At 34.8% G+C, this 55,983-nt stretch carries 70 protein-coding genes (2 of these 70 running past the window's edge); 50 read left to right on the forward strand and 20 right to left on the reverse strand.

The window, feature by feature from the left end; translation table 11 throughout:
* A protein-coding gene (locus NX902_RS05935) for a FecCD family ABC transporter permease (RefSeq protein ID WP_163188177.1) crosses the window boundary here: on the forward strand, positions 1-87 show its 3' end. Its footprint begins 906 nt before the window's first position; the window shows 87 of its 993 coding nt (coding positions 907-993); its start codon lies off the left edge, out of view; it ends in the stop codon at positions 85-87.
* Positions 88-169: 82 nt separating this feature from the next.
* Entirely contained in the window at positions 170-859 is a 690-nt protein-coding gene (locus NX902_RS05940; RefSeq protein ID WP_204259934.1) for an alpha/beta hydrolase-fold protein, read from the forward strand.
* A gap of 51 nt (positions 860-910) precedes the next feature.
* On the opposite strand, the gene NX902_RS05945 is transcribed toward NX902_RS05940, so the two are convergent.
* Positions 911-1,114 carry an alpha/beta-type small acid-soluble spore protein gene (locus tag NX902_RS05945; protein WP_031535675.1) on the reverse strand — a complete coding sequence of 68 codons (204 nt, stop codon included), beginning with the start codon at positions 1,112-1,114 and terminating at the stop codon, positions 911-913.
* A gap of 322 nt (positions 1,115-1,436) precedes the next feature.
* Here NX902_RS05945 and NX902_RS05950 point away from each other — a divergent pair, with 322 nt between their 5' ends.
* Positions 1,437-1,679, forward strand: a complete 243-nt coding sequence (locus tag NX902_RS05950) for a hypothetical protein (RefSeq protein ID WP_095330127.1) — start codon at positions 1,437-1,439, stop codon at positions 1,677-1,679.
* Between the two features lie 64 nt (positions 1,680-1,743).
* Here NX902_RS05950 and NX902_RS05955 read toward each other — a convergent pair whose 3' ends face one another.
* From NX902_RS05955 to NX902_RS05990, 8 genes are all read right to left on the reverse strand, one after another.
* Entirely contained in the window at positions 1,744-2,841 is a 1,098-nt protein-coding gene (locus NX902_RS05955; RefSeq protein ID WP_095330126.1) for an ABC transporter ATP-binding protein, read from the reverse strand.
* 174 nt (positions 2,842-3,015) lie between these two features.
* Positions 3,016-3,918, reverse strand: coding sequence for a PucR family transcriptional regulator (locus tag NX902_RS05960; protein WP_095330125.1), 903 nt, complete (start codon positions 3,916-3,918; stop codon positions 3,016-3,018).
* Between the two features lie 47 nt (positions 3,919-3,965).
* A complete protein-coding gene (locus NX902_RS05965) occupies positions 3,966-4,583 on the reverse strand; it encodes a hypothetical protein (protein ID WP_341160607.1) in 618 nt (205 codons plus the stop codon).
* Between the two features lie 74 nt (positions 4,584-4,657).
* Positions 4,658-4,834: a hypothetical protein gene (locus NX902_RS05970; protein WP_164463914.1), complete on the reverse strand. Its 177-nt coding sequence runs from the start codon at positions 4,832-4,834 to the stop codon at positions 4,658-4,660.
* An 11-nt stretch (positions 4,835-4,845) separates the two neighbouring features.
* Positions 4,846-5,982, reverse strand: a complete 1,137-nt coding sequence (locus tag NX902_RS05975; protein ID WP_163187608.1) for a YheC/YheD family endospore coat-associated protein — start codon at positions 5,980-5,982, stop codon at positions 4,846-4,848.
* A gap of 74 nt (positions 5,983-6,056) precedes the next feature.
* A complete protein-coding gene (locus NX902_RS05980) occupies positions 6,057-7,421 on the reverse strand; it encodes a YheC/YheD family endospore coat-associated protein (RefSeq protein WP_095330121.1) in 1,365 nt (454 codons plus the stop codon).
* Entirely contained in the window at positions 7,387-8,487 is a 1,101-nt protein-coding gene (locus NX902_RS05985) for a YheC/YheD family endospore coat-associated protein (RefSeq protein ID WP_163187610.1), read from the reverse strand. The genes NX902_RS05980 and NX902_RS05985 overlap by 35 nt, the downstream gene beginning before the upstream one ends.
* The gene (locus NX902_RS05990; RefSeq protein WP_341160608.1) at positions 8,480-9,853 is read right to left on the reverse strand and encodes a YheC/YheD family endospore coat-associated protein; all 1,374 of its coding nucleotides are present in this window, start codon (positions 9,851-9,853) and stop codon (positions 8,480-8,482) included. The genes NX902_RS05985 and NX902_RS05990 overlap by 8 nt, the downstream gene beginning before the upstream one ends.
* Positions 9,854-10,122: 269 nt before the next feature.
* Between NX902_RS05990 and NX902_RS05995 the strand changes: the two genes are divergently transcribed.
* Positions 10,123-10,479, forward strand: coding sequence for a YlbF family regulator (locus tag NX902_RS05995; RefSeq protein ID WP_047943039.1), 357 nt, complete (start codon positions 10,123-10,125; stop codon positions 10,477-10,479).
* Between the two features lie 131 nt (positions 10,480-10,610).
* Here the strand turns inward: NX902_RS05995 and NX902_RS06000 are convergent, their stop codons facing one another.
* Positions 10,611-10,811 (reverse strand): alpha/beta-type small acid-soluble spore protein, encoded by a 201-nt coding sequence (locus tag NX902_RS06000; protein WP_047943041.1) that lies wholly within the window; start codon positions 10,809-10,811, stop codon positions 10,611-10,613.
* A 332-nt stretch (positions 10,812-11,143) separates the two neighbouring features.
* On the opposite strand from NX902_RS06000, the gene NX902_RS06005 reads away from it, so the two are divergent.
* The 11 genes from NX902_RS06005 to NX902_RS06055 all read left to right on the forward strand — a co-directional run bounded on the left by NX902_RS06005 (position 11,144) and on the right by NX902_RS06055 (position 24,215).
* Positions 11,144-12,010 (forward strand): Cof-type HAD-IIB family hydrolase, encoded by an 867-nt coding sequence (locus NX902_RS06005; RefSeq protein ID WP_163187614.1) that lies wholly within the window; start codon positions 11,144-11,146, stop codon positions 12,008-12,010.
* 177 nt (positions 12,011-12,187) lie between these two features.
* Positions 12,188-13,699 (forward strand): coproporphyrinogen III oxidase, encoded by a 1,512-nt coding sequence (locus tag NX902_RS06010; protein ID WP_163187616.1) that lies wholly within the window; start codon positions 12,188-12,190, stop codon positions 13,697-13,699.
* A gap of 217 nt (positions 13,700-13,916) precedes the next feature.
* Entirely contained in the window at positions 13,917-15,215 is a 1,299-nt protein-coding gene (locus NX902_RS06015) for an NCS2 family permease (protein WP_171509417.1), read from the forward strand.
* A gap of 180 nt (positions 15,216-15,395) precedes the next feature.
* Positions 15,396-16,295: an ABC transporter ATP-binding protein gene (locus NX902_RS06020; RefSeq protein WP_163187620.1), complete on the forward strand. Its 900-nt coding sequence runs from the start codon at positions 15,396-15,398 to the stop codon at positions 16,293-16,295.
* Entirely contained in the window at positions 16,288-17,535 is a 1,248-nt protein-coding gene (locus tag NX902_RS06025) for an ABC transporter permease (protein WP_095330114.1), read from the forward strand. The genes NX902_RS06020 and NX902_RS06025 overlap by 8 nt, the downstream gene beginning before the upstream one ends.
* A 127-nt stretch (positions 17,536-17,662) precedes the next feature.
* Positions 17,663-18,874, forward strand: coding sequence for a metallophosphoesterase family protein (locus tag NX902_RS06030; RefSeq protein ID WP_095330113.1), 1,212 nt, complete (start codon positions 17,663-17,665; stop codon positions 18,872-18,874).
* Position 18,875: 1 nt separating this feature from the next.
* A complete protein-coding gene (locus tag NX902_RS06035; protein WP_163187622.1) occupies positions 18,876-21,872 on the forward strand; it encodes an ATP-binding protein in 2,997 nt (998 codons plus the stop codon).
* A gap of 56 nt (positions 21,873-21,928) precedes the next feature.
* Complete coding sequence (gene yhaM, locus NX902_RS06040; protein ID WP_123257215.1) at positions 21,929-22,876, forward strand: 3'-5' exoribonuclease YhaM; 948 nt, start codon at positions 21,929-21,931, stop codon at positions 22,874-22,876.
* Between the two features lie 159 nt (positions 22,877-23,035).
* Positions 23,036-23,230: a sporulation YhaL family protein gene (locus tag NX902_RS06045; RefSeq protein ID WP_095330110.1), complete on the forward strand. Its 195-nt coding sequence runs from the start codon at positions 23,036-23,038 to the stop codon at positions 23,228-23,230.
* 721 nt (positions 23,231-23,951) lie between these two features.
* On the forward strand, positions 23,952-24,035 hold the full coding sequence (locus tag NX902_RS06050; RefSeq protein WP_035416275.1) for a YjcZ family sporulation protein: 84 nt from the start codon (positions 23,952-23,954) through the stop codon (positions 24,033-24,035).
* Between the two features lie 90 nt (positions 24,036-24,125).
* On the forward strand, positions 24,126-24,215 hold the full coding sequence (locus NX902_RS06055; protein WP_035416274.1) for a YjcZ family sporulation protein: 90 nt from the start codon (positions 24,126-24,128) through the stop codon (positions 24,213-24,215).
* A gap of 84 nt (positions 24,216-24,299) precedes the next feature.
* Here the strand turns inward: NX902_RS06055 and NX902_RS06060 are convergent, their stop codons facing one another.
* From NX902_RS06060 to NX902_RS06085, 6 genes are all read right to left on the reverse strand, one after another.
* Positions 24,300-24,479, reverse strand: coding sequence for a hypothetical protein (locus NX902_RS06060; protein WP_035416273.1), 180 nt, complete (start codon positions 24,477-24,479; stop codon positions 24,300-24,302).
* A 219-nt stretch (positions 24,480-24,698) separates the two neighbouring features.
* Positions 24,699-25,253, reverse strand: coding sequence for a DUF3267 domain-containing protein (locus tag NX902_RS06065; protein WP_341160609.1), 555 nt, complete (start codon positions 25,251-25,253; stop codon positions 24,699-24,701).
* A gap of 350 nt (positions 25,254-25,603) precedes the next feature.
* Positions 25,604-26,173, reverse strand: a complete 570-nt coding sequence (locus tag NX902_RS06070) for an HTH-type transcriptional regulator Hpr (RefSeq protein WP_047943056.1) — start codon at positions 26,171-26,173, stop codon at positions 25,604-25,606.
* A gap of 470 nt (positions 26,174-26,643) precedes the next feature.
* The gene (locus tag NX902_RS06075; protein ID WP_095330108.1) at positions 26,644-26,994 is read right to left on the reverse strand and encodes a YtxH domain-containing protein; all 351 of its coding nucleotides are present in this window, start codon (positions 26,992-26,994) and stop codon (positions 26,644-26,646) included.
* An 87-nt stretch (positions 26,995-27,081) separates the two neighbouring features.
* Positions 27,082-28,167: a 3-phosphoserine/phosphohydroxythreonine transaminase gene (serC, locus tag NX902_RS06080; protein ID WP_341160610.1), complete on the reverse strand. Its 1,086-nt coding sequence runs from the start codon at positions 28,165-28,167 to the stop codon at positions 27,082-27,084.
* A 310-nt stretch (positions 28,168-28,477) separates the two neighbouring features.
* Positions 28,478-28,900: an HIT family protein gene (locus NX902_RS06085; protein WP_095330106.1), complete on the reverse strand. Its 423-nt coding sequence runs from the start codon at positions 28,898-28,900 to the stop codon at positions 28,478-28,480.
* A gap of 698 nt (positions 28,901-29,598) precedes the next feature.
* Here NX902_RS06085 and NX902_RS06090 point away from each other — a divergent pair.
* The 3 genes from NX902_RS06090 to NX902_RS06100 all read left to right on the forward strand — a co-directional run bounded on the left by NX902_RS06090 (position 29,599) and on the right by NX902_RS06100 (position 32,394).
* Entirely contained in the window at positions 29,599-30,339 is a 741-nt protein-coding gene (locus tag NX902_RS06090; RefSeq protein WP_095330105.1) for an ABC transporter ATP-binding protein, read from the forward strand.
* A complete protein-coding gene (locus tag NX902_RS06095) occupies positions 30,332-31,552 on the forward strand; it encodes an ABC transporter permease (RefSeq protein ID WP_095330104.1) in 1,221 nt (406 codons plus the stop codon). The genes NX902_RS06090 and NX902_RS06095 overlap by 8 nt, the downstream gene beginning before the upstream one ends.
* Before the next feature lie 122 nt (positions 31,553-31,674).
* Positions 31,675-32,394, forward strand: a complete 720-nt coding sequence (locus NX902_RS06100) for an EcsC family protein (protein ID WP_095330103.1) — start codon at positions 31,675-31,677, stop codon at positions 32,392-32,394.
* Positions 32,395-32,441: 47 nt separating this feature from the next.
* On the opposite strand, the gene NX902_RS06105 is transcribed toward NX902_RS06100, so the two are convergent.
* Positions 32,442-33,650 (reverse strand): M20 family metallopeptidase, encoded by a 1,209-nt coding sequence (locus NX902_RS06105; RefSeq protein WP_095330102.1) that lies wholly within the window; start codon positions 33,648-33,650, stop codon positions 32,442-32,444.
* 167 nt (positions 33,651-33,817) lie between these two features.
* On the opposite strand from NX902_RS06105, the gene NX902_RS06110 reads away from it, so the two are divergent.
* Positions 33,818-34,486 (forward strand): phosphatase PAP2 family protein, encoded by a 669-nt coding sequence (locus NX902_RS06110; RefSeq protein WP_123257217.1) that lies wholly within the window; start codon positions 33,818-33,820, stop codon positions 34,484-34,486.
* Between the two features lie 144 nt (positions 34,487-34,630).
* On the opposite strand, the gene NX902_RS06115 is transcribed toward NX902_RS06110, so the two are convergent.
* Genes NX902_RS06115 through NX902_RS06125 form a run of 3 tightly spaced genes read right to left on the reverse strand, consistent with a single transcriptional unit; the run spans position 34,631 to position 36,883 of the window.
* The gene (locus NX902_RS06115) at positions 34,631-34,777 is read right to left on the reverse strand and encodes a hypothetical protein (RefSeq protein ID WP_341161086.1); all 147 of its coding nucleotides are present in this window, start codon (positions 34,775-34,777) and stop codon (positions 34,631-34,633) included.
* Between the two features lie 13 nt (positions 34,778-34,790).
* Positions 34,791-36,218, reverse strand: a complete 1,428-nt coding sequence (locus NX902_RS06120; protein WP_341160611.1) for a recombinase family protein — start codon at positions 36,216-36,218, stop codon at positions 34,791-34,793.
* 11 nt (positions 36,219-36,229) lie between these two features.
* Positions 36,230-36,883, reverse strand: a complete 654-nt coding sequence (locus tag NX902_RS06125; RefSeq protein WP_341160612.1) for a LexA family protein — start codon at positions 36,881-36,883, stop codon at positions 36,230-36,232.
* Between the two features lie 194 nt (positions 36,884-37,077).
* On the opposite strand from NX902_RS06125, the gene NX902_RS06130 reads away from it, so the two are divergent.
* From NX902_RS06130 to NX902_RS06280, 31 genes are all read left to right on the forward strand, one after another.
* Positions 37,078-37,314: a helix-turn-helix transcriptional regulator gene (locus NX902_RS06130; RefSeq protein ID WP_341161072.1), complete on the forward strand. Its 237-nt coding sequence runs from the start codon at positions 37,078-37,080 to the stop codon at positions 37,312-37,314.
* Positions 37,315-37,366: 52 nt separating this feature from the next.
* A complete protein-coding gene (locus NX902_RS06135) occupies positions 37,367-37,519 on the forward strand; it encodes a hypothetical protein (RefSeq protein ID WP_341160613.1) in 153 nt (50 codons plus the stop codon).
* 106 nt (positions 37,520-37,625) lie between these two features.
* On the forward strand, positions 37,626-37,826 hold the full coding sequence (locus NX902_RS06140) for a hypothetical protein (RefSeq protein ID WP_341160614.1): 201 nt from the start codon (positions 37,626-37,628) through the stop codon (positions 37,824-37,826).
* Between the two features lie 113 nt (positions 37,827-37,939).
* Complete coding sequence (locus tag NX902_RS06145; protein ID WP_341160615.1) at positions 37,940-38,077, forward strand: hypothetical protein; 138 nt, start codon at positions 37,940-37,942, stop codon at positions 38,075-38,077.
* A 263-nt stretch (positions 38,078-38,340) separates the two neighbouring features.
* Positions 38,341-39,855 (forward strand): AAA family ATPase, encoded by a 1,515-nt coding sequence (locus tag NX902_RS06150; RefSeq protein WP_341160616.1) that lies wholly within the window; start codon positions 38,341-38,343, stop codon positions 39,853-39,855.
* Complete coding sequence (locus NX902_RS06155; RefSeq protein ID WP_061800884.1) at positions 39,855-40,286, forward strand: hypothetical protein; 432 nt, start codon at positions 39,855-39,857, stop codon at positions 40,284-40,286. The genes NX902_RS06150 and NX902_RS06155 overlap by 1 nt, the downstream gene beginning before the upstream one ends.
* 10 nt (positions 40,287-40,296) lie before the next feature.
* Positions 40,297-40,533: a hypothetical protein gene (locus NX902_RS06160; protein ID WP_341160617.1), complete on the forward strand. Its 237-nt coding sequence runs from the start codon at positions 40,297-40,299 to the stop codon at positions 40,531-40,533.
* Positions 40,533-41,447, forward strand: coding sequence for a recombinase RecT (locus NX902_RS06165; RefSeq protein ID WP_341160618.1), 915 nt, complete (start codon positions 40,533-40,535; stop codon positions 41,445-41,447). Before NX902_RS06160 ends, NX902_RS06165 begins: the two co-directional genes overlap by 1 nt.
* A gap of 5 nt (positions 41,448-41,452) precedes the next feature.
* Positions 41,453-42,199, forward strand: a complete 747-nt coding sequence (locus tag NX902_RS06170) for an MBL fold metallo-hydrolase (RefSeq protein WP_341160619.1) — start codon at positions 41,453-41,455, stop codon at positions 42,197-42,199.
* Complete coding sequence (locus NX902_RS06175) at positions 42,200-42,565, forward strand: hypothetical protein (RefSeq protein ID WP_341160620.1); 366 nt, start codon at positions 42,200-42,202, stop codon at positions 42,563-42,565.
* 16 nt (positions 42,566-42,581) lie between these two features.
* On the forward strand, positions 42,582-43,412 hold the full coding sequence (locus tag NX902_RS06180; protein WP_341160621.1) for a hypothetical protein: 831 nt from the start codon (positions 42,582-42,584) through the stop codon (positions 43,410-43,412).
* Positions 43,390-44,694: a replicative DNA helicase gene (locus NX902_RS06185; RefSeq protein ID WP_341160622.1), complete on the forward strand. Its 1,305-nt coding sequence runs from the start codon at positions 43,390-43,392 to the stop codon at positions 44,692-44,694. Before NX902_RS06180 ends, NX902_RS06185 begins: the two co-directional genes overlap by 23 nt.
* Before the next feature lie 12 nt (positions 44,695-44,706).
* Positions 44,707-45,012, forward strand: a complete 306-nt coding sequence (locus NX902_RS06190; protein WP_341160623.1) for a hypothetical protein — start codon at positions 44,707-44,709, stop codon at positions 45,010-45,012.
* Positions 45,013-45,024: 12 nt separating this feature from the next.
* Positions 45,025-45,576, forward strand: a complete 552-nt coding sequence (locus NX902_RS06195) for a hypothetical protein (protein ID WP_341160624.1) — start codon at positions 45,025-45,027, stop codon at positions 45,574-45,576.
* Position 45,577: 1 nt separating this feature from the next.
* The gene (locus NX902_RS06200) at positions 45,578-45,778 is read left to right on the forward strand and encodes a hypothetical protein (protein WP_047943134.1); all 201 of its coding nucleotides are present in this window, start codon (positions 45,578-45,580) and stop codon (positions 45,776-45,778) included.
* Entirely contained in the window at positions 45,762-46,241 is a 480-nt protein-coding gene (locus tag NX902_RS06205) for a hypothetical protein (protein ID WP_341160625.1), read from the forward strand. Before NX902_RS06200 ends, NX902_RS06205 begins: the two co-directional genes overlap by 17 nt.
* A gap of 65 nt (positions 46,242-46,306) precedes the next feature.
* On the forward strand, positions 46,307-46,657 hold the full coding sequence (locus NX902_RS06210; RefSeq protein ID WP_341160626.1) for a hypothetical protein: 351 nt from the start codon (positions 46,307-46,309) through the stop codon (positions 46,655-46,657).
* 120 nt (positions 46,658-46,777) lie between these two features.
* Complete coding sequence (locus tag NX902_RS06215) at positions 46,778-47,044, forward strand: hypothetical protein (RefSeq protein ID WP_341160627.1); 267 nt, start codon at positions 46,778-46,780, stop codon at positions 47,042-47,044.
* Positions 47,045-47,084: 40 nt separating this feature from the next.
* The gene (locus tag NX902_RS06220) at positions 47,085-47,294 is read left to right on the forward strand and encodes a hypothetical protein (RefSeq protein ID WP_341160628.1); all 210 of its coding nucleotides are present in this window, start codon (positions 47,085-47,087) and stop codon (positions 47,292-47,294) included.
* 5 nt (positions 47,295-47,299) lie between these two features.
* Positions 47,300-47,476 carry a hypothetical protein gene (locus tag NX902_RS06225; RefSeq protein WP_341160629.1) on the forward strand — a complete coding sequence of 59 codons (177 nt, stop codon included), beginning with the start codon at positions 47,300-47,302 and terminating at the stop codon, positions 47,474-47,476.
* Positions 47,477-47,482: 6 nt separating this feature from the next.
* Positions 47,483-47,641 carry a hypothetical protein gene (locus NX902_RS06230; RefSeq protein WP_341160630.1) on the forward strand — a complete coding sequence of 53 codons (159 nt, stop codon included), beginning with the start codon at positions 47,483-47,485 and terminating at the stop codon, positions 47,639-47,641.
* Positions 47,642-47,713: 72 nt separating this feature from the next.
* Complete coding sequence (locus NX902_RS06235) at positions 47,714-48,082, forward strand: ArpU family phage packaging/lysis transcriptional regulator (RefSeq protein WP_224428442.1); 369 nt, start codon at positions 47,714-47,716, stop codon at positions 48,080-48,082.
* Between the two features lie 854 nt (positions 48,083-48,936).
* On the forward strand, positions 48,937-49,278 hold the full coding sequence (locus NX902_RS06240; RefSeq protein ID WP_341160631.1) for a hypothetical protein: 342 nt from the start codon (positions 48,937-48,939) through the stop codon (positions 49,276-49,278).
* Positions 49,275-49,643 (forward strand): HNH endonuclease, encoded by a 369-nt coding sequence (locus NX902_RS06245; RefSeq protein WP_341160632.1) that lies wholly within the window; start codon positions 49,275-49,277, stop codon positions 49,641-49,643. Before NX902_RS06240 ends, NX902_RS06245 begins: the two co-directional genes overlap by 4 nt.
* Positions 49,644-49,763: 120 nt before the next feature.
* Entirely contained in the window at positions 49,764-50,300 is a 537-nt protein-coding gene (locus NX902_RS25810) for a phage terminase small subunit-related protein (protein ID WP_445668887.1), read from the forward strand.
* Positions 50,297-52,021 carry a terminase large subunit gene (locus NX902_RS06255; protein WP_341160633.1) on the forward strand — a complete coding sequence of 575 codons (1,725 nt, stop codon included), beginning with the start codon at positions 50,297-50,299 and terminating at the stop codon, positions 52,019-52,021. The genes NX902_RS25810 and NX902_RS06255 overlap by 4 nt, the downstream gene beginning before the upstream one ends.
* Positions 52,022-52,076: 55 nt before the next feature.
* Complete coding sequence (locus NX902_RS06260; protein ID WP_341160634.1) at positions 52,077-52,817, forward strand: hypothetical protein; 741 nt, start codon at positions 52,077-52,079, stop codon at positions 52,815-52,817.
* A 44-nt stretch (positions 52,818-52,861) separates the two neighbouring features.
* Positions 52,862-54,067 carry a phage portal protein gene (locus NX902_RS06265; protein ID WP_341161073.1) on the forward strand — a complete coding sequence of 402 codons (1,206 nt, stop codon included), beginning with the start codon at positions 52,862-52,864 and terminating at the stop codon, positions 54,065-54,067.
* A complete protein-coding gene (locus tag NX902_RS06270) occupies positions 54,036-54,614 on the forward strand; it encodes an HK97 family phage prohead protease (protein WP_341160635.1) in 579 nt (192 codons plus the stop codon). Before NX902_RS06265 ends, NX902_RS06270 begins: the two co-directional genes overlap by 32 nt.
* Positions 54,607-55,953, forward strand: a complete 1,347-nt coding sequence (locus NX902_RS06275) for a phage major capsid protein (RefSeq protein WP_341160636.1) — start codon at positions 54,607-54,609, stop codon at positions 55,951-55,953. The genes NX902_RS06270 and NX902_RS06275 overlap by 8 nt, the downstream gene beginning before the upstream one ends.
* Positions 55,954-55,959: 6 nt before the next feature.
* Positions 55,960-55,983, forward strand: the beginning of a protein-coding gene (locus tag NX902_RS06280) for a head-tail connector protein (protein WP_341160637.1). It continues 249 nt past the right edge of the window; only the first 24 of its 273 coding nucleotides appear in the window; it begins with the start codon at positions 55,960-55,962; its stop codon lies off the right edge, out of view.

Here is a 55,983-nt window from a genome sequence, read left to right on the forward strand (position 1 = left end):
GCACCTGCAGAAATTTCAGCGGGAATTATTTTAAGTATTATTGGTGCACCCTATTTTGTTTATTTATTAGTAAAAGCTAAAGTGTAGAGGTTGAGAAATGGATAGTTACAGAAGTAGGAAAAGAAATATAAGGGGAACGGTAAGGGAGGTCCAGATACAAACTCGAACTTTGAGTATCTATCTGCCACCTTCTTATAATAAATTATCAAGTAGTTTTCCAGTAATCTACGTTCATGATGGAGGAAATCTTTTTCATCCTATCTTACATGAATTAGAAGAATTATTCTCTTTAGATAGAGCAGAGGAAGTAATTCTTGTGGGAATTGAACCCAAAGAACGACTTCATGAGTATACGCCTTGGTATTCACCTAGTCTTAGTCCCACTTTTCCACCATTTAAGGGGGAAGGAAAGGTCTATTTATCCTTTGTGACGCAAACGATTAAGCCATATATAGATACCACCTTTCATACTAAAGCAGATCGACAAAACACAGGTATGATAGGAGCCTCACTAGGAGGGCTCATTTCTTTATATGCTATGTATGAATTTACTGATTATTTTTCTAGATTTGGGCTCCTTTCCCCATCACTATGGTATCCGAACAGCCTTTCCTATGTGCAAAAAAATGAGATGCAGATGGAAAATAGTGTTTTTTTGTATGTTGGTGAGGAAGAGGGGAAAAGCAAGGTTAATATTCAAAGGTATATGGTTGAAAATGTTTCGCTGGTAAATGAAGTGTTTTTTAAAAAACTTCCAAAGGAACAGTATCAATTTATTCTTGGAGAAAATGCGGATCATAATAGAGAGCACTTTATTAAACAATTTCTCCATGCGATAAAGTGGTTATACCCTAAATAAAGCAAGCCCCCCTAAATTAGGAGGGCTCTAGCCATTATATTAAATTTTCAATTAGCCTTGAAATCCACCTAGTTGCTTTTCAGCCATTTGTACTAAGCGTTTTGTGATTTCTCCACCAACAGATCCGTTAGCGCGAGAAGTTGTTTCTGCACCAAGGTTTACACCAAATTCAGATGCAATTTCGTATTTCATTTGGTCTAGAGCTTGAGATACTCCTGGTACTAAAAGTTGATTTGAAGAATTGTTGTTTGCCATTGTGTTCCAGCTCCTTCTAGTTGTTTTTTTGGTTGGGTTAACTGGAATTGCACCAGTCTGTAAGAAATATCTTACTACCACTAGGTATAACCCAATAATATGGAAAGTAGTAGTTGTTTATGTTTGCTCTCGCCTTGGTTGCTGCTTGTACTATTATTATGGTTGGATTTCATTATCTTATTCTAGAAAAAATCAAGGAAATTAATTCCTTTTATTCCTGCTGGATAGTTTCTAAATACAATAGAGAAACTAAACGCAAGAATAAATTCAACGCAAAAAAGGCTGATTTTTTTAGGGTAGAATATAGAGAGGTGAATTTGAAATGGGCTCCATTTGTCCTATCTGTAATGGCTTAGGAAATTTAGAAAGCGTTTGTTCTAATTGTGGAGATCGTGTAGAGGACAAAGGCAGAGTGATGGATTATTATGATGACTATAGTGCCTATATGCCGATTGATCAAATGAAGCTAGAAAACGGCTATCAGGATTTATCTGCACATTTATGTCCCCATCTTGTGCTTTGTCCACAATGTGGACAAGAAGAGGTATTGTTTATCCAGGAATAGAGGCTAACCATTAATAAAAGCTTACCATGCATCAGCAAGGTAAGCTTTGAATTTAACTTTTTTATTAGCGAATACGAAGTTCTGTTTCTTTATCAAAGAAATGACCTTTATTCATATCAAGTGCTAATTTCACAGATTGACCAGCTTGAAGGTCTGCTCTAGAATCTAAGCGAGCAACAAATTCCTTGTCAGAAAGAGTAGAATATACAAGGCTTTCTGCACCTGTTAATTCAAACACTTCTACTTTTGCATCAAAACTTGTATTTTCTGAACTGTTTAAGAATACTAATTCATCGTGAATATCTTCTGGTCGGATACCAAAGATAACTTCTTTACCGATATAATTTTGTTCCCGTAATGTTTTTAATTTTCCTTCTGGAATAATGAAAGCATTATTACCGAGTACTAATTTATTGTCTACTACTTTTCCTTCAAAGAAGTTCATTGCTGGTGAACCAATGAATCCGCCAACGAAAACATTTTCAGGTTTTTCATATACTTCTTTTGGAGCACCAACTTGTTGGATAACTCCATCTTTCATAACAACAAGTCTTGAAGCCATTGTCATTGCTTCTGTTTGGTCATGCGTTACATAAATAGTAGTAGTTTGCAGTCTTTGGTGAAGCTTTGAAATTTCAGCACGCATCTGCACACGTAATTTAGCATCTAAGTTGGATAATGGCTCATCCATTAAGAATACTTTCGCATCACGAACAATGGCACGACCTAGTGCAACCCTTTGACGTTGTCCACCGGATAATGCTTTTGGTTTTCTTTTTAAATATTCTTCTAATCCTAAAATTCTTGCAGCGTTATTTACTCTTTCTTCAATTTCCGCTTTAGGGAATTTACGAAGCTTTAAACCAAATGCCATATTATCATAAACCGTCATATGTGGGTATAGAGCATAGTTTTGGAAAACCATTGCGATATCACGATCTTTAGGTGCAACATCGTTTACACGTAATTCATCAATATAGAAATCACCTTTTGAAATATCTTCAAGACCTGCAATCATCCGTAGAGTTGTAGACTTACCGCAACCAGAAGGACCAACAAATACGATAAATTCTTTATCCTGAATGTGTAAATTAAAATCTTTAACCGCTTCAACTTTTTCATCATAGATTTTATAAATATTTTTTAACACTAGCTCTGCCATTTTGTTCTCCCCCTACCAATTTGATAATTCTACTTTACCATTTTTGATACCGTTTTCAAATCGGCGAAATGCATGAAAAACGCTTACAGAGTTTTGAGCAAAATGCCTAAGAGCTTGTATAGCCAGTTTTCTATAAAACTTCCCAGTAAAAAAAGCCAATATTGGCTTTTTAAGCTACTTCCCGCTAGTGTAGAATAGGCAGGCAAGATAGGTGGTGATATAAGAATGATAATTCTTTAGGTTCAGGCCTGTTTTTTCTGTAAACTTATCAAGTCGGTATTGTAAGGTATTGCGATGGATGAACAATTGTTTTGCAGTATTAGTGCTGTGTCCATTGTTTTCAATAAATGTTTTGATAGTAAGCAGTAGTTCCTTGTCTTCTTCAAAAATGGAAAACCATTCTTTAAATAAATCAAGTTCGTCTTCCTTCAGTCTGCTGATTAACAGGTTAGGCAGAATCGTTTCTAAGCTAAGAACGGTGGATTTCGGCATAAATGCCAAACCTTTTGAAAAAAAGTTTCGTTCTTGTCCAAAAATAACAGGAATAGAACTATTTAGTTTCAGCTCTTTTCCCATGTAAAAGCAAATGGAAAAAAAGAAATCAGATTGCAAAGCTTGAGCAAGAGCAGTGAAATCTTCCTCCTCTAAATATTGTGCATTTTGCTCTATTACAACCCCTTCATTGGAGCCATTCCAAATAATAAGGCTATTTTCATGAATAAAACCATCAAATGCCGATTCAATTAATTTTCTTTCAATGGAAGTAGTATCACCTTTAATATGAAACTGGATGAAACGTAATGTCTCCATATTTTTGAAAGAAGGCTGTTCTCCGTTAAAATATAGGTACTGATTCCAACTGTATTCTTCCTTTTTTAATGTTTCATCTGGTTGAAAAAAATCATAGCAAGCTTTTAATAATTCTAGCTGAGAGTCATCAATCTCCTGTTTTTGAATCCCAATCCAATCATCTTGAAAATCAACCTTAAACCAATAGTAATCGGAAAGCTGTGATGGAGATGGGGGCACTGCTTGCTCCAAGCTATGTTTATAATAGGCTAATAATTTATGCTTCAATGGATGGGTCCCTCCGAAATGTTTTCATAATTTTATTCTATACCGATTTATAGAAAAGGGGCAAGTGATGAAGATGGTTTGTGGTGAGGAAGTTTGGCTGAAAAGAGTGGCGTTTTGGCTGATAAAAAGGGAGTTTGGCTGAAAAGTCCGAGGTTTTGGCTGATAAAATAAAAGTTTGGCTGAAAAGAGTGGTGTTTTGGCTGATAAAAAGGAAGTTTGGCTGAAAAGAGTGGTGTTTTGGCTGATAAAAAGGGAGTTTGGCTGAAAAGAGTGGTGTTTTGGCTGATAAAAAGGGAGTTTGGCTGAAAAGTCCGAGGTTTTGGCTGATAAAATAAAAGTTTGGCTGAAAAGAGTGCAGATTTGGCTGATAAATCGGAAGTTTGGCTGAAAAGTATGGTGTTTTGGCTGATAAAAAAGGAAGTTTGGCTGAAAAGAGTGGTGTTTTGGCTGATAAACAAGAAGTTTGGCTGAAAAGAGTGGTGTTTTGGCTGATAAACAAGAAGTTTGGCTGAAAAGAGTGCAGATTTGGCTGAAAAAATAAAAGTTTGGCTGAAAAGAGTGCAGATTTGGCTGATAAACCAAAAGTTTGGCTGAAAAGTCCGCAGATTTGGCTGATAAAATAAAAATCCGGCTGGAAAATCCTCCACATTAGCTGACAAAATCATAAAATCAATCGAATGAAAGCAAAAAAGCACCCCCTTTGCCAATAAAAAGCGAAAGGAGGGGATGCCTGAACAGTTTATTTGATTAGATGAGGGGGTTCTTCTTCCGGTAGTTCCCTTGCTTCCTCCATATTTGTGTTATTTTCTCTATTTATTACTGTTCCACCTGCTAACCCTTCATTTATGATTCGATCAATATCTAAATAAGCTTTTTCTTTTCCCTCGTATGGGAGATCTTTTTTAGCTTTTTTCATGATAATCCCTCCTAAGTTTTAGGATGGGTCATCTCCTGCGATTTATTCTGAAAGGGGAAATTAGTTAATGAATAAAAAAGCTTTATTAGCTGCTGGCATCGTTTTTCTTCAATTTCTTTTTCGTCAAATAACATCGGTTTGGCATTAACCTCGAAAAGATAATACTGGCCATTCTTATCGACACAGGCGTCGATGGAAAACTCACCCGTAAAACCATATTTTTGGGTTAACAAGATTCCACAGTGATCAACTATTTTTTGGAAAAATAAGTCATGCTCTTTTTGTTGTACTTCCTGATAAGAAAGCAATTTTCCGCCGGAAGGTATATGGGTTGTGACATTCTGCTGGGTTGATTGTCTCACTCCCACTCCAGTAAGGACATAGCGATTTTCAAAGGTAACTAATAGGCGAAAATCATAGCGATTTCCATTATATAAGGCTCCGTCAATTTCTTCTTGGAGCAAGTACTCTCTTTGGAGCCAATCTTGCTGATACTGTTCCCAGACTTGATTTAAAGTAGAGTAGTATTTGGTCTCCTCGGTTGTACTGACATGGATAGAATCGTTTTGTTTTAATCTGATACGGTAAATATTTTTCCCCTTAAAGCCTTCTACTGGTTTTAAATAAATATTTTTATACGTAAGCAGAAAATCAGCAAAGTCTTCCTTCTGCTTTAAAAGAGTTGTTTTAGGCAAATGCTCTTTTAAGAAAGGGGAATCACGAAACAATTGATGAAGCTCCCATTTATTAATAAATGAAGCGTTAAAAAAGGGGATTCCTTGTTCTTTTAAAAAGGACACGGCAGTCTGAAAGGGTTCCTGCTTCTCTGTTTTTCGAAAAGGAACACGATTATAGACAATGTTTGGTAACGGAGTAATCGCTTTTATCCAACTGTTTCTGCTGGAACAAAATATATATCCCGTTAGTTTTTCTGTCTGTAAGTTTTCAGGAGGAAAGATAACGATAATTCCTCCCGCATGTTGTTGAAGTTTTTCCTGTAGCTGTTTAAAGAGCTCGCCATTTCCAATTAATTTATTATGTTTATTTCTTGCAATCATAATTCCGATTAATGGACCAACCTTATCTTCATGTGGGACAATTGGGAAAGCTGCATGGTTGGCAGCTGGGATTAAATTAGCTAAGCACATGTTAGATGCCCCAAAAAAGTAAGTATCCCGCGAGGCTGTATACCAACATTCTTTTTCGGAATCATAATAAATATTCATTGGTAGATATCCTCAAGATTTTTAATACTTTGATCCATTAGGAAGACTGCGTATTCGAGCGATTTTCGGCGAGTCTCTAAATCAAATTTTTTAAGAGAAGGATGCTTAAAAATACTTCTTCCCGGCTTTGCATTGGCTTCGAATAACCATACGCGTCCTTTTCGGTCCAATCCTAAATCAAAGCCGATTTCTCCTATATATCCTTCCATTTGTTTTTCCATGGCCTTACTTATTTGCAAGGACGCCTTCGATAGTTTATTGCTTATTTCTTCGCAATGAAGGTCTGTATTGGTTAATTCTTCGATTGCTTTAACCGTACCACCATTATTAAGATGAGTGGTAACACTGCCTGTGCCTGCAATTTTTGCGGCCATTGCCGTCATTTCCCATTGACCATCTTTATTTTTATTAGTATGCACACGGAAATCGACTGATTTTTTTTCTGAACGAATTAAGTGAATACCTTGTTGAACGATATAATGAGATAAATTCTGATTTTCGAATAAGTGATTCATTAATGCTTCCAAATGATCAAATTTCATTAAGCGATTACCCTGCTCCTCATCTTTAAAGCGAGTATAATAGCAGCCATCCTTTTTATCAAATAGTATTTGGTAGATTCCCTTACCAAGACTTCCATTTTTAGGTTTTATATAGACATTGCCGAAGTTGCTCAGCATTCTTTCAATGACAGAAAAATTAGTGAGTGCATGGGTTTCAGGCAAATAATCGGAAATACTGTCATCCTGAAGAAGTCGTTCATAAATATCGAGTTTGTTAAAGAAACCAGGATTATACCAGGATATAGAGTATTCTTTCTGTAATCGCGTTTTAACGGCCTGGATTCTGTGGAGATTTTCAATTCGGCGATTTGGGATACGGTCATAAACGACATTCGGAAAAGGAACTTCTACTGATTTCCAGCCATCTTCATAAAATAGTCCATTAATTGTTCCTGTTTCCCAATTAATATGCTGCTCTCCAAATAGGAAGGCAATGACTCCCACTGTTTTTTGCACAGAAAGAAGTTTAGAAAATAGAATCGAGCGATCCCCGATTGGGCGAACTTTAATTGTTGAAAAGCCAGAAGTGAATATGCCTACGAGTGGGCCGATATAGATGGTTTCGTCATCTGAAAATAAGTGCACATTTGAACTGTTGGAAGGCAGTAGTAATTCTTTAAAAAGATCGGAACTAATGCCTATGATATTTTTTGATTTTTTATGTTTTTTTATAGTGGCTTCTTTGCTGACGGTTCCAAATGCAATTATTTTCAAATTTTTATTTGCTTCAAAGTCTGTTGGTAAGTAAACAGTATTTTCGCTGTTAGAGATTATTTCGATAGGATATAGCTTCTTCATCTCGATTCCTCCTTTTATCATCAGCAAGTTTAGCAGCATAAAGGATTGGAGCTTGATAGAGCTTTTCACATAGATGTGGATATGCTGTCATGATTACTTTTCTCCCAGGCTTTGAATTTACATCAAGAATCCATAATGACCCATTTGGTGAAATGCCAATATCTACGCCAAGCTCAAATAGTGCAGAGAAGGAATTTTCTAAAATAGAAGGAAGGAGGGTAAGAATTTCCTCCATCTCTTGTTTAAGAAAGCCTTTTAATGGAAAGGGAGCGGTTTGAAACCAATCTTCAAAAGCGATAATCGACGCACCAGCACTTAAATTAGAAATAATTCTTCCTTTTTCGCCAATGCGGATTCCTTTTTCGATAACGTTCCATTCTTCCTTTGGATTTTTTTGCATTAAAGCGCGAATATCAAATGGCTGCTCTTCTTTGTTGGTAAGGGGAAGATGGACCTGCATGATATAAGAATTTCTTTTTAACAGCTGGTTAAGCCATTTATTAAAAGTCACTTGATCCGAAAATATTTTTTCTATTGTTTTTTCTTTTTTATCTGTTCTAACTAAGATGTCTTTATTTTGCTTTTTAATAAAATATAGTCCATTTCCTTGAGAACCATTTATTGGTTTAATAATGACAGGATTTAAGTTCTGAAAATTTATTTGATTGGCTGATTGTAAGAGAAAAGTTTCAGGAATATATGCAGAAAGTTTTGACTCGCGTAATACTTGGTATAGCTGCCATTTATTTGGTAATCCATTGCCGAGAAAAGTAATTGTCGGTTGTTTTTTCAGCCACTGAATAATATTTTTGCATTGAATGGAATGTGAATCATCATGATAAAAGCAGCGATCATATAGAATAGAAGGAACCGGAAATTCTGCTTCTATCCAACTATCTGAATCTGGCATATATTGTTTTCCTTTTACGGTATGTGTAAAGGGATGATAAGTAGAAGGGACAAAATGATAGATCGTAAATCCGAAATCCCTTCCATATTTTGCGATTTGGTGAATGTAATGATTTTCATGGTCGAGGGATAATGACATGATCCCGAAATTATTCATCGTCTGATAGCTCCTTTAAACAAGGGGAAAAGGAAAGTGCAATAAAATATTCAAGTAAAGCTTTTGTGGATGGCCTTGTTTTTTCAATATGTTCCTCTAATTTCTTAGAAGGTTTAGAGTTTACCTCTATGATCCATAAGTGTCCTTGTTTATCCATGCCTATGTCGATTCCAAGTTCACCTAAGTATCCATCTGTATTTTTATGGAGGAGAATGGCAATTTCGATTGCTAATCTTTTTAATTCCTCCAATTTTTGTTCTGCATTTTCTGTATGCAGCAATTCATTTAACACCGCTTTTGCAGGCTTCATCTCTGCGCCTTGGGCAAGATTGGCAACAATTGCATTCTTTTGGGCAATTCTGGCAACGGTAGATGTTATTGTCCAGTTCCCTTGATAGTTTTTGTGGCAAAGAATACGAAAGTCAAGGGAGCGCCCTTGCCATTTTTGAAAATCTATTCCTTGCTGGCAAATATAAGATCTTCCCTTACTGTAGTGTTCTAGCCATTTCCAAAGTTTTTTTTCTTCCGTGAAAAGCTGGCTTTTCCCTTTCCTTTTTCCAGAAGAAATTGTAGCAATATAATGATTGTTAAAGGACTCAATATGAATGATATTTCTGCCTTGGCTTCCATGAACAGGTTTCACATAGAGAACTGGAAAATTCTTAAGCATAAAGTGTAAGTTTTCCACAGTTAAAGGCTCCGTTACCGGTAAATGGAGAGTAACTTCCGCATTTTTTACGAGAAGTTGATATGTTTCATCCTTTGAAAAAAATTTACTATTAAAAATAGGAATTTCTTTGTCTTCTAATATTTTTTTGAGCTGCAAAAAAGAAGTACTTGCCTCTGCCTTTCGCGAATGAAGTCGATTATAAACGACATTAGGATAAGGTAATGGTTGTTTAGACCAGGTGTTATTAGCAAAAAAATAACCGTGAACGAAATCATCTTGAACATGCTGTAATCCGAACAGATAAAAGAATCCGCCTATTTGCGTTAATTCTTCCGTCAATTCCTTGCATAAATGTTGAATAGCAGGAAAAGAAATATCCTCTTTGTCGTCGTTCACTTCTGTTAATATACCAATAACAGGGCCTAAATGGATTATTTGATTCTTGTGATAATAAGGCAGAAGATAGGTGTTGATTTCTTTAGGAATTGGCAAGTTTTTTTCTAAATCTGTACTAAAAACAATATCTTGTTTTTCAAGTGAATGTGTTTGTACATTTACTGGAATAAGCATTTTAGCTATACATACATAAACGTCATCATGGAGATCCACATGTAAAAATTTTAATAAAGAGGGACTGATTGCAATAGATAATCCTTTTAATGTTTTTTGAAAATCATCTTTTTTTGTTAGTTGCAAAAATTTCAGAGTCATCCAGATTCCCCATTTGTTTTTCAAGTTATGAAGAGGCAATACGGATATTCGCCTATTTTGGTGCTGATATATCTTATGAAAGATAAGCAAAGGTGTGAAAGACATAGGAAAAAGATTTATCGATTAGCTGCCGAAGAATTGTTTGTATTAATTTTTAGAAGCTTTCTTGATTTTCTGAAATAGAGGTATTTCTGGTATTATGATGCATAGTTTGTTATAGTGGAGTCAATTGTTAATGAAAAGGAGTTGTTTAAATGGCAGTAAATTTACATGATCCTGCTAATGCTTTAGAGAAAGCGATTCGTCAAAGTGATGAATATACAGAATTGAAAAAGATGTATGATACGGTAAATGGAGATCCTTCTGCGAAAGCGATGTTTGATAATTTCCGTAATATTCAATTACAGCTTCAGCAAAAGCAAATGTCTGGTCAAGAAATTACACAAGAAGAAGTAGAACAAGCCCAAAAAACAGTAGCACTTGTTCAACAACACGAAAGTATTTCGAAATTGATGGAAGCAGAACAACGTATGAGCGTATTAATTGGTGAATTGAACCAAATCATCATGAAACCATTAGAAGAGCTTTACGGTCCTGCTCAACAACAATAATAATGACAAAACTCCTCTACTCTTAGTAGGGGTTTTTTATGGTTGCGGGGGCGTTTCCTGTGGCTTATTTAGAAAACAAGAGGAGGACGGCATGGCGCCGTCCTCCATTAGCCAAATTTATTTAATTAGTCTTAGAATCTGCTGCCGCCAAGTTGTTGCTCAGCCATTTGTACTAATCTTTTAGTGATTTCGCCACCAACAGAACCGTTAGCACGAGAAGTAGTTTCAGCTCCAAGGTTTACCCCGAACTCTGATGCAATTTCATACTTCATTTGATCCAATGCTTGAGATACTCCAGGAACTAATAATTGATTTGAATTGTTATTTGCCATGATGAATGTTTCCTCCTTGAGTAATTTAATTTGTGTTACGTTTATTATTTTAAAAAAAATGACTTATTTTATTCAAAAAAGTAAAAAGCAATTTTTTCCATAGATTTGCTATACTACACTACTCGATCCTAAAAAGAATTGCGAGCTTTAAAAAAAAATTTGAGCGCATAACAGAACGTATTTTACTACCTAACAACGAAATCTCGCATTACAAAATCTTACTGAAATAAATTCATACATCTTTTGTTAATCTTCCCTCAAAAGTTCTATTATGCTTGTTTTCTACATAAATGATATATAAAGACAATACATCGAAGAAATGGGGGAAATTTATGATCTATCGCTTACTAGCTTTAAATATCGATGGTACTCTCCTTCAATCAAATGGCCGCTTAACGAAAGCGACGAAAGAGGCGATTGAATATGTACAGCAAAAGGGAATTTATGTAACGCTTGTAACTGCAAGGAGCTTGCCCTCTGCGAAAAAGGTGGCAAAAGCGTTGAAATTAAATAGTTACATCGTGGCACATGAAGGAGCATTAGTGGCCAATAATGAAGATGATACTATTTTTGTTAAACGAATCGCAGACGACCTTACATCAGATATTGTCCGATTCTTAGAAGGATTCATATGCCAAATTCGTTTGGTACATGAAAAATTCTCACTAGCTAACAAATCAAAACTCCATCATAATATGCTTGCAAAAACGGTCTTATCATCTGGAGATCCAGTCTTTTATTCCCACCAGTTTGTCGATGTTTTAAGTGATGTTTTATTAGAAGAACCAGTAAGTCCGCCCAAAATGGAAGTTTATTTTGAAGAGAAAAAAGACTGCCAGGATGCAAAAGAAGTGCTTGGAAAAATGTTTGATAATATCCATATTGTTCAACATAATGAGTTGCGTCTAGATATTTTACCAGCTGGTGTATCGAAACGAAGCGGGTTGTTATTTTTAGGGGAGAAGCTTGGGATAAAGAGCAGCGAAATGGTTGCCATAGGAGACGGATTAGACGATTTAGAGGTAATTGAAGCAGTAGGTCTTGGTGTGGCAATGGGAAATGCTCCAAATCAATTGAAAATTGCAGCAGACTGGGTAACGAGATCTAATGACCAAGAAGGGGTTGCTTACATGGTCAAGGAACACTTCCGTAAACAGCATCCCATTGAGTTTTTGCGCAAGATGAATATTATAAAATAGCTATTATTTATATTTTTATAGGAGGAGAAGTCACGCGGAGACTTCTCCTGTTCCCTTTTCTAGAATAGCTAACAGAAAGTCTTTTGACCCTTTCTAGTTATTTTTTTTACACTGCAGTATAATTGGTTAAATAAAGCATGATAATATTCAGAATAAAAGGTGAGTTGAAAAATAACGATGAAACAAATATATATACAAGGATTAACAGATGAACGTTATATCAGGCCGTTAGAGCACATAGGCAATTTATTTTTTGAAGATACAAAGGTGCTTTATAGAGAACTAGAAGAAAAAGCAGACCTTCATGTTGAGTTCGAAACAGAAATTATTGGGCATGAATTTATCGTAAAAGGCAAGCTCAAGGAATTAAAAGAAGAAACTATATGTAATAGCCATGCAGATCTTAGTCAGTTAACGGATAAAGAAATATTTAAGCAAATGAAAAAAGCCATTTCCAAAAGTTATTTATTATTGCTGCAAGAGTATACAGGAATGGTGCAGAAATGGGGGATTTTAACAGGTATACGCCCAACAAAACTTCTTCACCGCCATATGCAAAAGCAAACACCGATAGAAGAGGCGCATCAATCTCTTCGTGAGGAATATTTAATGTCCGATGAAAAAATCGAGCTAATGCAGAAAATCATTGATCGCCAATTAGCAGTGATTCCTGATTTATATGATTTGAAAAAAGAAGTAAGCATCTATATTGGAATTCCGTTTTGTCCGACAAAATGTGCTTACTGTACGTTCCCAGCCTATGCCATTAATGGACGACAAGGCTCTGTTTCCTCCTTTTTAGGCGGGCTTCATTATGAAATGGAAAAGATAGGCGAGTGGCTGAAAGAAAAAAATATTAATATTACAACCGTCTATTATGGTGGAGGAACACCAACAAGTATTTCAGCAGAAGAAATGGACATGCTTTATGAGCGCATGCATACTTCTTTTCCAAATGTAGAAAACATTCGTGAAATCACGGTCGAAGCAGGGAGACCGGATACGATTTCGCCAGACAAACTGGAAGTGTTAAAAAAATATAATATCGATCGAATTAGTATTAATCCACAATCGTATACACAACAAACATTAAAGGCGATTGGCAGACATCATACAGTAGAAGAAACAATTGAAAAGTATCATTTAGCACGTAAGCATGGCATGAATAATATTAATATGGATTTAATTATTGGGCTTCCAGGTGAAGGTGTGGAAGAATTTCAATATTCTCTTGATAAAACAGAAGAGTTAATGCCTGAATCACTGACTGTTCATACTCTGTCGTTTAAACGTGCATCTGAAATGACGCGTAATAAATCCAGATATAAGGTAGCAGATAGAGAGGAAATTCAGGAAATGATGAAGATGGCGGAAGATTGGACAGAGAAACATGATTATGTCCCTTACTATTTATACCGTCAGAAAAATATTCTAGGAAATTTAGAGAATGTCGGCTATTCAAAGAAAAACCAGGAAAGTATCTATAATATTATGATGATGGAAGAACTGCAGACGGTTATTGGTGTAGGCTGTGGAGCATCCAGCAAGTTTATTCATCCTGTTACAGGTAAGATTACCCAATTCTCTAATCCAAAGCATCCTAAAACATATAATGAAAGTTTCGTGGAATATACGGATAAAAAAATTGCCTTGTTAAATGAACATTTTTCATTAGAAGCATCTAAATAAAGATCATTAAAAATCTATTAGAACTATTTCCGTTCTGGTAGATTTTTTTTTGTTTCTGTGATTATTTTCGTATGGAAAAGAAAGACTAGTGTCAAACTAATAAAGGTATTTCACTAAATTGCCATTTTTCGATCGAGAAAAATAGTTGCTTTTTGCAGTAAAAACGAATAACATAGATAATGTTGTTTTTAAATGTTCGTTTTTTGGAGGTTCTTTCATGTTTAAGTTAAAGGAAAATAATACAACTGTGAAAACAGAGTTAATGGCTGGATTCACAACTTTCTTAACAATGGTTTACATAGTAGTAGTCAATCCAGGAATTTTAAAAGAAGCAGGAATTCCATTTGACCAAGTATTCCTAGCAACCATCATAGCAGCTACTATCGGGACATTGTGGATGGCTTTGCTTGCAAATTATCCTATTGCTATTGCACCGGGTATGGGGTTGAACGCATACTTTGCTTTTTCGGTTGTTGGAAATAATAACGTCGATTATACGGTAGCACTCTCTGCAGTATTTGTTGCCGGTATTATTTTTGTTATCTTGTCATTAACATCATTTAGAGAAAAGTTAATTCAAGCTATTCCAGATAATTTGAAACATGGAATAACAGCTGGTATTGGTTTATTTATTGCATTTATCGGGTTGAGACAAACGGGAATTATTGTTGCCAATCCAGAAAATCTAGTTGGACTAGGTGATCTTCAGTCTCCCACTGTCATAATCGCCCTTATTGGTTTAGCTATTACGATAGTTCTGTTTAGTTTGAATATAAAAGGTGCGTTATTTATTGGGATGATTGTAACAAGTATTATCGCTTACTATACTGGTTACTTATCCTTTGAAAATGGAATTATGGCAAGCCCGCATTTACCAGAGGGACTTATCATTAGCAATCCAATTTCAGCATTTGGCGATGTTATTCAACATGGATTGTACGCTGTCGTTTTCTCCTTTTTATTGGTAACGATTTTTGATACCACTGGTACGATGATTGGGGTGGCTGAGCAAGCTGGATTAATAAAAAACAATAAGCTGCCAAAAGCAAGACAGGCACTTCTTGCTGATTCACTTGGAACATCTGTTGGCGCAATGTTTGGGACAAGTCCAACCACTGCTTTTATTGAATCGACATCAGGTGTTGCAGCAGGTGGCCGTACTGGTTTAACTGGTGTTACAATTGCGGTTTTATTTATTATTTCTGCCTTTTTTGCTCCGTTAGTGAGCAGCATTTCTGGTTTATCTGCTATTACAGCTCCTGCTCTAATAATTGTAGGAAGCTTGATGATGGGGGCAATAAGTGATGTGAAATGGTCAGAGTTTGATGAAGCATTCCCAGCATTTATAGTCATCCTAAGCATGCCGCTTACATCAAGCATTGCAACAGGAATTGCCCTTGGATTTATCTCCTATCCATTATTAAAGCTAGTAAAAGGAAAAGGAAAAACGGTTCATCCACTCGTTTACGTATTTGCCGTATTATTCCTTTATCAATTAGTGTTCTTACCACATTAAAAGGAAAAAGCTGCTGTTAGACTCAATAGAGTATATAGCAGCTTTTTTTTATGAAACTCAATATACATCAGGTTCTATTCCACTCAAGTTTTAATTATTTCTTATTTCCTACAGATAATAGTAATATCCATTGAAACCTTTTACCGTTCTATTCGTATTAAAGAGTGAGGAGGGGATTTTGTGTCATTAGAGCTAAGAAACGTGACAAAAAAATTTGGTTCGTTCACAGCAGTAGATGATTTATCTATTTCGATTCCTGAAAATGAAATGTTCGGCTTTCTTGGAGGCAATGGAGCAGGAAAGACGACAACTTTTCGCATGATTTTAGGAATATTAGAAAGTACAGCAGGACAAATAACCTGGGATGGTAAGCCGATTAATTACTCAACAAGTCCATATATTGGATATCTGCCGGAAGAGCGAGGTCTATATCCTAAACTAAAAGTACGGGATCAGCTTATCTATCTAGCGAGACTTAGAGGCATGGAAAAAAAAGCAGCATTAAATGAGCTAGAATATTGGCTAAACCGCTTTAAGGTTCCTGAATACATGGATAAAAAAGTAGAGGAGCTCTCCAAAGGAAACCAACAAAAAATTCAATTTATTAGTGCTGTTTTACATAAGCCTAAATTATTAATTTTAGATGAGCCATTCAGTGGGTTAGATCCAGTAAATGTGGAGCAGTTAAAAAGTGCAGTAGTAGATTTGAAAAATAATGGAACAAGTATTGTATTCTCTAGTCACCGGATGGAGCATGTCGAGGAATTATGCCAGCATCTCTGTATTATGCATAAAGGAAAGCCTGTTGTTCATGGCTCTCTTAAGGATATTAAGAGAAGGTTTGGGAAGAAGAATGTAACCATACACGCTGATTTTGATTTGACACATTTAATTCGCTATCCAGGCGTATTAAAATTAAAAGAAACAGCAGAAGGTGTTTCTTTGCAAATTGAAGGAGAAGAAGTTGCGGAGCGAATTCTAAATGATATAGTTGGAAAGGGCTTTATTCGCAAATTTGCATTAGAAGAGCCTTCTTTAAATGATATTTTTATCGAAAAGGTAGGTGCTTCTCTTGAATAGTTTTTGGGTTATCTTATTTCATACCTTTTTAAGTAAGTTCAAAACGAAATCATTTCTAATTACAACGGCTATTACCTTAATATTTGTGGTTGCACTAACAAATATTACTACGATTATCGATACTTTTTCTAGTGATGAAGGAAAGACGGAAGTAGCCGTAATTGATCAAAGCAACTCTTTATTACCAGCAATTCAAGAGGCAACAGAGACGTTAAATGAAGATTTAAAATTAGTTGCTTATAAGGACAGTGAAGAAGCTGCAAAACAAGAAGTGGAAGAAGGAAATTATAGTGGTTTACTAATAGTGAATATGGATGAAAGTAAATTACCTATAGCGACTTATTATACCATGGATATTGCAGAAACAACTGTTTCCGATAATATTACCAATAGTATTCAAATGGTTAAAAGTCAATTAGCAGCGAATCAACTCAATTTAACGAATGAGCAGCTTACGAAATTGAATGAACCCGTTGCATTTGAAAAAATTGCTCTTGAGAAAGATGCAAAGACAGAAGAAGAATTAAACCAGGCTAGAGGGTTAGTTTATGTTCTCTTATTCTTAATATACTTTGCCGTTATCCTATATGCCAATATGATAGCGACAGAAGTGGCGACTGAAAAATCCTCACGAGTAATGGAAATTTTAATTTCAAGTGTATCTCCAATTAAGCATATGTTTGCCAAAATTCTGGGAATCGGCTTATTAAGCTTAACTCAGCTGGCGATTTTGATGCTTGTAGGTTATTTTTCATTAACTAACAATGATAGCCTAGGTTCGATGGAAGGATTCTTCGGATTTAGCGAAGTGCCTGTAAGTACCATTATCTATGCGGCGATCTTCTTTATTTTAGGTTATTTCCTATATGCTACTCTGGCTGCATTGCTAGGTTCGCTTGTAAGTAGAATTGAAGATGTGCAGCAAATGATTACGCCAATGACATTATTAATTGTGGCCGGATTTATGATTGCGATGTTCGGATTAAGCGCACCTGATACCACTTTTGTAACAATTACATCTTATATCCCATTCTTTACACCTATGCTTATGTTTATGAGAGTAGGAATGCTGAATTTGCCAGTTTGGGAACCTATTTTAGGAATTGTTGTTTTAGTGGCAACCATTATGATTCTCGCTATTTTTGGTGCAAGAGTATATAAAGGCGGCGTCCTTATGTACGGAAAATCTAACTCTTATAAAGATATTAAAAAAGCCCTGCAGCTAACGAAAAAAGAATAATTCGGAAAATGCCTCATAATAAGTGAGGCATTTTTTATGTTCCAAAACAAGCTGCAAAAGGATAAGAACGTGCATTCGTATTTTTTGCATGGTAGAATAGAAGCAAATAGTTTTAGGACGTGAGAGTATGGAAATATCCTTTATACATTGTGCAGATTTACATTTAGACAGTCCGATGGTTGGGTTGAAGAATTTGCCCGTAACAATACATAACAAACTAAAAGAAAGCACGTTTACTGCATTTAAAAAGGTTATTGATGCAGCCATCAGCAAAAAGGTAGACTTTATAATTATTGCTGGAGATATATACGATGGGGAAGATAGAAGTATAAAAGCGCAAATTCGCTTCCGAAATGAAATGCTGCGCTTAGAGGAAAATCAAATTGAAGTGTATCTGATACATGGAAATCATGATCATTTAAATGGAAGCTGGGTACAAATAGAACTTCCTCCTAATGTTCATGTTTTTCCATCGATGGTAACAGTAAAAAAATATGTGAAAAATAATTTATCGGTGAATCTTTATGGATTTAGTTATGAAACAAGACATATTAAAGAGCGAAGAATTGTTGAATACGAACGAAGCGGTGAGGCAAATTTTCATGTTGGAATTCTGCATGGCAATTTAGAGGGCTCGACTGAACATAGCGCCTATGCTCCTTTTCAAGTAAAGGATTTACTTGCTAAGAAAATGGATTATTGGGCCCTAGGACATATCCATAAACGGGAAATTTTAGAGTCTGTGCCTCCGATTGTCTATCCAGGAAACATTCAAGGACGACATAAAAAGGAAACAGAAGTAAAGGGATGCTATTATGTGGAACTAAGGGATGAGGATGCCAGTTTAGAATTTATTCCAACCTCTGAAGTAATTTGGGAAACAGTGAAAATAGATGCCAGTTTTGTCCATACATTTGATGATTTATACAAGCTCTGTCGAAAAGAAATGGATGCAGTTGGAGATAGGAAATATTCTTACCTTATATCACTAGAGATAGAGAAATTGCGTTTACAAGACTCTTTTCTAGCTTCTGATTTATTGGAGATCCTTCAGCAAGATGAGGTAGATGAGGACTCCTTTGTCTGGGTTAATTCGATAAAAGTACAGGAAAATACAGAATGGTTAAAAGAGAATTTGTTAAGGGAATCGGCATTTTATGAAGAACTATTTGCTGTAACAAAGGATTTCGAACTAGTGAATGAAGCAGTTGCACCTTTATTTCAGCATCCAAAGGCCCATCGATTTTTAGAAGAGCTTACAGCTGAAGAAAAACAAGAATTAGCGGAAGAGGCAGAAGATTTACTGCTGACAATGCTGGTGAAGAGGGGAGGCAACTAATATGGAATTAAAGAAAATAACGATTTACGGATATGGAAAGCTAGAAAATATAACGTTTTCCATTCACTCCCCTGTTCATGTGTTTTATGGCGAAAATGAGGCAGGAAAATCGACAATTATGAGTTTTATTCATAGCATCTTATTCGGATTCCCCACAAAACAGCAGACGGAATTACGCTATGAGCCAAAGCTGCAGCATAAATATGGCGGGAAATTAGACATCTATTTTCCAAAATTCGGATTAACAACAATCGAACGCGTAAAAGGAAAAGCTACAGGGGATGTGACAGTTACTTTAGCGGATGGAAGAAGAGGACAAGAGGAGCTTCTAGATGAACTATTAGCAGGAATCGATAAAGCTCTCTATCAATCAATCTTTTCTTTTAATTTACATGGATTGCAAAATGTCCAGCAATTAAGAGGAGAAGAACTGGGGCGCTTTTTATTTTCCACTGGCGCTGTCGGATCTGACCGCTTATTGAAAGTAGAAAATGAGCTGCAGAAGGAACTAGATGTACGCTACAAGCCTAGCGGGAAGAAGCCTGTCCTTAATGAAAAACTGCAAGTTTTACGAGATAAGCATAGCCAATTAAAAAGTGCAGAGAAGGATAATAATCAATATGAACAATTACTTGCAAAGAAAAGAAAGATTGAACAAGAGAGACAACTGACAGAAGCAGAGTTAAAAAAAGAAGAGCATGAAAAATGGTTATTGGAAGAATGGATTAAAATTAGAGGGATGGTACGTGAGCAGGAATTGTTAGAGCAAAAATTAGCTACCTGCAAAGACTTCAATTTTCCTCAAAATGGATTAATGAGATGGGAAGCCTTGAAGGAGAAATTGCTTTCTGTAGAAGCTGAAATTCGGCATATAGAAGCACGGATGGAAGAAACGGAACAAGAAATAGCAAGCATTCCTATACAGGAAGAACTTCTTATCGCTGAAAATAATATCTTACTTGCTGTTGAAAAGTTCCCCGTATATGAACAATTACAAAATCGGCAGACGCAAGTTGAAAATCAAGTTAAAAAGATAGAAGAAGATATTGATAGTTTAAAGAGTAAATTGCATTTACCGATTGAAGAGAAAATGTTATTGAAGGAAAGTAATACAAGCATCTTTTTAAAAGAGCAATGTGCACAAGCTGCTTCTAAGCAACGGAGATTAAAAGAGCAGAAAGAAGAGCTTGACGAGCGGCTAAAGGCTGAGCAAACAGCTTTAGAATCCTTAGAAGAGGCAGTGAAGGAGAATAAGCAGAGGCTCTTGCCAAAAGAAGAAAGAGCTAGATTAGAAGAACGTATAAATGCAGATCATCAATATAGCTGGAACAAGGAAAAAGCAGATTTACTTTCTAGAGAAATAAATCAACTGGAAGATCAGAGGAAGTTAGAAGAGAAACGCATGAAGCATAATACAATGATAACTAGTGTTTTAACGGTGTTTCTTCTACTGGCTGGAGCGGGAGCTTTGTTTTTTGAGCAATGGTTCATAACCCTTATTTGCTTTGTTGTATGTGTTGTTTATGTGTTGTTTTTCCTGTCTGGAAGAAAACTAGCTAAAAATGAAATCAGCAAAAAAGAGAAGAGATTAGTACTTATTAAGGAAGAACGTACTAAGTTAGTCGAAAGCTTTGAAAAGGGACAAGGCATTTCTCGTTATGAAGCTCAGAAGTTTGAAGAGGATACGACGAGAAGAGAGAAATTCACACAACTCCAATTTAAATTGGAGCAGCAAAATGAAAGCTATGAGAGGGTATTAGAGGCATTTGAAAAGTGGGAAGGGGATTTTCTTTCCCATCAGAAGTTGTTAAGACAATTGGCTAATGAACTGAACATTCCATATGAACTAGCGACACAACAAATATATGATGCCTTTTTATTAATTGAAGAATGGAAAGGAAAAGATAGAGAAAGAAATTCCTATCATCAAGAATTGGAGGAGATTCATCGAGAGAGTGAGGAAATTATTAGCAAAATCAGCTATTTCTTCAGAACTTTTATAGGAGATGAGAAAGATACAATTGCTAATATGTGCTACCGTTTAAAAACGACACTAAAGGAAGAAAAAAAGAAAACGGATCGAAAAGAAGCATTACGGACAAAGCAAACAGAACTATCAGAGGATCTGGATAAATACCAAACAGAATATAATCGCTATGCAGAAGAAAAGGCTGCGCTATTTTCCTTTGCAGATGTTACGGATGAAGAGGCATTTCGTGAAAAGGCCACCTTGGAAATGGAGAGAGCTAAATATAAAGAAAGACTTGCTGCGATTAACGTTCAATTAGAAATGACTAATATAGCAAAAGAGCATATTTCATTGTATCAACAAATTCTAAATCCTGAGCTGCAATTAGAGGAAAAGAAAAAGCGGATGGATAAATTAGCTTCTCGCTTACAGGAACTCGTAGAAGAGGCAGCGGCAACTAACTTTACCATTTCTAGAATTGAAGGCGGAGGGACATATACAGATTTATTACATTCCTTTAAACAAGCTCAGTCGGAATTTAAGGAAGATGTGAAAGAATGGGCAAAGTTTGCTATAGCAAAACAGCTGTTAGCGAAAACCGTTGAACAATATAAACAAAAACAGCTGCCCGCTATGCTGCAAAAGGCAGAGGAAAATCTCGCTTTTCTAACGGAAGGGAAATATATTCGGATTGTTCCCAAGGAGGAAGGAGCTGGGTTTTTAGTAGAGAGTCAGCATCATCTTTTTTATGAAGCGAAGGAATTAAGCCAGGGAACGACTGAACAGCTTTACTTATCCATTCGCATTGCTTTGGCACAAACATTTTATAAAAGCTTTTGTTTTCCGTTTATTATTGATGACAGCTTCGTTAATTTTGATGAAAAACGTACAGAAAAAGTGATCCAATTACTAAAGAATTGTAAGCAAAATCAGCTGATTTTCTTTACTTGTCATCGTCATCTACTAAAATACTTTCCCGATGAAAGCTTGCATGTATTACCAGTAGAGGAAAGAGAAACAAGCTTATAAAGTTGGAATGACTTCGTGCTATACTAAATAAAGAGAAAGATAAAGGAGAGAGTGAGTTGGAGAAAAAAGGAGTACTTCAGTATGAAGTTGGGGAGCAATTTGAATCTTATTTATTAATAAAGAATGCAACAAAGGCTATTGCAAGTAACGGAAAACCGTTTATGACGCTTATTTTTCAAGATAAAAGTGGAGAAATTGAAGCAAAGCTTTGGGATGCTACAGAAATGGATGAGCAGAGCTATCGTCCGGAAACGATTGTAAAAGTGAATGGAGATATTCAAAGTTATCGTGGAAAACTGCAATTAAGAATTCGCCAAATAAAGGTGGCAACAGGAGAAGAGGGCATTCGATTGGCTGATTTCCTTGAAACAGCGCCCCTAACTACAGATGAAATGTTAAGTAAAATCACACATTACATTTTTGAAATGCAGAATCCTAATATACAAAGAATTACAAGACATTTAGTAAAGAAGCATCAAGAGGCATTTTTACAATATCCAGCAGCAACGAAAAATCATCATGAATTTGTTTCTGGATTAGCGTATCATGTTGTTAGTATGCTTGATTTGGCGAAGGCGATTGCCTCTCTTTATCCGAGCTTGGATAAAGATTTGCTATATGGAGGAATCATTCTTCACGATCTTGGCAAAGTAATTGAATTATCTGGACCGATTTCTACTTCTTATACTTTGGAAGGGAATTTGCTTGGACATATTTCTATTATGATTAATGAAATAGGAAAAGCTGCAGATGAGTTAGGGATAAGAGGAGAAGAAGTAGTAATACTTCAACACTTAGTATTATCCCATCATGGGAAACCTGAATGGGGAAGCCCGAAAGCGCCGTTAATTAAAGAAGCGGAAATTTTACACTATATTGATAATTTAGATGCCAAAATGAATATGCTAGATCGTGTGTTAGATAGAGTGAAACCAGGTGAATTTACGGAAAGAGTATTTCCGTTGGAAAATCGTTCTTTCTATAAGCCGACATTCCATAAATAAAACTAAGGAGGAGTTCCCATGGGGTTCTCTTCCTTTTTGTGTTTTGAGGGGCTAATATACTTAACTTCCAGCTAGATAATTACGTTCAAGGGAATAATCTAGTTTTTCTAGCATAGGATGAAATAAAAGATAGAAATTACTAGAAAGGGGAAGTTTTCAATGTTAGGAATTCCACTTTGGGTTATTTTTGTATTAGGAGGAATTGCGATTAGTGCCTTTATGGCTGTTAAAACCGGGAAAGAGGATAGAGCGGCAGAAAATGAAATAATTGAACGAGAAGGAGAGGTTTATATGAAAAGGCTGGAAGAAGAGAAAAAACGTAGAGATGGGGAAGAAAGAGTGTATGAGAATTAAATAGGTACTTAGATATTTCAGAAGTGTAGAAATAGAGAAGATGGGTGCAGGCTTTTAGAGAAAGCGGCTTGAATGCTCCAAAAAACTTGAAATAGCGTTTAGAAAACTCGGTCACTATTACGTAACTTGTTTTATCTAATTTTCAATGTCAGGAAACAGGACATCAGCCTTATGGAAATTGGAAGAAGATAGGCGAGCATATAACAGTCTGAAAAGGCCAGAAGAGGTATTTTTTAATATCACAAAGGATGAAATGTATAAGATTCCTTCCTAACTAGTGTTTCATGTAGGGAGTGAATTTTATAGATAAGATCCTTTGTTTTTTTTTTGCTAATCTAGCCCCTATCTTTTTGCTCTTACTATCCCTATAAAAAAATGGGTATATGTCCTGTTCCGAAATTAGGGCAAATACATATGATAAATTGAGCTTGAAAAAGAGCTCTAAAGAATTCGCTCTTAGCAAATTCAGAGGGTTGTTACGGTTTATAGAGAAAAAAAGACAATAAGAATGATGGACTATTCATAATAATGCTCCTAACAGCAATGTCTTTTATTTAGATCTAGCTTCTTAATATGTGACCAATAGGGCTTAGTGTGATTTTATATGTGCAAACATTATTGGGCATGAAAGGATATTAGCTATCAAATAAAAGAAAGAAAAAGAACCGAAACACCATGAAATGAATGAACAAATGGTAGCAACCTTAAAGGAGGTGTTACTATGGGTAACGTTTACGGCGGAGGTTTTGCTTTAATCGTTGTATTGTTTATCTTATTAGTTATCGTTGGCGCTGCATGGCTGTAAGCTATAAGCGTATTAACGGCAATCTTACTAGGGAGGTTGCCTAATATGCGCCAAAACACAACTGGAACGATAAAGAGAGGAGGAATCTTCATGTCTGGTGGAGGAGTTTACGGTGGAGGCTTTGCTTTATTAGTAGTACTATTCATCTTATTAGTAATCATCGGAGCAGCTTGGCTATAAGTTGATCTGAAGAAATATAAAAAAGAAGCAGTGCGATAGTGGTTGCTTACCAACTATCACACTGCTTCTTTTCTACATAGCTTGTTAAAAAAGAATATCTACATAGGAAGAAATCAACAAAATTGTAATAAGAACATTTATTGTTCGAAAAACTTTTGGCTGCTTTTCTTCAGGAATTTCTTTTTGTAAGCATAAAGCATTTGTAAGTCTATTAATATTATATAAAATAAAAATAGCTAAAATAATAAAAATGGAGATCATCATTGATTCCCTCCTTATAAGCGGAATTTATTGTATGTTATTTACATTATCAAATAAAAGGATAAAAAGATAGTATTATAAACTTTTTTAGATGTAAACTTGGAGATTTTGTTCTGGAAAGAACTTAGATGACTCCTTATAATCTATCAATAAGAAAGAATGATTAACATTCAATCTAGTTTTATATCATTATATGTGTGACGAAACAATAATAGAATCCTTTTACGATAATTCACTTACATTATTTATTAATATCTCAAATCCATCCTCATTTTCTTCTACATAACAAGAGCGCGGAGAATGCCATAGATTTTTTATGCGAATAAAATCAGGAACACAAATCCCTGTATGATAAGCGAAAAGCATTAAAAAATAATGAACATAACTTGTAAAAAGGAAACAAGATAGAAATAATACTCCACTAATGATCACAAATGGAATAATTAAAGCAAAGAGAAACTGCATTTTACCAATCGGCTCTTTAACTTGAATATGAAGAATCGGTAAAAATTGTAAATGCTTAGTCCATGTTTTTTTAATTTTATCGCCTAAATAAAGCATTGGTAATAAATGTAGTAGCTTGTGTAATGGATACATAAGTAAAAACATTGCCATAAATAGTAAAAAGTAATCGTCAGAAAGTTTGTTATGTGCAAAATAGCTTATAATTGGTACATATAGAAACAGAAAACAACCAATCATTGTCATAGTGGACAAAATAAATAGGCGCTGAGCTCCATATTTTTTATGGAAGTTGACAGTCTTCCAACAGTTCATGGTAATACCCTCCATAGGGAGAAATTTTTAGTTACTTGTGATGATACGTTCTTGCTTGAATAACTAATAAGTGGAAGAATATCTTTTCCTTGTCTTATCTTGCGTTTTAGTCAAGCGAACTCACCTTGCTACTTTACGATGAATAGAGTAAAAAATCAATAGTCTCTTTATACAAATTTATGACATTTTTTATATTTAGTAATTCTAAGAAGAAGAAAACCTATTCTCTATGTATTTTTTGTTTGAATTTTCCGAAAAAAGATAAGAAAGCAATCTGCCTTCTTATCTTTTTTACCACCGGTCTAGATTGTCCCAAACCTGGAGTCCTATTCCCCAATTTAATATTATCTCTATTTAGTAAATACTGGTTCTTTTTGCTTTAAATGCCCTTCATCTTCTTCCAAAATATCGTCAAGATTAGTAAAGGATTTCTCAAAAATTTCAATGAAATTGTCCCCATAAATATGTTTAACAATAGTCATTATGTCTAAAAGCTCCGGAAACTTTCCATATAAATTCTTGATTGGTAAGGAGGCGGATAGAGCTGAACTGTTGCTTGGATTGTATTCTTCCATAATTTGAACAAACACTTTTTTACCTTTGTCAGTAAGGCAAATATACGTGTTTCTCTTATCATTTTCTTTTTTCGAGAATTCTAGTAGTCCTCTTTCTTCTAATTTCTTCGAAAAATTAAATGCAGTTGAGACATGCATTACACCGAAATTTGCTACATCTGAAATAGAAGCGCCATTTAGCTGATAAGCAATCCAGAGTATATGGTGTTCATTAATATTTAAATCATATGGTTTAATCCAATTTTGCCAGTCCTTCTCAATCGCCTTCCATAATGCTTTACTAAGTTGTCCAATTCTTTGTGTGAAGAGTAAAGCGTCCTTCATTGAAATCTGACTTTCATCCATCCAAAATTCACCTACTTTTCTGTTATCTATAAACATTATGCCAATAAAACAAAAATTAATAAAGATAAAAATTAACAAAATTTTTAGAAATAAGAATTTTTCTTTTAAGTAAGCGCTTTATTGTATAAAAATGTAATGTAAGAAATAAAAATTCAGTAGTTGTCTATACATTTACTCAGAAGAATGAAGGATAAAATAAGAATTAGTGATAAATAGTAAAAAAATGGAGAAGCAAAAGGGCCAAAAAGAATGAATAAAAAATTAAATTAGAATGAAAGAGATGTAAAGGTGGGAAAAGAAAAAACAAAATAAATAGGAGATAAAAAATTATACGGGAATAAGATTTAACATGTTATGTTAAAAAAAATAACATAGAAAGATAGTCTTTAAGAGGGTAGAAAAAAGGAGGAAGTCCATGTTAGAACTCCTCCTTTTTTCTTAGCTTTTATGTATAAGTAAAAGCGATTAAATTATTTTAAATCATTTTCTAACTCATTAATCGTGGATTGTAACCCATCTAGCTCTTTTTGAAGTATTTCTTGATGTGGTTTTACTTCTTCCCGCCATGCTTCCAATGAAAGCTTAAGATCTTCTATAAAAGTACTAAATACCGTTTTACCTTCTACTGTAGCTGTTTTAATAGAGTCTTTTATCTCATTTAAATCTAACTTTAATTCTTGGATATGTTGAAGAAAAGCTTTTCCATTATCACTGCAGGCTTTTCTTACTTCTTTCCCTGAGTAAGGAGTAGTTAATAAGGTAGTGATTCCGGCTGCAATTCCTCCAATTAAAAATCCTGATAAGAATGATTTTGCGCTCATTTTTCTTACACCTCGCTCTTTTTCACCATTATAACGTATTCAAGCCATCATTACTATTGTTAAGGGTATTCTATAGATAAAGTCTTCTTATTGATGATACTTGAGCTGAAAATCCCTCATAAATGTACTTAATGCTACTACATGTTCGAGGGGAACGGCATTATAAATTGAAGCTCGGCAGCCGCCTACAGAGCGATGGCCGTTTAGACCAACAAATCCTGCTTCCTTAGCTTCTCTTAAGAAATCTTTTGTAAGATCTTCTGTCTGCAAAGTAAAAGTAACATTCATTTTAGAACGACTTGTTTTTTCTGCATGACCGCGATAAAAACCATTGCTTTGATCGATTACTTCATATAAATGCTTAGCTTTTTCATTATTGATGTTAGCAATATCTTCCACTCCACCTTGTTTTTCTACCCATTTTAGAACAAGGGATAAAAGGTAAATCCCTAATGTTGGCGGAGTATTGAATAAAGAATTATTTTTAGCGTGTGTATGATAACTTAACATTGTTGGCAAAGTAGAATCTTCTTTGATTAAATCTTTTCGAATGATGACTACAGTTACTCCAGAGGGGCCAAGGTTTTTCTGGGCGCCGGCATAAATAATTCCAAATTGTGAAACATCAATTGGTGTGCTTAAAATATCACTAGACATGTCCGCAATTAAAGGGACAGATAAATTGCTTGGATAGCTGCTCCATTGGGTGCCAAAAATTGTATTGTTGCTAGTGATATGGAGATATGCCGCGTCATCTGGTATGTTCATCTGTTCATGGGCAGGGATATAGGTATAGTTATCGTTTTTACTTGAAGTTGAAATGGCTGTATTACCAAGCTTGGAGGCTTCCTTCATGGCCTTTTCTGACCATACTCCAGTGAGAGCGTAATAAGCTGTTTGACTTTTAGGAAGCAAGTTCATTGGGATCATTGTAAATTGAAGACTTGCTCCACCTTGTAAAAAAAGAATTTCGTAATTATCTGGTATAGAAAGCAGAGATTTAAGGAGTTCCTTTGCTTCATTATGTACAGCTTCATAATCTTTGCTACGGTGACTTAATTCCATTAAAGACATGCCTGTATCATTAAAATTTAACCAATGCTCCTTTGCCTCGTGTAAAACCCATTCTGGTAAAGCTGCAGGACCTGCATTAAAGTTATATGCTCTTTTCAACGTTCTTTCCTCCTAAATTAACTTTTCAAAATAATAAAGCGTTAAAGACAAAAAGATTACCCTTATACTAACAAATTCAGCTGATTTGTACAGATGAAAAAAACACCTTTTTGAAAAAGTGAGAATTTTTCAAAAAGATGCTTTGTTTTTTCATACTATTAGAAAAATATTTCCTTCCAGATACTAGAATCTCCTTAGTCGTTGTTTAAGGAAGAGAGCGGTAATCTAATAAAAATGAAACTATTATTAAATAGCTTTTGAAAATATGAATTTTTTTAGAAAATTTTTTGAAGAGAATAAGCTAATGGACTTATCTTACTTTAGAATTAATTTTTTCTGCAATCTCTGTCAGCTCTTCATTTGAATATCCATCAAAATTTGTTTTCCAAACAGCTCCAAAACCATCTCCTTTTCCATAACGTGGAATAAGGTGCATATGATAATGGAAAACAGATTGTCCGGCTTTTTCACCATTGTTGTTAAGGAGATTTAAACCAATTGGTTCATAAACTTCTTTAATGGCAGAAGCAATACTTGGCACAACTTCAAATAGATTGCTTGCAATTTCAGGAGTTAATTCATAGACATCCTTTACATGTCTTTTTGGTATCACCAATGTATGTCCTTTAGTAACTTGGCTAATATCTAAGAACGCCATTACATGTTCATTTTCAAAAACCTTTTTTGACGGAATTTCTCCAGCAATTATTTTGCAAAAAATACAATCACTCATAAAAATACCTTCCTTCATTATGTATTATCAATATTTTAACACAGGAACTATTTTATTGAACAACAAAAGGAAGAGGGTGCCTTGTAAAGGATCCTCTTATATGGATTGTCCAAGCGAGAAGTTTGAATAAACCTCTTTACTATGGATATACATAATAAGAATACCTTTTAAGGACACCCTCTATTGAAGGAGAGAACTTCTATTTAACGTTATTTAGGGTTCTTCTCTTTGATAAACACCTCATTTAAAAAATGAATTGTGTTAAGCTTTAGAGAAATCGATCATTGTTCAAACGAACCATCCCCTTAAAATGTCTTTATATGTCAAAAACGTATAAAGAATGGATGACTGTCTGCGACAAACACCTCATTTCAAAGTGGAAATGAATTAGGCTGTTTTCTTAATGAAGCAGCTTGGTGTTACTGATCTTCTGTTCCTATCTTGCTTATGCAAGGCAAACATCCCCTTTTATAAACGAATGGAAGCTTTTTTTAAAGAATCTGTATAGAATCTTTTGCAAACACCTCATTTAATATTGGAGTTATACTGCAATATTTCTTTGGTGCTCCCCTTCAATAAATAGAATGTCCCGAACAAAATTTTATATACGAAAGAAATAAAAATTTTTCTGTGCAATCATTTTTATTTAAGCAAGAATGTTGTTAAACTATAGATAATACATATTGGAGGTACAATAGATGGCGTTGTTAGAAATAAAGAATGTTACCGGAGGATATACGCGCAATCCTGTCTTAAAGGATATTTCCTTTTCCATTCATGCGAATGAAATGGTTGGCTTAATCGGATTAAACGGTGCTGGAAAAAGTACAACTATTCGTCATATCATTGGATTGATGGAGCCGCATAAAGGAGAAATCCTTATAAATGGCAAGACGTTTGAAGGCGATAAAGAGGCATATCGAAAGGAATTTACCTTTGTACCTGAAACGCCTATTTTATATGATGAATTGACATTAGAAGAACATTTAAGAATAACTGCTATGGCTTATGGGTTGTCAGAGTCTGACTATCAAAAGAGAATGGAAATATTATTAAAAGAATTTCGGATGGAAAAAAGGCTAAAATGGTTTCCTGCTCATTTTTCGAAAGGAATGAAGCAGAAGGTAATGATTATGTGTGCTTTTCTAGTGGAACCTTCTCTCTATATAGTGGATGAACCGTTTGTCGGATTAGATCCTCTTGGAATTCAATCGTTATTAGATCAACTAAAAATAATGAAGGATAGGGGAGCAGGGATTCTAATGTCTACACACATTCTTGCTACAGCCGAAAGATATTGTGATCGGATTATTATTATTCATGAAGGCCAAATAAAGAGTCAAGGAACCATGGAGGAATTAAGGACAGCCTTTAACATGCCAAATGCAACATTGGATGATATTTATATCTATCTTACAAAGGAAGAAGAACATGTTTGAATTTAATGAGAAGCAGTTATGGAGAGAGAGAGCTGGGCAGACAGCAAAAGAATATAGTCAATATTTAAAGTACATTTTTAATGGCCATGTTGTCATCGTTTTAGTTTTTTTACTAGGGACTGGAGCCTTCTATTATCAAGCATGGTTAAAAACGATTTCGAATGACTTCCCTGTTGCGCTTATTATGAGCATTATCCTTACTCTTTTTATGACAAATAGTCCAACCTATACTTTTTTAAAGGATGCTGACCGGATATTTTTAATTGCGGTTGAAACCAAAATGAAAAGATATTTTCTCCAATCTATGTTGGTTAGCTTTGTCCTTCAAGGTTACTTGCTTGTCATCATTCTTGCTGCCTTGATGCCACTATATGCGCAAGTACACGGTGGTGATTTTAGTCGTTTTTGGTATTTACTTATTGTGTTATTGATAAGTAAAGGAGCTAATTTACTGATTCGCTGGCATATACAATACTATGTAAATGTGCGTTATCATCATATAGATAGTGTTGTGAGATTCTTGATTAATTTAGCTATTTTGTATTTATTGTTTGCTGACTCTTCTCCGTTATTTATTCTTGCCCTTCTTCTAATTATGGCTTTCTTGCTTATTTATTTTCAGAAGGCGACAAGCAATAAAGGCGTAAAATGGGAATATTTAATTGAGCAAGATGAAAAAAGACTAGCCTCTTTCTATCGCTTTGCCAATATGTTTACAGAGGTACCGAAGTTAAGAAATCGTATAAAACGAAGACGTTTTCTAGATGTATTATTTAGTCGTGTTTCATTTGCAAGAGAAAACGTATTTACGCATTTATACTGGAGAACCTATGTCCGTGCAGGGGATTATTTGGGCTTAACGGTTCGGTTAACATTGATAAGTGGAATTTTTATTTTTTTCTTATCTTTTGGACCTGGACAAGTGTTCATAAGTGTATTATTTGTTTTCTTAACAGGCCTGCAGCTGTTACCGCTTTGGAATGCCTATGATAATAAATTGTGGATTACTATTTATCCGGTGGCAGCCTCTCTTAGAGAAAAATCATTTAAACAAATCTTAGCAGCAATTTTAAGTTGTCAAGGTATCATTTTGTCTCTAATTATTGCCTTAAAAGGAGATTGGATGTATGCATTGATTTCTTTAGTAGTTAATATTGTTTTTATTATCTTTTTTACTCTGTTTTATATTAATAAAAAATTGAAAAAGGGATAATAGAAGAGGAGGAGCTTAAACCTTAGTGTGTATAGAAGGGAAGCTCCTTTTTTAATAATTAACTTCAAAAATAAGGAACCATTTTTTAGATGGAACGTAAGCATAAGCAAGGAGGAAGATAAATGAATGAATATGAACAAAGAGCATTAAAAGAAGTAGAAGAGTGGAAATGGAAAATCCAAAAACGGTCTTCTATTTTAAATAGAGTATCCAAAAAGGCGCAAAATAAAATAAATTCTTATATACCGGCTAAAGTTCATCAAACCCTTACGGAAGCAATTAAACAGATGATTCAAGCAACACTTGCTGGCAGCAATATTATCAAGAAAAAAAATCCATCTATCTTCCGTTCTTTGCAAGGAAAAGATGAAGAGTTAACGAAAAAAATAAGTCAATTTCAAAAGATTGCTGTTGTAGAAGGTGCCGGAACGGGGGCTGGTGGGATATTGCTTGGATTGGCTGATTTTCCATTATTGCTTTCGATCAAAATGAACTTTTTAATGGAAGCCGCAGCCACATATGGTTACGATACGGATCAAGTGGAAGAAAGAATCTATTTGCTCTATATCTTTCAGTTAGCTTTTTCAAGTGAAGAAAAACGAAGAGAAGTTTTAGAGATAATAGAGAATTGGGAAGAAGAAAAGCACAGAGTTGCTACCCTTAATTGGCAGGATTTACAGCAGGAATATCGAGATTTTATTGATTTTGTAAAAATGCTGCAATTGGTGCCAGGAATTGGGGCAGCTGTGGGTGCCTACGCTAATTATAATTTAATGGATCAATTGGGAGAAGCAGCTAAAAATGTTTATCGCTGGCGTTACTTTCAGGAACAAAACAAATGAAAAAGGAAGGATTCGGTGTTTAGAATCTCTTCCTTTTTTTATAAATTTTATGAATTTAAGTTAGTCCTAGCCTTTGCTGGGCTTAAGGAAATATTATAAGTAATAGCAGTAGAACCTAATGTTTTTGCGGCAATAAGCATAGCTTCTTCATTAATATCAAATTTAGGATGGTGGTGCGGATAAGTCGGACCATTTGTATCGGGCATTGCTCCTGTAAAGAAAAAGGTACCTTTTACATGCTGCAGATAATAAGAGAAGTCCTCGCCAGTTAATTCCGGTTCTCCTTCTAGGACGATCACTCCCGGAACTTTTTCCGCACAATGAGCTAAAAGGGAGGTTTCCTCAGGATGATTAACGACTGCTGGATAGCCGTCATCGTAATCATATTCATACGTACTATTTGCTGTATAGCACGTGCCTTTTATTACTCTCTCCAGCTCTTCCTTGATAAGTAATTGCGTTTCTTCATCAAACGTCCGGACTGTTCCCCCTAGGATCGCTGTGTCAGCAATTACATTAAAAGCATTACCAGATTCAAGGTAGCCTACTGTTAAAACGGCATGGTGGATAGGATTTACTTTTCTGCTGACAATTTGTTGAAGGTTAAGGACCAGTTGAGATGCGGTAACAAGAGAATCCTTCGTTTTGTGCGGCTGTGCTCCATGTCCCCCTTGACCTTGGATTTTAATTTTAAATTCATCTGCTGCTGCCATCATGGGTCCTGCTTTATAGGAAATAGTCCCTGTGGGAAGTGTAGCCCATAAATGAGTGCCAAATATAGCCTCCACATTTTCCAGGCAGCCTGCTTCAATCATCGCTTTTGCTCCACCTGGATTTGATTCTTCAGCATGCTGGTGAATAAAAACAAAATTCCCTGCTAATTCTTCTTTAAACTCATTTATTACTTTAGCAAGTATTAATAAGGTTGCAGTATGCCCATCATGACCACAGGCGTGCATGACACCTGAAACCTTTGACTTATAAGCAACATTCTTTTCATCATGGATTGGAAGAGCGTCAAAATCAGCACGGAGCGCAACTGTTTTGCCAGGTTTCCCCCCTGATATTTTTGCGACTACTCCATTACCTCCGACGTTTCCTGTAACTTGAATTCCTAATTTTTCATAGAAAGAGATGATATATTGAGCTGTTTTAACCTCTTTGAATGATAATTCAGGGTATTGATGAAGGTATCTCCGTATTTTAACCATTTCATTATAATAGTTATCTAGTTGTTCCCATATAATTTGTAACATCTCTTCCACCTCGTTTGACTATTTAGAATATTTTTATTATAGCATGTAGTAATAAAGAAGAGAGGTGGAAAGCGAATAAACTATTACGTTTCGTAAAGATTATGCCTATCCTTATAAGAGGGATGTTGTTAAAATAAGGTTAAAATGAAATTCATTTAGGAGGAATTATGGATATTAGAAAATCAAAAATGGCCTGGGTATTAATTATCGTGTCATTCTTATTGTTTATCCTGCTAATCCTAGCTGTAAATGGACAAGCAATATTAGCATTTGATACAGAACTAGCCCATTTTATACATACATTATTTCCAGCTAGTTTTCTTCTTTTTTGGGAAGGCATGTCATCCATTGCAGATAAAATAGGCATTGGAATTATCGCTTTCCTATTTATTCTTTTTCTTTGGTGGAAAAAGAAAGATTTTGTAGGAATTGCAGCATTTGTCTTTTGTGTTGGACTAGGAAATGAACTGAATAAGTGGGTGAAAGATTTAGTGGCAAGACCTAGACCTATAGCTGCTGCAGCATTAGAGACAGACAGCTATAGTTTTCCTAGTGGGCATGCAATGGTAGGTTTACTCCTGTATCTATTTATTGCACATATTCTAGCGAAAGAAATAAAAGGGAATGCAGGAAAGCTGATTTTGGCAGCTATTGCTTTTATGGTCATTTTGCTAATTGGTATAAGCAGAATTGTTTTAGAGGCCCACTATCCAACAGATGTTATTGGCGGTTATTTATTAGGAGGGATCTGGCTGTTTGTATGGGTAGGTCTTTATGAAACATTTTATGATCGATTTCATAAACAAAAAGGAGCAGGAACAAAACTAAGTAGCTAATGGATAAAGAAGTGATAGAAAATTACATGGAACTTCTTTTAAAAAAGTTTAAAAACCCAAATAATTATACGAACTAATCTTAACATCTTCGTATAATCATTTGGGTTTGCCAGTAAAAATAATTTTTAACTGATTATCGTTTTGTTAGATGAGGAACATGGCAAAAATAGTAGTCACTACTAAGCCGATACAGACTGGAAGAAGATTTCTCCTTGCTAATTCGAATGGATCGACATTACAGATTGCAGCAGCAGGGATTAATGCCCAAGGGACTAAAGTTCCGCTACCCATAAAAGACATTTTATTATTTTGCAGAAACAATTATTATTTCACGGTGTGTACTTACACTACGTTTGTATTCATCTTTCGTATCTACAACAATGGTATTAAATAAAGTTGACATCATCTGTTTGCGATCATGATCATTTATGTGCTGCCATAAATCATGAATATTTTCTATGATATATGAAATATCTTCATTGTTTAGTTTTTGTGAACTAGTGTATTGTTTTAATTCTTTTGTGAGTTCAACCTCTTTTTTTCTCAATGCTTCTGTTTCTAAGATTAATTCATCAATATCAATAATGTCATTTTCATACATTGCTTTTTTCTTTTTTAAGAGTTTTTTTACTGACTTTAATTCTTTTTCGATTTCTTCCATCTTTTGCTTAGAAACATTATTGATATCTGAATCAAGATTTGCTTTTTCAATTAATTCATCTAACGAATCTAAAACTTTAGAAACTAAGTTATCTTCTTTTATAATGTGGCTAGTGCATGATATACCTGCTTTTTTTCCCGAACACCTATATGTTTTATAACCATTAGATTTATGGCCGGACATGGAGTAACCGCATCTTCCGCACTTCAAGATTGATGAAAAATAATAATTGCTGGTTTCTCTTTTTCCGCCAAAACTTCTTCGTTTATCAAGAATATCTTGTAGTTCCCAAAATTCTTCTCGCGAGATTAGTCGTGGATGATTTCCTTCGTATAAAGTTTGTTCGCGAGGCGGCTTTTTATATTCTTTTCTGGAGGTATTATTCGTTAAATAGCCAGCGTAAATAGGATTGTTTGCTATTCCTCTAACTGTGTCTACATGCCAGTCTCCACCATTTCTAGTTACAAAACCTTTACTTGTTAAGGTTTTTGCTATTGTATAAAATCCCAACGTTCTTGCTAATTGAAAAACTTCTTTCACAACAGGAGATTCATCATCATTAACTACAAGTTTTTCGTTAACTATTTTATAGCCAAATGGGGGAGTGCCACCTTTCCATTCTCCCGACTTAGTTTTCTGTAAAATATTTAAACTAACACGTTCTGAAATAGTTTCTCGTTCCCATTGTGCAATTGCAGCAACCAAAATAATTAAAAAACGTCCCATTGCTGTTGTAGTGTCAAAAGGTTCAGTAACGGAACGTATTGCTATATTGTTAGCATCAAATATTTTCAAAAGTTTATCCAAGTCACTGACAGACCGCACAAGCCTATCTAATTTATAAAATACGACAACATCAAATTTCTTTGCTTGTGCATCTTCAATTAAACGTTGCATTTCTGGTCTATTTAAGTTCTTAGCACTATAACCGTCATCTACATAACGATCAATTAACTCCCAATTTTGCGATTCGATAAATTTTTTATTAGATTCGGACTGGGAAGCTATACTATAACCTTCAGTAGCTTGTTCAAAAGTTGATACACGATCATAATCTACTGCTCTTTTCATGATAAGCCCTCCTAAAATTTAATATCTAGTGGAGCCATGTACCAAACTAATTTTCCTTTAATTGAAACAGGACAATGATCCATATCTTTATCACCATAGAATTGTGTTTTATGTTCTGGATTGTAACTTAAAGGTTCTAGGGTAACACCGTCTTGATGTTTAAAAACTCTTTTTAATGTAGCATCATAACCATTAACAGCTACAGCAGCAATTTCCCCGTTATTCACTTCAATTGTAGGATCAATTAAAGCCCATGCTCCTTCGGGTACAACTTTATTCATACTGTCTCCAATAACTTCTAATAAGAATGCATCTGGATAGGTTTCTGCAACTTCCCTTGGAACGTTAACGAGTTCTTGCACTTCAATCATTTCAATCGGAACACCAGCAGCTATAGATCCTAATAAAGGCATTTTCACAGAATCAGAACCATGAGGTAAAGACGTACCTATAGAAGTAACGTTATCTTTTTTATCTTCAATAATGTCACTTTTTAAAATTCCGAAATGATCAGCGATTTTTTGGATAGTTCCCATTCTTGGAGTCTTTAATTCATTTTCCCAAGTTGAAACTGCTTTATCTGAAACACCAGCTATAGAAGCTAATTGTTCTTGTGAAAGATTATGTTGTTCTCTTAACCTTTTAATATTTTTACCAATACTCAATTTCATGACCTCCGACCTATTTTATACTTAGTATCTTATACTAAAAGTAGAATTATTTCAAGAGAATGTCGAAAATATTCTACTTTTAGATAGAGTTTTTTAACTGTAAGTAGATTTTTTTGTTTTTTTGTTTGTTGACATTCTACTTTAAGTAGATTATTATGTGTTTGTAGACGAAAACAAGCGAGGTGAATATGATGATTTTCAGCTTAAAGCAAGCTAGATTAATCAAAGGATTGACTCAAAAAGAAGTAGCTGAAAAGCTTGGAGTGAACAAGGATACCTACAGAAGATTAGAAAAGAATCCAGATGAGACAACAATAAAGCAAGCAAAACAACTAAGTGAAATTCTGGATATGAGTTATGATTTTATTTTTTTTAATGATAACTCCACTTTTAGTAGATATGAAAATGACAACTCCACTTCTTAAAGTAGAGTTGTCCTAATCGTCCTACTGCATAGGCTTTATTGAGGTGATTGGAATGGGGATATCAAAAGACATACTTACGGAAGAAAAAGTTAGGAAGTTAAAACCTATTTTCGAAAGAGCCTTAGCTAGGAAATACGGAAAAGAATTTAAACTTAAAAATCTTACCTTAGGTCATATTTCTGTGGATTTTAGGAAGGATGCTTGAAACATTATATTAAACAAAGCGCTGTGAACCGAGCCAATGACGGTTAATGATGAGATTAATAGCTTAGTAGACGGTAGCAACGTCAATAGGGTGAAAGGAGAAAAATATGAACCAACAATTACAGAAATTCGAATTTGCAACAAACGTACTTAAGTTAGCGAAAGATATGAAAGTAAGTGAAGAAACAATTATAGGAGCCATTGAATTATTGCATAGAGACCTTTGTCCGAAAAAGGAGCCAATGATTCTTAACGTACCAGAAGTTAAATTTCCACCATTTAAACCATTGAAAGGGAGTTGGCTGTAATGAAAATCAAACCAGCTGAATGGCTAAAGCTTAATTCAGAAGAAAAGCAAAGATTATTAAAGGCTAAGAAAGGGGCTAAGTAGAGAACTATATCTATCAATAGGAGGAAGAATATGCGAAAAAAAGATCTATTGTTTAAGTTGAAAAAAGCAGTAAAAGAAGCTGAAAAAAGACAGTCACACAATGCAGTTAAAGATAGTGGGCATATAAAGGGCCTTAAAGAAGCAATTAATATAGTCAGAAATCATTAACATAGTAATTCGAAATATAACCGACTAAAGTCGGTACTCTTTTTAGCCAATGTGCGAAAAAAGACGAACGAAAGATGTTCTATTGAAAGGTGGTGAAGCATATGTGGAATCGTTTATTAAATCATCTTACTTCAAATAAAAGATTGAAATGTAAGGATTGCAAAGTTAAATGGCACTTTACTAAAGAACAATTTAATTTTTCTAGAAAACACTATAACGGACCTTATTGTGGGAAATGTGGACAAAAATTATAGGAGGACATTATGAAGATTCAATTTAAAGAACTAAAACTTATTAATTTCAAATCCCACAGAGATATCCTGGTTTCCTTTGGCGAGAGAACTGATATCACTGGGGACAATGGGGAAGGTAAGTCAACCATTCCTCAATCGATCACATGGTTACTTTATAACACAGATACTTTTGGAAGTAAACTAGATCCTACTCCGATTACTTACGATTCGGACGAAACAAAAGTTTCACTATTACTTGATGTAGATGGAAAACAAGTGCTAATAGAACGTGTATTAAAAAAAGGTAAATCACAATGCTATGTCAATGAAGTACCGACAGCAGCAACAAAATTCAATAACTTTGTGAATGAATTATTTGATAAGGATTTGTTCTTATCACTTTATAATCCAAATTTCTTTTTCACTATGCATTGGGAAAAGCAACGTGCGATGCTTCTGCAATATATCTCTGCTCCATTAAAAAAGGAAGTATTAAAGCATATGCTGGACAAGCAATCAGAAGTACTTGAACCGTTGTTAAAAAAGCAATCTATAGATGATGTGAAGGCAGCACATTCAGATAAAAAGAAACGCCTGGATAAACAGTATATTGCTGCACAAAGTAAAACAAAAACTCTAAAAGAGCAATTAGAATATCATGCTCCAAGTGTTCCGTTAGAGTCATTGCAAACAGAATTGAAGCCATTACTTAGGCAAAGAAAAGAATTAGATGAAATCAACGATTCTGCCAGTACGGTTAACGGAAGAATCAATGTACTTAATTCTCAAATTCATAATCTTAATAAAGAGAGAGACAGCATGAAAGATGATTGGGCTCTACTCAAAGAAGAAAAGATTGAGGACCATTGTCGTGTGTGTAAACAGCCTTTGCAAGATGATTCCTTAAAAGCAGCAGAAGAAGAAAAACAGCAAAGAATGGATAACTTTAAAGCTTCTTTTAATGATGTTATTGCTCAACGAACAAAACTAGAAGAAGAACTAAAAACATTGGAATACATTGATGTTTCTGAAACAAGAGAAAAACTTAACGAATTGCAATCCAAGATAGAACGACTAGAAAAAGAGATTGATAAACATAAAGCTTACAAGCATTACGTGGACCAGGTAGAACAAGCAAAGGCAGAAGAAAAAGAGTGCTTAGAAACGCTGAATGAATACATCTTTATTCTAGATAGCATTAAGGACTATAAAGCAAAAGAAGCTGAATTACAGGCCGAAAAAGTACAAGCCTTATTCACCACTCTTTCAGTTAGATTGTTCAAACAGAATAAGACAGATGGAGAAATTAAGCCAGACTTTGAAATTGAAATGGATAGCAAACCTTACAGCAAATTGTCTCTATCTGAAACTATTCGAGCTGGCTTAGAACTTAGAGATGTGTTATCTGCTCAAAGTGAATTGATTACACCAGTATTTATTGATAATGCTGAATCTATAACCAAATTTAAGGAACCTATTGGCCAGTTAATACTTTGTCGAGTAGTAGCTAATCAAAAATTAAAAATAGAAGGAGTGACTAATTAATGAGCAATATTATGGGATTGGATTTAAAGGTTGATGAAAAGTATATAGGTGAAATCGTTAAAAATGTAGTGCAAGCAAGCATAGCAGAAGCACTTGGGGCTAAAGATGATTTAGTAAATACCGCGATAAAGACAATGTTAACTACAAAGGTAGATAGAAACGGAAAAGTTAGTAACTACTCTAGTGATAATAAATATAACCTTATTGATTACTATGTTCATAGCACAGTAACAGATGTTTGCAAAGAAATGGCTTTAGAAATTATTCAAGAAAATAGAGATGCACTAAAAGCAGAATTGAAAAAACAATTATCTAGTGAAAGAAGCGTTGAAGCATTTACCAAGTCGATGATCGATAGCACTATGGAGAATTTGAATAGAGAATGGTCTCCATCTATTACAGTTCAATTTGATAAAAATTCAAGATACTAGGAGGAATTTAATGCCTATAAAAACAGTACCAATTCAGTCTAGATGGTTGCCTTCTGTGGATGGAGAAAACGACTGTATTGTATTTAGAAAGGGTCAATTTGATTCTGAATTTATTGATATGAGTTTTCCTTTTCATGAAGATACACCAAATTTTAGATTATCTATAAGAGAAGCAATGAACTTAAGAAACGCTTTAGATGATCTGATTGATATTAAATTACTTGAAAAACCTAGGAGGAATTTTTAATGGCAAACCAACTATCAGTATATCAATCATTTGCATTCGGAGAATTAACGGAAACAGATGTAGTAACTATTCGAGAAACCATAGGGAAAGATTGCAACGAATCACAATTCAAACTTTTTATGTCTATTGCTAAAGCAGCTGGTGCGAATCCAGTAATGAACGAAATTTATCCTACCGTAAGACAGAATCAATTAACAGTCCAATTCGGTGTTGATTACTTTGTTCGTAAGGCAAAGGAAACAGAAGGTTATCAAGGGTATGATGTTCAGCTTGTTCATGAGAATGATGATTTTAAAATGCACCAGGAGAAAGATGAAGATGGTCGTTACTATGTTGTTATTGACGAACATTCTTGGGGATTCCCACGAGGTAAGGTGATAGGTGGCTATGCTATTGCTTATAAAACAGGATTCAAGCCATTCACAGTAGTTATGGAAGTGGAAGAAGTAGAACATTTTAGACGTTCCAACATTGGAATGCAAAAAACGATGTGGACCAATTATTTTAATGACATGTTTAAAAAACACATGACTAGAAGAGCATTAAAGGCAGCATTTAATTTGAACTTTGATGATGAAGAACAGATAGAAAATAAAGGTGGAGTGACAGTAGAAGATTACAAGGAAAGAGAGAGAAAAGATATTACTCCAACACAAGAAGTAATTGATACACCAAAGCAAGAAGAGCCTAAAAAGCTAACTCCTACTGAAAAGGCTCGTGCTGAAATGAACGCTAAATTTAAGAAGCTAGGCATTGTTGGTAAAGATGCAATTGCTGCATATATCGAACAGCATGCTCCTGATTTAGTTGGTAAAAACCCAACGTTAACGCAACTAACTGGATTAAATGATTTATTGGATATGCATATCGATTTGAAAGAAGCTCAAGAGTCTAGTGCGGACAGTTTGGACTGATACTGATGAAAGTAGACATTATAGCAAGTGGTTCGAGTGGCAATGTGATTGCCATTCGTTCCAATCAATCTACTATTCTTGTTGACGTTGGTATTGCTAAAACAAAGATTGAAAAAAGGTTATTGGAAGTTGGTATTTCACCAACAAGCATTGTGGCCATCTTTATCACACATGCCCATAAGGACCATGTGCAGGGATTGCCAATAGCTAACAAATATAAGATACCTGTCTATGCTGCCGAAAATGAATGGAAATCCATAACAAACGTGGAGGAAGACTTAAAGAGATCGTTTAAAGCAGGAGAGAGTATTAATTTTGAAGATAAATTCTTTATTGAATCTTTTAAGACTCACCATGATGCTTATGATCCAGTTGGATATGCAGTAACGGATTATGAAAATAATAAATGCTCTATCTGTTTAGATACTGGACATGTAGATGAACTAATTCTTGAAAAGATGGAGTTTTCACAGATTTATATTATCGAATCAAATCATGAACCTAACATGGTGGAGGTTTCCGATTATCCTGACAGAGTAAAAGCTAGGATTCTATCAAATGTTGGACATTTATCTAATGAGCAGACATCTACAGCCCTTTCTAAGCTAGTTCAGGGATTAGGGGAACAAATATATTTAACACATTTATCAAGCAAAAATAACATGCCTGCGCTTGCTAAAATGACCACCATTAGAGCGCTTATGAAAAAGGGATACAAACAAGATGAACATTACAAAATTGAGGTGATATAAGTGGAAAAGGTTGAACTACCACTTGATGTATATAACGCATTTGAGGGAGTAAAAAATTCATGGGGGAAACTTGTTAATCAAGATGAAATCAACTTATTGCTTTTGCAGATAATTCACCTTGCTAGTGAAACAGTGGGAGATTCGGTGGTATTGAAAAATTTTGCTTTAGAACATCCTACCAAATACGTATCTGCGATTGCTAATGGATACAAATTGGACGGTGAAACAAAATTAGTAAAGCAAGTGGACCAAATGATAAATACTTGGATGAATACTGAGTATATAGGTGACGAAAAGCAAGATAGATTTAATTTTGCCCAGGAACTTACTCGATTTATAAAAGAAGAACTTTTGAACCAAAAATGATGGGAAGGTGAGGTGAATGCAGGGGTATATCAAGGACCACAGGAAAGAACTTAATAGCGATATTTGGGCAATGCCTCCCCTGTATCACCGTGTTTGGCAATGGTTAAAATACCAGGTCAATCACAATGATGCTGAAATCCCAATGAATGATGGTACCAAGTTACACATTAAAAAGGGTCAACACCTTACATCTATTCGAAAGATTGCCCGTGGTGTTGGATATTACGAAAAGGGATTGTGGGAGGAACCTAATCCAAGAACAGTAGACAGAATTTTAAAGTGGATGGTTAAAAACAACATGATCATAGTTGAGAATGGTAATGCCAATAGACAGTATACATTAATCACCATTTTGAACTGGGAGACATACCAGATGGAGGAATCTTTAAAGAAATCTCCATCAGATATTCCGAAAGAAAAGCCAAAGAAGAAGGATAGTAAAGTTAAGTATCCAGAAGGCAGCCCTTACTACAATATGGCAACTTACTTTCATGGGAAAGTTTCTAAAGTGGCAGAAGAAGCAGGAGTGAGCCACTTGGTAAATAAAGCAGATATGCAAAAATGGGCAGACGAGTTTAGGAAATTGATTGAGTTAAATAAAGTTGATAAGCACTTAGCTAAAGAAATAATGGATTGGGTTGTTACTGATAAATTTTGGAGGAAGAATGTTTTATCAGCAAAAAAATTCAGAGAGCAATTTGCCAAACTTGCTATTCAATATAACGAAAAACAATCTTCTTTTTCACAGAATAATCTACAGAAGAAAGATTTTAGGGATAAGGATATAGCATTCACTAAATTTGTAGAAGCAGGGGGTGATCCAGATGCATTCGATTGGAGCAGCTGAACAAGAAGTAACGGATTTATCAGTCGAGCAATCTGTATTAGGGGCCATTCTCATTGATTCAAATGTTTTGGATGAAATTACTTTTCTAGAAGTCAGAGATTTTTCTTCTGAAAGACATCAACAAATTTATAAAGTTATGAGATATCTAGAAAAAAGAAGCGTACCTGTAGATTTTGTAACAGTTACAGAAACTTATATGAAATTTGGACAAATAGAAAATATGGGCGGTGTGTCTTATCTCATGGATTTAACAGCCGCCTGTCCTTCTACAGCTAGTGCAGAGTATTATGCAAGAATTATTCGTTCTAAGGCATTAGAGCGCAGAACAAAGAACATGGGCGAGATCATCAAGGGAATGTCCAGAAGTGATTACGAAACGGACGAAGAATATTTTTCAACTATTGAAGAATTAGTCAGTGATATGAGACCGCAAGATAACGTTAAAATGAGAAGTTTTTCTGAAAGTAGAGATGACTATTTCAATCATTTATCCACCCAGGCTGATTACATAAAAACAGAGTTCAAGTTCTTTGATAATTGGGCGAAGGGATTATGGCGAGGTTGGTTATATGTGAGTGCTGGCAGACCATCAGTAGGTAAAACAGCTAAGATGCTGCAAACGTGTTATGGAGCTGCTAAACAACATAAAGGTGTGGTCCTCATATTTTCTCAAGAAATGGATGAAGACGAACTTAAAGATAGGATGATGTCCTCTATAACTGGTATTCCATTTCAACGGATCAAAGCAAAAACTTTAAGCGAAAAAGATTTAGATACTTTAAAAAATGCGTATGAAGGTTTTGAGTTTCTTCCCATTTTCATACAAGACAAGCCATATATAACTATCGATGAAGTTAGGTCAATAGCAAGGCAGTTCAAAAAGAAATATGGAAAAATAGCGCTAATTGCTGTGGATTATTTACAGATTATGAACATTCCGCAACGTAAAAGTGAAACTAGATCACAAGCAATCGGTAAAGTAACAGGAGCTGCTAAGCAAATAGCTAGAGAAATGGGATGCTGCTTTTATATGTTGTCTCAGATGTCCAGAGACTTTGAAAAAGCATTAAAGCCGCAGCTATCACATTTAAAAGAGAGTGGTTCCATTGAACAAGATGCAGATGTAGTTGAATTTTTATGGCATGATCCGAATGATACGGAAATGGGTGGAAAGGTAATCCAGCAGACGATAGCCAAAGGGCGAGATACAGGCTTAAATGATTTCAGACTGCTATTTCAGGGATGGAAGCAGCACTTTACGGAATTACCTAGTAAGGAATAGGAGGAATCAAAGATGGCTGAAACACAAACTGATAAAGATTTAGAAACATTATTGGATGGAAAAGAATTATCAGCAGAATTAACCGAGTTAAAGGATGTATTAGTTAAGTATGCTCAATCTAGAAAGGTTAACAACGTGAAGGAAAGAGTGAGTTTGATATATGTTGTTTCTGCTGTTTTAAATTGGAATGAAGAAGAATTTTATCAAGTAGTAAATAGAATGAATCGTATTATCGTTAAAAGTAATCTAGGGTTTGACATTAATCAAATAATATCCCAGATTCAATTGATGAATAAAAAAAATGGTCCATTAAATTAAGAAGGTGAAGTTATGAGATTCGTAGGAATAGATCCATCTACTAGAACAGGTTTTGTTGCAATCGATGAACATGGTCATGTTTTAAAAGAAAAAGAGATTACTGGAATAGGAAAAGTAGATCCTAAGCGAATGAGAACTATGATTATAGATGTAATGGAACATATTCAAAAAGATGATGTAATAGCGATTGAAGGATTCGGATTCGCTTCACAACAAGCTATACAAAATGGTGGCATTGGTTGGGGGATTCGGATGGCTTTAGATGCAAGAAAGCTGTCTTATATTGAAGTCGCACCTAATGCTTTAAAAAAATATATAGGTGTTACTGGATGGACAGGAGAAAAAGGTAATAAGAAAAGATTATCTGGTCTTGAAAAGAAGAAAGCAGTAAAGGATGCAGTAATAGACCATTTTAACTACTCGCATAGAAGTGACAACGTAATCGATGCTTATGTTCTTGCACAAATTGCTTTAAGTCATTTTGCAGTCCAAGAAACGGACTCCATTCAGCTGCTGAACTATCAATCACAAGTTATTGATACCATCTTGAAGCAGGCTAATTAAAATGGGAAGTTGGAAAGATTATTACCAACCGCAATTAAAGAAAATTGTATATGCAATAAATAGACCTAACCTAATTAAGTTAATTGAAGATCATGAGAAACGTGGTTGGGAACAGGCTAGTGAAATAAAAGAATATGGTTATGGATTAGGAATTTTAATGATATTTGAAAAGGGAGAGAAGAAGCATGCAAGTAACAGTTAAAGCACATTTTAACAAGCAGACAAAGGATAGTAAGAAGGAGTTAGTACAGTTTTATGTCAAAGGTGAAGACGAGAAAAAGCAGGAACTAAACAAGTTAACTCGTGAAATGGTTCTTTTAGAAATTGAAGGGATAGAACATAAGCTTAAATGTGAATTTAACAAGATAACGAAGGACAGTAAGAAAACAACTTTAGATTTTATCGTAAAAGGCGATTCTTCTGCTGAAAATACATTTAATTTCTATAAAAAAGCAGGGGCAGATGTAACGCTGCATATCGTTGAAACTCAAATGAGTACAGATGATTTTGAGGACGAGCACGAGGGCATTCCTTATTCAGTTGATAAAGATGGAACAGCTAATATCAGCCCAGACCAACTTTCTTTAGATGATGTTGAAAAAACAGAAGATGAACTGGACGGAGATCCATTCGCTTCTCCAAGCAATGAGGATTCATTAGATTAATAGCTTTGCTCCTCTTCTTTCGAGAAGGGGAGTATTAAAACCATTATATTAAGGAGCTGGCAGTAATGAAAATTGAAACTCTAATGAAAAAACATAAAAAAGAAGAATTAGCAGCTATGTTACTTGCAGCACAGGAGGAATTAGAAAAGTTTAATAAAGGAGTATTGTTCCATTCAAATGGCAATATCAATCACACTACTTTTCTTGTTGATGGAAAACCACCTGAAGATATAACTACAGTTCGTATTTGGGCGAATGTAAGTGATGGTGTAGAAGTTTCTTATGAGACCTTAAAAGATTGGGATTTACCATATGAGCGCATTTGGGTTTATGGGGAGAAAGAACAGCTGACTAAGGTGTTTAGAGAGTATAAACGTTTAAAAGATGCCGAACGACAAGCGATGTTGAATAGTTGATATGCAATTTCTCTTCGGTTTTTGTCTAGGTCAGTTATTTATTACCGTAGTTATGTATTTGGGACATAGGCACCAGGAGAGAAAACATAGATAACTATTATTCATTAAAGGAGAGATTATATGAAATATTTTGAAGTTAGTTCGCCATATTACGCATTATTAAAAGCAGAAAGTAAAGAGAAGGCAAAGGAAAAATATATCGAACATGTAGCAGATAATGATGGATCTTTAGATGTATGTATGAATGAGGTTGGAAGAGATTATGCTTTAGCTAGATTTAGTCAAACTCCATTGGAAAATAAAAAATTAGTTCCAGTTAAGCAAGTGCTAGAAGATTTCCATGCTGCAGAGTATGAAGTTTTGATTATAGATAGTGCTTTAATTTAACCACAACATACGAAACTTATCCGCAGAAAGGAAGGGTGAGATGAATAATACTTGTTTTGTATTAAATAGAAATGAGTGGATTGAAGCTGAATATATAGGAGTTTATCAGTATTCGAATGTAGTAACACCTTCACCTATGATTGGTGGTCATCCTGGTGGAGTAATAGCTCATCCAGTTGTTGTAGTCAAAATGAATAACAGATTAAAGGAATTTAGTATTTATAGTGTTAAATTTCCAAAGGATGAGTGAGAGAAATGAAGGATTGGAAGTGTGATTCTTGCAACAGGGATATAGAAGTTTTAGATGATTATGAACAAGAATATTGCTGTAGTGGCCGAGAATGTGGGTGCTATGGACTTCCTATTAATCCTGTTTTCTGCGATGACTGTGAGGAGAAAATATACGGAATAGCAATAGTTGAGAAGGGGTGAAGGGAAATGATTCAAGTTGAAATATTTGATGAATATGATCCACACTGTTTAATAAATATGAACAGGTTTATGCAGAAAAGAGAAGTTGTAGATGTAAAAATGAATACTGTGGTAGCTGATACAGGCAATTTCTTTACTAGATATTTAGTGATTTATAAAATTTGAACATAAAAAAACTAGGATTCCTCCTAGCTCCGCAAAGCTATTATAACATAAGGGGGAGTCGTCTTGAAACAAATGTCTTTATTTTCGGATGTGGACGACAAAGAGATTAGAAGAGTAGTTGCCCGTCTATTGAAACAATATAAAGCTTATAGAGTTGCATTTCAAAATAAATTAGAACAGGATGCAGAAGGGATAGACCAACTATTCCCGATGCTGAATGATATTGAAAAAGAGAAGTTCTTGTTTGTTAAACAAATTGATCGTGCCATAGAGAATGCATTAAATGAAATTGAAAGAGAGATTATCCAACGTAAATACTTAGACAATCACAGAGTAAAAGATATTGATGTGTATTTAGATTTAGGACTCACCAAAGACCAATACTACATACACAAGAAATACGCAATCAATCTTATAGCTACAGCACTTAGAATTATCTAGGTGCTGTTTTTTTATTTCCCGACAAAAACCCGACAAAATAAGGGATAAAACATAGGACAAAACAGGGGACTATTTTTATTTCCTAAAAAGGTAACATTTTCTTATCAGCTAGTTATTTAGTTGATGGGAGAAGCGCCTTTCCCTTATCAAGACGTACTCGAGTGTATCGAATGACTAAGAAGGTTGTAGCTGGTTTAACAGGGGAGCAACTGGAGTCTAGCAGTATTGCGCACGATAGCTACGGGATGAATAAAGGTGAAACTCCTTTGTTGTGGACGGTGCTTCAATGACCATTGACTTTATTAATCCTTGGCTATTCCTCTGGGGTGATTAAGGAAGTCTTGTTATTTATGGAAGTGGTGATTGTTCATTATGTCGTGGAAAGAACTTATGGTGTTCTTATTAGGGTTTATAATTGCGACTATTTTAATGAATTTAGTTCTTGGATAGAAGGATTGGATATAGTTTGCTTTACTAAAATAAAGTGCTATTTTTTGTACATTACACTAATTCTAAACGTGTTCTGTATGGTAACACCTAATAAAGGCTAAAAAACCTTAATATATCAACCTTTATCATGTTCGCATTTTTGTTCTATGTAACGCGAAAGTAACGCGAAAGTAACAGCGAGTATACAGCGAGTACATATAAACAAGAATGATAAAGAATGATAAAGAATAAATACCTTGCAAATTGTCATATGCAAGGCTTTTTTGTTTTTAAAGATTATAGATTAGGAGAAAACAAAATGATCTCAGTAATAGTTGAAAATGATAGATGGAATGGAATCTATAAAACTAAGGTTAAATTCTTGGGCATATTAATTTATTCAAAAACGGAAGGAAGAGTAAAACGTGATAGTTGAAACAAGAAAAACTGCTGCAGGTACAGAATATTGGGATGCAAAAAATAAGAAGTCTTTATTTGTTCCTAAAGGACAGAAACCTTCTTTTGAAGTAACTAAGAACCCAAAGTCTATGATATATGGTGTGGATCTAGCAAAAGGAGAAGATAAAACTGTAATTGATGGAAAAGTAGTAGATAATCAACCAGATATGAATTTGGAAGATATGAATGCAGAACAGCTTCTTTCTTTTGCTAAACAAGCCAATATCGATGTACCAGGAAACATAAAGAAAGAAGATACTATTCGTAAGCATATTGAGGAAGTTCTAGCTGCTAATGATGATAAATGAAATACTGTGGAGAGCAAGGCTGTAAGACATTAATAGCTTCTGGCCGTTATTGCCATGACCATAAGCGTAAGAAGAAAGATAAGCCAGTGTATTCTAAGAATAAATCCTTTTACAATACACAAGCATGGAAGGACCTTAAGGCTCACGTTTATCAACGAGATGGTGGTTGCTGTCAACGATGTGGGAAGTTTGTATTTGGTAAGAGAGCTCATGCTCATCATATAGTTCCAATACAAATCAATCCATCTCTTAAGCTTAATGAGGACAATGTTACTTTGTTATGCAACAAGTGTCATCCTATCGTTGAAGAAGAAACGATGCAAAAGTATTTTCCAAAGAAGAACCAGTTTAATTGGAATCTATAGCCCCCCTATCAAAAATCAGCCATAGCCATTTTATGGAGGATAGGGAGTGAGGCCCTTTCCGTGCACCTCAAAATGAAAATTTTTGAATTTTTGATACTACAAAAGAGGGAGGTGGATAGGTTGCCAAGGAAAAGAGACCCAAATCGAGATAAAGCATTAGAGTTGTTTAAAGAACATAATGGATATATTACAAATCGTGCCATTGCAGAAAAATTAGGAGTTTTAGAGAAAACTATCTCTGCTTGGAAAAGTCGTGATAAGTGGAAAGACATATTCCAAAATGCAGAATGTAGTACTACAAAAAAGAAACGTAGTACTACGAAACCTAAAAAGGGAAATAGCGATTTACGTTCTGTAAGAAAAAAACAAGTTATTGATGCTTTAGTAGAAGCTGGAACCTATTCACCAGCACTCGAATTGTTAATTGAAGTTTACTTGGATGCGTATGAAGATTACTTGGAACAGAGAAGTGAGAAACTTCGTAAAGAGATGGCCAAATATCTTGGACAGCTTGGACTTGATGGGAAAAATAAGGATTTAATTAAGAAAAGTGGTGTTCTTCTTGCTAAAGAGGAAGAAGAAAAGAAAAAAGAACCCAAAGAGGATACTAATGAAAATAGTAAACTCGTACAATTTAGGCAGAGAATGAACAGATGATTGATTTTGAAACTAATTATGCTGATCTGTTCGTTGAATATGCCGAAAAGAATCCTAAACTAATCCCCGATACAGTCAAGCTTGCAATTAAACGATATAAGAAGTGGAAAAAACGTAAAGATATTTGGTTTGATTTAGAAAAAGCAAATGCAATGCTCTATTTTACAGAAACCTTCTTGAAACATGCGAAAGGTAAGTGGGCAGGGCTGCCTTTAATATTAGAGTTATGGCAGAAATTTTATTTCTCCAATATTTATGGTTGGCAAAAATATAATGCAGATGGAAAAGCGGTGCGGGTTATTCGTACTGCTTATTTACAAGTTCCAAAAAAGAATGGGAAAACCATAATGGGTGGTTCTCCTGTTATTTATGGTATGTATGGCGAAGGGGTGAAGGGTGCTGATTGTTATATCTCAGCAAATACTTTCGAACAATGCCAAAATGCTGCCATTCCAATTGCTTTGACAATTGAAAACAGTCCTGACTTAAGACCAGGCACAAGGATTTACAAAGGAAAAGAGGATACTGTCCGTTCCGTTAAATATACATTTGTGGAAGATGGTATTAAATTCGCTAATACTTTGAAAATCTTAACTAAAGATAATGCGGGAAATGAAGGTAAAAACCCGTACATCAACTATTTTGATGAAGTCCATGCTCAAATGGATAGGGAACAATATGACAACTTACGTTCTGCCCAGATTGCACAAGATGAACCACTAAATATTATTACTTCAACAGCTGGAAAACAAAGTGGATCGTTAGGCTCTCAAATTTATGCATATGCAAAAGAAGTGATCAAGAAGGATAATGATGATTCTTGGTTTGCTTTAATCTATGAACCTAATAAAAAATACGACTGGGAAGACAGAGAAGTATGGCAGATGGTTAACCCAAACATGGGTGTATCTGTAAATATGGAGTTTTTAGAAAATGCCTTCAAAGAAGCAAAGCAAAATAGCTTTAATAAGGCAGAGTTTTTATCTAAACACTTAGACGTATTTGTTAACTACGCAGAAACATATTTTGATAAGGACCAGCTAGAAAAAATGTTGGTGGATGATCTTGGGGACGTAAAGGGAGAAACGTGTGTAATAGGAGTAGACTTATCAAGAAGAACGGATTTAACCTGTGTATCAATCCAAATTCCAACTTTTAATGATGAAGGTATATCCATTCTTAAAGTGAAGCAAATGTACTTTGTTCCAGAGTTTGGTATTGAAGAAAAAGAGCAGAAAAGAAATGTTCCATATAGAGCCTTAGCAGATAAAGGATTCGTCACTATTTGTCCAGGTAAAACAATTGATGAAGATATGGTAAATGAATATGTGGAATGGGTTTTTGAAAATTTTAATTTAGTCCAAATAAATTACGATCCTGCTTTGGCAGCAAAACTTGTTGATAAGTGGGATATGTTAGGTGTAACTGTTGCTGAAGTTCCCCAATATCCAACACACATGAATGAGCCTTTTGATGATTTTGAAATGCTGTTGCTTCAAGATCGTGTATTCACTGATAATCCTTTGCTTATTTTTTGTACAGAGAATTCAAAAGTAGTAACCAATATAAACAACTTAAAAGCTCCATCAAAAAGAAAATCACCAGAGCATATAGATGGATTTGTTGCTATGCTTATTGGTCATAAAGAAACATTGAACATGATGGAAGGACAAATCTTAGATGAATCCTTTAATGATTACTTAGATGAAATTTATCGGTAAAAGTTATTAAACAAACCACATGTTTTTGCTATGATTTAGTAAAGGGGTGTCTAAAGTGAGTTTTGAAGAATTTATTAATATTAACGGTAGTGTTATGGCAATATCTGCTATAACAGTAGGAGTATTGTCGTTTATAGGAGTTCTAATCAGTATTATTATGAATCATAAACATAATAAAAAGTCATTGATACAACAAAAAGAACAAAATAAGGAGAACTTTAAAGGGAATGTAGTATCTAAAGCAAGAATCGAATGGATTCAAGAAGTGAGGAAGCAAAGTGTAGAGTTTATTTCATCATGTTATATCTTAATGAATTATATAAAATTGTTAAAAGCAAATGGAGAATTAACTGAAGACAACCATATTCTTTTGAGTAAAAGGATACAAAGTGACGAGAGTATTACACAATATAAAAGCGACATAGAAAAAAGTGGCACATTATTAGTATTATATTTCGGTCCCGACTCAAGTGGGAATAATACATTTATAGAGTATATTGTACATCTAATTACTCACAAACTAGATAAATTTGGAGAATGGTATGATGTGGGGCAAATACTTGATTTAGAAGATTCAGTTATTGTATTAAGAGACTTCTTGAGAATCTATTTGAAGGCTGAATGGAAAAGGGCTAATGGAGAAATAGATGATAATGAGTTACAAATATACTTGGAGAGTCATAATCTTTATAATAAAATCCTCAAAATTTACCAATCTGGGATTAATTCTCACAAGGAATGGATTGATAATTATTATTTTCAATTGCAACTACAATATAGCAAGTATGATGATTAGCATGTTCTTTTACATGCTTTTTTTTATTGGAAGGCGATGAGATATTGAGAATAAGAGATAGGGTATCCAATTATTTATATAAGCAAGCAGAAAAGCGAGGAGCGATCGTAGATATTTATAATAATGCCATCCGTTATGGCGGAAGGTATGTAAATGATGAAAATATTTTAGAATCTAGTGATGTTTACGAACTTATGCAGGATATCAGTAATCAGATAATGTTGGCTGATTATATAGTTGAGGATGAACATGGCAATGAAGTTAAAAATCATTGGGCGTTAAAAACATTAAGAAATCCTAATAACTATTTAACAGGTTCAGAGTTTAAGAAGCTTATGACAAATATTTATTTGCTTCAGGGTGAAGTTTTCCCAGTGTTAGATGGCGATAGGTTACATCTTGCTACTAATGTTTATCCGGAATTGGATGATAGGCTCATAGAGCATTACAAAATAAACGGAGAAGAAATTCCTTGCTCTATGATCAGGCATATCAAGAATATTGGAACTAACCATTTACAAGGAGCAGGGTTGATGCAACTTGGTAAGAATACTTTAGAAGGTGTAATGAGTGCAGAAAAGGTCCTAACAGACAAATATAAGAAAGGTGGACTGTTAGCATTCCTTTTACAATTAGACGCTCATATCAATCCACAGAATGGCGCACAATCAAGGTTAATTAAAAAGATATTGGATCAATTAGAAAAGATAGACGAGTCTCGTTCTGTAAAAATGATTCCTTTAGGAAAAGGATACAAGATAGAAACACTTGAAAGCCCTATAGATGACCAAAAGACACTAGCGTTTCTTAATGTCTACAAGAAGGATTTAGGTAAGTTTCTGGGCATAAATGTGGATACTTACACAGCGTTAATAAAGTCAGACCTAGAAAAAGCTATGATGTATCTCCACAACAAAGCTGTTAAACCAATAATCAGAAACTTTGAGGACCATTTGAGTCTTCTTTTTTTTGGCCGAGATTCTAAGTTTAGAATCAAACTAAAAATTAATATTCTTGATTTTGTTAGCTACAGCACGAAAACAAATATTGGTTATAACATTGTTCGTACTGGTATTACTTCACCAGATAATGTTGCGGAAATGCTTGGGTTCCCTAAACAAAATACACCTGAAACACAAGCAATCTATATCTCTAATGATCTATCGAAAATTGGAGATAAGAAAGCCACTGACGATTCCTTGAAGGGGGGTGATGGAAATGGGCAAGAAGAAGGAAATGAGGACACTTAACATCACCAATCTTCAAACTAGAGATGGGATTGAAAATGAACCTAGAGTGATTAGTGGTTATGCAGCCGTCTTTAATTCAAAAACAACTATAGGTGAATGGTTTGAGGAAACAATATCTCCTGGCGCATTCGCAAGAACAATAACGGAAAATGGAGATATCAGAGCCTTGTTTAATCATAATTGGGACAATGTTCTAGGTAGGACTAAAAGCGGTACTTTGAAATTAGAAGAAGATGAACGAGGTCTTAAATTCGAAATCGAATTACCTAATACTACTCTTGCTAGAGATTTAGTCGAAAGTTTGAAGCGTGGTGACATTAGTCAATGCTCATTCGGATTTATCCCAACTAATGAGACTTGGGATTATGATGCAGAGCCTATGCAGAGAACCATAAATGAAGTGGACTTATACGAAATATCTGTTGTCTCTATTCCTGCGTACGATGATACGGAGGTTTCTTTAGTTAGGAGTAAAGAAGCCTATGAACAAGCAGAGACACGTTTAAAATTAATAAAACAAATAAAGGGAGTTTTGGAAAATGAATAAAAAACAATTACGAGCAATGCAAAAGAGAAATAAAAAGCGCCTTACAGAATTACGGACTAAACTAGAAAAGAATCAAGTACGTGAGGAAGACTTAGAAGCTGTACAACAAGAAGTTACAGAACTAGCGGAAGAGGCTCAAGCCATTGCAGATGCTTTAGCAGCTATTGGTGATGGACAAGAGGGACAAGAGAGCGAAGACGAAGAAGGCCAAGAAGATTCCGAAGAATCTAGAGATGGAGAAGAAGGTGATGGGAAAGAAAAACAAGGTGATGAGGAAAAAGATTCTGAACAACGTTCTTTTGTTTCCCCAGAGCAACGATCAGCTGCAATGACTCAAATTGGAAAGGCATTGTCTACTCGTGCTGCTAAGTCAACTAAGAAAAAGGAAAAAGAAATTCGCTCTGCATTTGCTAATTTTATTGTTGGTAATATTGACGAGATGGAAGCTCGCGCACTGGGATTAATTACTGGTAATGGATCAGTAACTGTTCCAGATTTCTTAAGCAAAGAAATTATCACATATGCTCAAGAAGAAAACTTTTTACGTCGCTTAGGTACTAGTGTATCTACAAAAGAGAATATTAAATGGCCAGTACTTGTTAAGAAAGCAGAAGCGCAAGGACATAAAGACGAGCGAATCACTAACGAAATGCCTGAAACAGATATCGAATTTGATGAAATCGAATTATCTCCAACTGAATTTGATGCACTAGCTACTGTTACTAAAAAGCTACTTGCTCGTACAGGTCTTCCAATCGAAAAAATTGTTATGGACGAATTGAAAAAAGCGTATGTGCGTAAAGAAATTCAGTATATGGTTAATGGAGATGAAGCAAACAACATCAATGATGGTGCATTAGCTAAAAAGGCTGTTGAATTTACAACTGATGAAACAAATTTATATGATGCGTTAGTTAAAATGAAAAATACTCCAATAAAAGAAGTTCGTAAAAAAGCTAGATGGATCTTAAACACTGCTGCATTAACTAAAATTGAAACAATGAAAACTGCTGATGGTTTCCCATTGCTTCGTCCGTTTAATCAAGCAGAAGGTGGAATTGGATATACTTTATTAGGATTCCCAGTTGAAGAAGAGGACGCAATTGATATTGCTGATGCTCCGGATACACCAGTATTCTACTTTGGAGATTTCTCTAAGTTTTATATTCAAGATGTAATCGGATCTTTAGAGGTACAAAAATTAGTAGAGTTATTCTCTAGAACTAACCGTGTAGGATTCCGTATCTGGAACTTGTTAGACGCCCAATTAATTTATTCTCCATTTGAGATTCCAGTTTACAAGTATGTATTAGAAGAAACACCACCAGCTGCTGGGTAATGGCTTATGAATGAAGAGTTAACCACCAAA

Source organism: Niallia sp. FSL W8-0954 (assembly GCF_038005605.1).
GTDB classification, from domain to species: Bacteria; Bacillota; Bacilli; order Bacillales; family Cytobacillaceae; genus Niallia; species Niallia circulans_A.

What these genes read in the sequence shown, in the direction of transcription:
- NX902_RS05945 (WP_031535675.1), bottom strand. Translation starts at nt 1,114, where the DNA reads ATGGCAAACAACAATTCTTCAAATCAACTTTTAGTACCAGGAGTATCT.
- NX902_RS05950 (WP_095330127.1), top strand. Translation starts at nt 1,437, where the DNA reads ATGGGCTCCATTTGTCCTATCTGTAATGGCTTAGGAAATTTAGAAAGC.
- NX902_RS05955 (WP_095330126.1), bottom strand. Translation starts at nt 2,841, where the DNA reads ATGGCAGAGCTAGTGTTAAAAAATATTTATAAAATCTATGATGAAAAA.
- NX902_RS05965 (WP_341160607.1), bottom strand. Translation starts at nt 4,583, where the DNA reads ATGATTTTGTCAGCTAATGTGGAGGATTTTCCAGCCGGATTTTTATTT.
- NX902_RS05970 (WP_164463914.1), bottom strand. Translation starts at nt 4,834, where the DNA reads ATGAAAAAAGCTAAAAAAGATCTCCCATACGAGGGAAAAGAAAAAGCT.
- NX902_RS05975 (WP_163187608.1), bottom strand. Translation starts at nt 5,982, where the DNA reads ATGTGCTTAGCTAATTTAATCCCAGCTGCCAACCATGCAGCTTTCCCA.
- NX902_RS05980 (WP_095330121.1), bottom strand. Translation starts at nt 7,421, where the DNA reads ATGAAGAAGCTATATCCTATCGAAATAATCTCTAACAGCGAAAATACT.
- NX902_RS05985 (WP_163187610.1), bottom strand. Translation starts at nt 8,487, where the DNA reads ATGAATAATTTCGGGATCATGTCATTATCCCTCGACCATGAAAATCAT.
- NX902_RS05995 (WP_047943039.1), top strand. Translation starts at nt 10,123, where the DNA reads ATGGCAGTAAATTTACATGATCCTGCTAATGCTTTAGAGAAAGCGATT.
- NX902_RS06000 (WP_047943041.1), bottom strand. Translation starts at nt 10,811, where the DNA reads ATGGCAAATAACAATTCAAATCAATTATTAGTTCCTGGAGTATCTCAA.
- NX902_RS06005 (WP_163187614.1), top strand. Translation starts at nt 11,144, where the DNA reads ATGATCTATCGCTTACTAGCTTTAAATATCGATGGTACTCTCCTTCAA.
- NX902_RS06010 (WP_163187616.1), top strand. Translation starts at nt 12,188, where the DNA reads ATGAAACAAATATATATACAAGGATTAACAGATGAACGTTATATCAGG.
- NX902_RS06015 (WP_171509417.1), top strand. Translation starts at nt 13,917, where the DNA reads ATGTTTAAGTTAAAGGAAAATAATACAACTGTGAAAACAGAGTTAATG.
- NX902_RS06030 (WP_095330113.1), top strand. Translation starts at nt 17,663, where the DNA reads ATGGAAATATCCTTTATACATTGTGCAGATTTACATTTAGACAGTCCG.
- NX902_RS06035 (WP_163187622.1), top strand. Translation starts at nt 18,876, where the DNA reads ATGGAATTAAAGAAAATAACGATTTACGGATATGGAAAGCTAGAAAAT.
- NX902_RS06045 (WP_095330110.1), top strand. Translation starts at nt 23,036, where the DNA reads ATGTTAGGAATTCCACTTTGGGTTATTTTTGTATTAGGAGGAATTGCG.
- NX902_RS06050 (WP_035416275.1), top strand. Translation starts at nt 23,952, where the DNA reads ATGGGTAACGTTTACGGCGGAGGTTTTGCTTTAATCGTTGTATTGTTT.
- NX902_RS06055 (WP_035416274.1), top strand. Translation starts at nt 24,126, where the DNA reads ATGTCTGGTGGAGGAGTTTACGGTGGAGGCTTTGCTTTATTAGTAGTA.
- NX902_RS06060 (WP_035416273.1), bottom strand. Translation starts at nt 24,479, where the DNA reads ATGATGATCTCCATTTTTATTATTTTAGCTATTTTTATTTTATATAAT.
- NX902_RS06065 (WP_341160609.1), bottom strand. Translation starts at nt 25,253, where the DNA reads ATGAACTGTTGGAAGACTGTCAACTTCCATAAAAAATATGGAGCTCAG.
- NX902_RS06070 (WP_047943056.1), bottom strand. Translation starts at nt 26,173, where the DNA reads ATGGATGAAAGTCAGATTTCAATGAAGGACGCTTTACTCTTCACACAA.
- NX902_RS06075 (WP_095330108.1), bottom strand. Translation starts at nt 26,994, where the DNA reads ATGAGCGCAAAATCATTCTTATCAGGATTTTTAATTGGAGGAATTGCA.
- NX902_RS06085 (WP_095330106.1), bottom strand. Translation starts at nt 28,900, where the DNA reads ATGAGTGATTGTATTTTTTGCAAAATAATTGCTGGAGAAATTCCGTCA.
- NX902_RS06090 (WP_095330105.1), top strand. Translation starts at nt 29,599, where the DNA reads ATGGCGTTGTTAGAAATAAAGAATGTTACCGGAGGATATACGCGCAAT.
- NX902_RS06095 (WP_095330104.1), top strand. Translation starts at nt 30,332, where the DNA reads ATGTTTGAATTTAATGAGAAGCAGTTATGGAGAGAGAGAGCTGGGCAG.
- NX902_RS06100 (WP_095330103.1), top strand. Translation starts at nt 31,675, where the DNA reads ATGAATGAATATGAACAAAGAGCATTAAAAGAAGTAGAAGAGTGGAAA.
- NX902_RS06105 (WP_095330102.1), bottom strand. Translation starts at nt 33,650, where the DNA reads ATGTTACAAATTATATGGGAACAACTAGATAACTATTATAATGAAATG.
- NX902_RS06110 (WP_123257217.1), top strand. Translation starts at nt 33,818, where the DNA reads ATGGATATTAGAAAATCAAAAATGGCCTGGGTATTAATTATCGTGTCA.
- NX902_RS06115 (WP_341161086.1), bottom strand. Translation starts at nt 34,777, where the DNA reads ATGGGTAGCGGAACTTTAGTCCCTTGGGCATTAATCCCTGCTGCTGCA.
- NX902_RS06120 (WP_341160611.1), bottom strand. Translation starts at nt 36,218, where the DNA reads ATGAAAAGAGCAGTAGATTATGATCGTGTATCAACTTTTGAACAAGCT.
- NX902_RS06130 (WP_341161072.1), top strand. Translation starts at nt 37,078, where the DNA reads ATGATGATTTTCAGCTTAAAGCAAGCTAGATTAATCAAAGGATTGACT.
- NX902_RS06135 (WP_341160613.1), top strand. Translation starts at nt 37,367, where the DNA reads ATGGGGATATCAAAAGACATACTTACGGAAGAAAAAGTTAGGAAGTTA.
- NX902_RS06140 (WP_341160614.1), top strand. Translation starts at nt 37,626, where the DNA reads ATGAACCAACAATTACAGAAATTCGAATTTGCAACAAACGTACTTAAG.
- NX902_RS06145 (WP_341160615.1), top strand. Translation starts at nt 37,940, where the DNA reads ATGCGAAAAAAAGATCTATTGTTTAAGTTGAAAAAAGCAGTAAAAGAA.
- NX902_RS06150 (WP_341160616.1), top strand. Translation starts at nt 38,341, where the DNA reads ATGAAGATTCAATTTAAAGAACTAAAACTTATTAATTTCAAATCCCAC.
- NX902_RS06155 (WP_061800884.1), top strand. Translation starts at nt 39,855, where the DNA reads ATGAGCAATATTATGGGATTGGATTTAAAGGTTGATGAAAAGTATATA.
- NX902_RS06160 (WP_341160617.1), top strand. Translation starts at nt 40,297, where the DNA reads ATGCCTATAAAAACAGTACCAATTCAGTCTAGATGGTTGCCTTCTGTG.
- NX902_RS06165 (WP_341160618.1), top strand. Translation starts at nt 40,533, where the DNA reads ATGGCAAACCAACTATCAGTATATCAATCATTTGCATTCGGAGAATTA.
- NX902_RS06170 (WP_341160619.1), top strand. Translation starts at nt 41,453, where the DNA reads ATGAAAGTAGACATTATAGCAAGTGGTTCGAGTGGCAATGTGATTGCC.
- NX902_RS06180 (WP_341160621.1), top strand. Translation starts at nt 42,582, where the DNA reads ATGCAGGGGTATATCAAGGACCACAGGAAAGAACTTAATAGCGATATT.
- NX902_RS06185 (WP_341160622.1), top strand. Translation starts at nt 43,390, where the DNA reads ATGCATTCGATTGGAGCAGCTGAACAAGAAGTAACGGATTTATCAGTC.
- NX902_RS06190 (WP_341160623.1), top strand. Translation starts at nt 44,707, where the DNA reads ATGGCTGAAACACAAACTGATAAAGATTTAGAAACATTATTGGATGGA.
- NX902_RS06195 (WP_341160624.1), top strand. Translation starts at nt 45,025, where the DNA reads ATGAGATTCGTAGGAATAGATCCATCTACTAGAACAGGTTTTGTTGCA.
- NX902_RS06200 (WP_047943134.1), top strand. Translation starts at nt 45,578, where the DNA reads ATGGGAAGTTGGAAAGATTATTACCAACCGCAATTAAAGAAAATTGTA.
- NX902_RS06205 (WP_341160625.1), top strand. Translation starts at nt 45,762, where the DNA reads ATGCAAGTAACAGTTAAAGCACATTTTAACAAGCAGACAAAGGATAGT.
- NX902_RS06210 (WP_341160626.1), top strand. Translation starts at nt 46,307, where the DNA reads ATGAAAATTGAAACTCTAATGAAAAAACATAAAAAAGAAGAATTAGCA.
- NX902_RS06215 (WP_341160627.1), top strand. Translation starts at nt 46,778, where the DNA reads ATGAAATATTTTGAAGTTAGTTCGCCATATTACGCATTATTAAAAGCA.
- NX902_RS06220 (WP_341160628.1), top strand. Translation starts at nt 47,085, where the DNA reads ATGAATAATACTTGTTTTGTATTAAATAGAAATGAGTGGATTGAAGCT.
- NX902_RS06225 (WP_341160629.1), top strand. Translation starts at nt 47,300, where the DNA reads ATGAAGGATTGGAAGTGTGATTCTTGCAACAGGGATATAGAAGTTTTA.
- NX902_RS06230 (WP_341160630.1), top strand. Translation starts at nt 47,483, where the DNA reads ATGATTCAAGTTGAAATATTTGATGAATATGATCCACACTGTTTAATA.
- NX902_RS06235 (WP_224428442.1), top strand. Translation starts at nt 47,714, where the DNA reads ATGTCTTTATTTTCGGATGTGGACGACAAAGAGATTAGAAGAGTAGTT.
- NX902_RS06245 (WP_341160632.1), top strand. Translation starts at nt 49,275, where the DNA reads ATGAAATACTGTGGAGAGCAAGGCTGTAAGACATTAATAGCTTCTGGC.
- NX902_RS06255 (WP_341160633.1), top strand. Translation starts at nt 50,297, where the DNA reads ATGATTGATTTTGAAACTAATTATGCTGATCTGTTCGTTGAATATGCC.
- NX902_RS06270 (WP_341160635.1), top strand. Translation starts at nt 54,036, where the DNA reads ATGGGCAAGAAGAAGGAAATGAGGACACTTAACATCACCAATCTTCAA.
- NX902_RS06275 (WP_341160636.1), top strand. Translation starts at nt 54,607, where the DNA reads ATGAATAAAAAACAATTACGAGCAATGCAAAAGAGAAATAAAAAGCGC.